At 50.1% G+C, this 57,671-nt stretch carries 47 protein-coding genes and 3 pseudogenes (1 of these 50 running past the window's edge); 17 read left to right on the top strand and 33 right to left on the bottom strand.

Annotated elements, in window-relative coordinates:
• Positions 1-92: the start of a DUF2526 family protein YdcY gene (gene ydcY / locus BEG40_RS15940; RefSeq protein ID WP_000018633.1), read on the bottom strand. 142 nt of this gene lie to the left of the window's left edge; only the first 92 of its 234 coding nucleotides appear in the window; the start codon lies at positions 90-92; the stop codon falls past the left edge of the window.
• A gap of 85 nt (positions 93-177) precedes the next feature.
• Positions 178-351: a GhoT/OrtT family toxin gene (locus tag BEG40_RS15935; protein WP_000051844.1), complete on the bottom strand. Its 174-nt coding sequence runs from the start codon at positions 349-351 to the stop codon at positions 178-180.
• A gap of 192 nt (positions 352-543) precedes the next feature.
• Between BEG40_RS15935 and yncL the strand changes: the two genes are divergently transcribed.
• Entirely contained in the window at positions 544-639 is a 96-nt protein-coding gene (gene yncL / locus BEG40_RS15930; RefSeq protein ID WP_071598995.1) for a stress response membrane protein YncL, read from the top strand.
• Positions 640-737: 98 nt separating this feature from the next.
• On the opposite strand, the gene patD is transcribed toward yncL, so the two are convergent.
• From patD to BEG40_RS15890, 8 genes are all read right to left on the bottom strand, one after another.
• Positions 738-2,162 (bottom strand): aminobutyraldehyde dehydrogenase, encoded by a 1,425-nt coding sequence (patD, locus tag BEG40_RS15925; protein WP_001163916.1) that lies wholly within the window; start codon positions 2,160-2,162, stop codon positions 738-740.
• Positions 2,163-2,183: 21 nt separating this feature from the next.
• On the bottom strand, positions 2,184-2,978 hold the full coding sequence (locus BEG40_RS15920; protein ID WP_105285727.1) for an ABC transporter permease: 795 nt from the start codon (positions 2,976-2,978) through the stop codon (positions 2,184-2,186).
• Positions 2,968-3,909: an ABC transporter permease gene (locus tag BEG40_RS15915; protein WP_001251309.1), complete on the bottom strand. Its 942-nt coding sequence runs from the start codon at positions 3,907-3,909 to the stop codon at positions 2,968-2,970. Before BEG40_RS15915 ends, BEG40_RS15920 begins: the two co-directional genes overlap by 11 nt.
• Complete coding sequence (locus BEG40_RS15910) at positions 3,910-4,923, bottom strand: ABC transporter ATP-binding protein (RefSeq protein ID WP_105285726.1); 1,014 nt, start codon at positions 4,921-4,923, stop codon at positions 3,910-3,912.
• 17 nt (positions 4,924-4,940) lie between these two features.
• Positions 4,941-6,086 carry a putative ABC transporter substrate-binding protein YdcS gene (ydcS, locus tag BEG40_RS15905; RefSeq protein ID WP_105285725.1) on the bottom strand — a complete coding sequence of 382 codons (1,146 nt, stop codon included), beginning with the start codon at positions 6,084-6,086 and terminating at the stop codon, positions 4,941-4,943.
• A gap of 241 nt (positions 6,087-6,327) precedes the next feature.
• Positions 6,328-7,737, bottom strand: a complete 1,410-nt coding sequence (locus tag BEG40_RS15900; RefSeq protein WP_105285724.1) for an aminotransferase-like domain-containing protein — start codon at positions 7,735-7,737, stop codon at positions 6,328-6,330.
• 78 nt (positions 7,738-7,815) lie between these two features.
• Positions 7,816-8,232: a type II toxin-antitoxin system antitoxin HicB gene (gene hicB, locus BEG40_RS15895; RefSeq protein WP_077630331.1), complete on the bottom strand. Its 417-nt coding sequence runs from the start codon at positions 8,230-8,232 to the stop codon at positions 7,816-7,818.
• 44 nt (positions 8,233-8,276) lie between these two features.
• Positions 8,277-8,441 (bottom strand): mRNA interferase, encoded by a 165-nt coding sequence (locus BEG40_RS15890; RefSeq protein WP_105285723.1) that lies wholly within the window; start codon positions 8,439-8,441, stop codon positions 8,277-8,279.
• A gap of 221 nt (positions 8,442-8,662) precedes the next feature.
• Here BEG40_RS15890 and BEG40_RS15885 point away from each other — a divergent pair, with 221 nt between their 5' ends.
• Positions 8,663-8,893: a YncJ family protein gene (locus BEG40_RS15885; RefSeq protein ID WP_016158301.1), complete on the top strand. Its 231-nt coding sequence runs from the start codon at positions 8,663-8,665 to the stop codon at positions 8,891-8,893.
• 93 nt (positions 8,894-8,986) lie between these two features.
• Here the strand turns inward: BEG40_RS15885 and rlhA are convergent, their stop codons facing one another.
• Entirely contained in the window at positions 8,987-10,948 is a 1,962-nt protein-coding gene (rlhA, locus tag BEG40_RS15880; RefSeq protein ID WP_105285722.1) for a 23S rRNA 5-hydroxycytidine C2501 synthase, read from the bottom strand.
• Positions 10,949-11,020: 72 nt separating this feature from the next.
• Positions 11,021-11,557: a helix-turn-helix domain-containing protein gene (locus BEG40_RS15875; RefSeq protein ID WP_105285721.1), complete on the bottom strand. Its 537-nt coding sequence runs from the start codon at positions 11,555-11,557 to the stop codon at positions 11,021-11,023.
• A 52-nt stretch (positions 11,558-11,609) separates the two neighbouring features.
• Here BEG40_RS15875 and ydcO point away from each other — a divergent pair, with 52 nt between their 5' ends.
• Positions 11,610-12,821 (top strand): BenE family transporter YdcO, encoded by a 1,212-nt coding sequence (gene ydcO, locus BEG40_RS15870; protein WP_105285744.1) that lies wholly within the window; start codon positions 11,610-11,612, stop codon positions 12,819-12,821.
• 34 nt (positions 12,822-12,855) lie between these two features.
• On the opposite strand, the gene BEG40_RS15865 is transcribed toward ydcO, so the two are convergent.
• The 3 genes from BEG40_RS15865 to tehA all read right to left on the bottom strand — a co-directional run bounded on the left by BEG40_RS15865 (position 12,856) and on the right by tehA (position 15,389).
• The gene (locus BEG40_RS15865; protein ID WP_001261028.1) at positions 12,856-13,524 is read right to left on the bottom strand and encodes a DUF3313 domain-containing protein; all 669 of its coding nucleotides are present in this window, start codon (positions 13,522-13,524) and stop codon (positions 12,856-12,858) included.
• 282 nt (positions 13,525-13,806) lie between these two features.
• Positions 13,807-14,400 carry a tellurite resistance methyltransferase TehB gene (gene tehB / locus BEG40_RS15860; protein WP_000586747.1) on the bottom strand — a complete coding sequence of 198 codons (594 nt, stop codon included), beginning with the start codon at positions 14,398-14,400 and terminating at the stop codon, positions 13,807-13,809.
• Positions 14,397-15,389 (bottom strand): dicarboxylate transporter/tellurite-resistance protein TehA, encoded by a 993-nt coding sequence (tehA, locus tag BEG40_RS15855; protein WP_001190281.1) that lies wholly within the window; start codon positions 15,387-15,389, stop codon positions 14,397-14,399. The genes tehB and tehA overlap by 4 nt, the downstream gene beginning before the upstream one ends.
• A 123-nt stretch (positions 15,390-15,512) precedes the next feature.
• Here tehA and ydcK point away from each other — a divergent pair, with 123 nt between their 5' ends.
• Positions 15,513-16,493, top strand: a complete 981-nt coding sequence (gene ydcK / locus BEG40_RS15850) for a YdcK family protein (RefSeq protein WP_105285720.1) — start codon at positions 15,513-15,515, stop codon at positions 16,491-16,493.
• Here ydcK and rimL read toward each other — a convergent pair.
• From rimL to hglS, 4 genes are all read right to left on the bottom strand, one after another.
• On the bottom strand, positions 16,488-17,024 hold the full coding sequence (gene rimL, locus BEG40_RS15845) for a 50S ribosomal protein L7/L12-serine acetyltransferase (protein ID WP_105285719.1): 537 nt from the start codon (positions 17,022-17,024) through the stop codon (positions 16,488-16,490). The genes ydcK and rimL overlap by 6 nt on opposite strands.
• A gap of 62 nt (positions 17,025-17,086) precedes the next feature.
• The gene (locus BEG40_RS15840; RefSeq protein ID WP_105285718.1) at positions 17,087-17,311 is read right to left on the bottom strand and encodes an HP1242/YdcH family protein; all 225 of its coding nucleotides are present in this window, start codon (positions 17,309-17,311) and stop codon (positions 17,087-17,089) included.
• A 141-nt stretch (positions 17,312-17,452) separates the two neighbouring features.
• Positions 17,453-19,108, bottom strand: a complete 1,656-nt coding sequence (opgD, locus tag BEG40_RS15835) for a glucan biosynthesis protein OpgD (RefSeq protein ID WP_000375983.1) — start codon at positions 19,106-19,108, stop codon at positions 17,453-17,455.
• Positions 19,109-19,332: 224 nt separating this feature from the next.
• The gene (gene hglS / locus BEG40_RS15825; protein WP_000013825.1) at positions 19,333-20,676 is read right to left on the bottom strand and encodes a 2-oxoadipate dioxygenase/decarboxylase HglS; all 1,344 of its coding nucleotides are present in this window, start codon (positions 20,674-20,676) and stop codon (positions 19,333-19,335) included.
• 216 nt (positions 20,677-20,892) lie between these two features.
• Between hglS and BEG40_RS15820 the strand changes: the two genes are divergently transcribed.
• Entirely contained in the window at positions 20,893-21,816 is a 924-nt protein-coding gene (locus BEG40_RS15820; protein ID WP_000414571.1) for a LysR substrate-binding domain-containing protein, read from the top strand.
• A gap of 37 nt (positions 21,817-21,853) precedes the next feature.
• Here BEG40_RS15820 and BEG40_RS15815 read toward each other — a convergent pair whose 3' ends face one another.
• On the bottom strand, positions 21,854-23,494 hold the full coding sequence (locus BEG40_RS15815) for a methyl-accepting chemotaxis protein (protein WP_000557616.1): 1,641 nt from the start codon (positions 23,492-23,494) through the stop codon (positions 21,854-21,856).
• Positions 23,495-23,894: 400 nt separating this feature from the next.
• On the opposite strand from BEG40_RS15815, the gene BEG40_RS15810 reads away from it, so the two are divergent.
• The gene (locus BEG40_RS15810; RefSeq protein ID WP_024165206.1) at positions 23,895-24,044 is read left to right on the top strand and encodes a type I toxin-antitoxin system Hok/Gef family toxin; all 150 of its coding nucleotides are present in this window, start codon (positions 23,895-23,897) and stop codon (positions 24,042-24,044) included.
• A gap of 72 nt (positions 24,045-24,116) precedes the next feature.
• Here BEG40_RS15810 and BEG40_RS15805 read toward each other — a convergent pair whose 3' ends face one another.
• Together BEG40_RS15805 and cybB are read right to left on the bottom strand one after the other, a co-directional pair.
• Positions 24,117-24,290, bottom strand: coding sequence for a YdcA family protein (locus tag BEG40_RS15805; RefSeq protein ID WP_000712683.1), 174 nt, complete (start codon positions 24,288-24,290; stop codon positions 24,117-24,119).
• A 273-nt stretch (positions 24,291-24,563) separates the two neighbouring features.
• Positions 24,564-25,094 carry a cytochrome b561 gene (gene cybB, locus BEG40_RS15800; protein ID WP_105285717.1) on the bottom strand — a complete coding sequence of 177 codons (531 nt, stop codon included), beginning with the start codon at positions 25,092-25,094 and terminating at the stop codon, positions 24,564-24,566.
• 188 nt (positions 25,095-25,282) lie between these two features.
• Between cybB and gap the strand changes: the two genes are divergently transcribed.
• On the top strand, positions 25,283-26,284 hold the full coding sequence (gene gap / locus BEG40_RS15795) for a type I glyceraldehyde-3-phosphate dehydrogenase (protein ID WP_000048677.1): 1,002 nt from the start codon (positions 25,283-25,285) through the stop codon (positions 26,282-26,284).
• Positions 26,285-26,379: 95 nt separating this feature from the next.
• Here gap and BEG40_RS15790 read toward each other — a convergent pair.
• From BEG40_RS15790 to hrpA, 5 genes and pseudogenes are all read right to left on the bottom strand, one after another.
• A pseudogene (locus BEG40_RS15790) lies at positions 26,380-26,602 on the bottom strand (aldehyde dehydrogenase family protein); the annotation flags it as partial.
• 90 nt (positions 26,603-26,692) lie between these two features.
• Positions 26,693-27,379, bottom strand: a complete 687-nt coding sequence (locus BEG40_RS15785; RefSeq protein WP_105285716.1) for a DUF2931 family protein — start codon at positions 27,377-27,379, stop codon at positions 26,693-26,695.
• A gap of 10 nt (positions 27,380-27,389) precedes the next feature.
• On the bottom strand, positions 27,390-29,078 hold the full coding sequence (locus BEG40_RS15780) for a T6SS phospholipase effector Tle1-like catalytic domain-containing protein (RefSeq protein WP_105285715.1): 1,689 nt from the start codon (positions 29,076-29,078) through the stop codon (positions 27,390-27,392).
• Positions 29,079-29,604: 526 nt separating this feature from the next.
• A complete protein-coding gene (ydcF, locus tag BEG40_RS15775; protein WP_105285714.1) occupies positions 29,605-30,405 on the bottom strand; it encodes a DUF218 domain-containing protein YdcF in 801 nt (266 codons plus the stop codon).
• A gap of 272 nt (positions 30,406-30,677) precedes the next feature.
• Positions 30,678-34,580, bottom strand: coding sequence for an ATP-dependent RNA helicase HrpA (gene hrpA, locus BEG40_RS15770; protein ID WP_105285713.1), 3,903 nt, complete (start codon positions 34,578-34,580; stop codon positions 30,678-30,680).
• A gap of 200 nt (positions 34,581-34,780) precedes the next feature.
• On the opposite strand from hrpA, the gene azoR reads away from it, so the two are divergent.
• A complete protein-coding gene (gene azoR / locus BEG40_RS15765) occupies positions 34,781-35,386 on the top strand; it encodes an FMN-dependent NADH-azoreductase (protein ID WP_000048935.1) in 606 nt (201 codons plus the stop codon).
• 39 nt (positions 35,387-35,425) lie between these two features.
• Here the strand turns inward: azoR and BEG40_RS15760 are convergent, their stop codons facing one another.
• The 5 genes and pseudogenes from BEG40_RS15760 to BEG40_RS15735 all read right to left on the bottom strand — a co-directional run bounded on the left by BEG40_RS15760 (position 35,426) and on the right by BEG40_RS15735 (position 46,171).
• Positions 35,426-36,292 (bottom strand): aldo/keto reductase family oxidoreductase, encoded by an 867-nt coding sequence (locus tag BEG40_RS15760; protein ID WP_105285712.1) that lies wholly within the window; start codon positions 36,290-36,292, stop codon positions 35,426-35,428.
• Between the two features lie 210 nt (positions 36,293-36,502).
• Positions 36,503-42,612, bottom strand: a pseudogene (locus BEG40_RS21930) (pectate lyase-fold domain-containing protein).
• A gap of 406 nt (positions 42,613-43,018) precedes the next feature.
• The gene (locus tag BEG40_RS15745; RefSeq protein WP_000831644.1) at positions 43,019-43,342 is read right to left on the bottom strand and encodes a YdbL family probable chaperone protein; all 324 of its coding nucleotides are present in this window, start codon (positions 43,340-43,342) and stop codon (positions 43,019-43,021) included.
• A 7-nt stretch (positions 43,343-43,349) separates the two neighbouring features.
• Positions 43,350-43,535, bottom strand: coding sequence for a YnbE family lipoprotein (locus tag BEG40_RS15740; RefSeq protein WP_000706311.1), 186 nt, complete (start codon positions 43,533-43,535; stop codon positions 43,350-43,352).
• On the bottom strand, positions 43,532-46,171 hold the full coding sequence (locus BEG40_RS15735; protein ID WP_105285711.1) for a YdbH family protein: 2,640 nt from the start codon (positions 46,169-46,171) through the stop codon (positions 43,532-43,534). Before BEG40_RS15735 ends, BEG40_RS15740 begins: the two co-directional genes overlap by 4 nt.
• A 207-nt stretch (positions 46,172-46,378) precedes the next feature.
• Between BEG40_RS15735 and ldhA the strand changes: the two genes are divergently transcribed.
• Together ldhA and hslJ are read left to right on the top strand one after the other, a co-directional pair.
• Positions 46,379-47,368 carry a D-lactate dehydrogenase gene (gene ldhA, locus BEG40_RS15730; protein ID WP_105285710.1) on the top strand — a complete coding sequence of 330 codons (990 nt, stop codon included), beginning with the start codon at positions 46,379-46,381 and terminating at the stop codon, positions 47,366-47,368.
• Positions 47,369-47,524: 156 nt separating this feature from the next.
• Positions 47,525-47,947, top strand: coding sequence for a heat shock protein HslJ (hslJ, locus tag BEG40_RS15725; protein ID WP_021550836.1), 423 nt, complete (start codon positions 47,525-47,527; stop codon positions 47,945-47,947).
• Here hslJ and BEG40_RS15720 read toward each other — a convergent pair.
• The gene (locus BEG40_RS15720; protein WP_001203005.1) at positions 47,944-48,210 is read right to left on the bottom strand and encodes a putative hemolysin; all 267 of its coding nucleotides are present in this window, start codon (positions 48,208-48,210) and stop codon (positions 47,944-47,946) included. The genes hslJ and BEG40_RS15720 overlap by 4 nt on opposite strands.
• Positions 48,211-48,483: 273 nt before the next feature.
• On the opposite strand from BEG40_RS15720, the pseudogene nifJ reads away from it, so the two are divergent.
• The 7 genes and pseudogenes from nifJ to BEG40_RS15685 form a co-directional block, all read left to right on the top strand.
• Positions 48,484-52,008 (top strand): annotated as a pseudogene (nifJ, locus tag BEG40_RS15715) (pyruvate:ferredoxin (flavodoxin) oxidoreductase).
• 367 nt (positions 52,009-52,375) lie between these two features.
• Positions 52,376-53,509: a porin OmpN gene (gene ompN / locus BEG40_RS15710; RefSeq protein WP_105285709.1), complete on the top strand. Its 1,134-nt coding sequence runs from the start codon at positions 52,376-52,378 to the stop codon at positions 53,507-53,509.
• Between the two features lie 140 nt (positions 53,510-53,649).
• Positions 53,650-54,084 carry a universal stress protein UspF gene (gene uspF / locus BEG40_RS15705; protein ID WP_001082294.1) on the top strand — a complete coding sequence of 145 codons (435 nt, stop codon included), beginning with the start codon at positions 53,650-53,652 and terminating at the stop codon, positions 54,082-54,084.
• A gap of 586 nt (positions 54,085-54,670) precedes the next feature.
• Positions 54,671-55,585 carry an iron/manganese ABC transporter substrate-binding protein SitA gene (gene sitA / locus BEG40_RS15700; RefSeq protein WP_000555618.1) on the top strand — a complete coding sequence of 305 codons (915 nt, stop codon included), beginning with the start codon at positions 54,671-54,673 and terminating at the stop codon, positions 55,583-55,585.
• Positions 55,585-56,412 (top strand): iron/manganese ABC transporter ATP-binding protein SitB, encoded by an 828-nt coding sequence (sitB, locus tag BEG40_RS15695; RefSeq protein ID WP_000983720.1) that lies wholly within the window; start codon positions 55,585-55,587, stop codon positions 56,410-56,412. The genes sitA and sitB overlap by 1 nt, the downstream gene beginning before the upstream one ends.
• On the top strand, positions 56,409-57,266 hold the full coding sequence (gene sitC, locus BEG40_RS15690; RefSeq protein WP_001101728.1) for an iron/manganese ABC transporter permease subunit SitC: 858 nt from the start codon (positions 56,409-56,411) through the stop codon (positions 57,264-57,266). Before sitB ends, sitC begins: the two co-directional genes overlap by 4 nt.
• Positions 57,263-57,671, top strand: a 409-nt coding sequence (locus BEG40_RS15685) for a metal ABC transporter permease (RefSeq protein WP_198600211.1), incomplete at its 3' end; no start/stop codon positions are given. The genes sitC and BEG40_RS15685, both read left to right, overlap by 4 nt.

Raw genomic sequence — 57,671 nt, 5'->3', positions numbered from 1 at the left:
CTCAGGGCGATTAACAACTCGTTCATATGGGCAATGACGCTCTCCTCAATCGCGGCATCCACGCGCGCGATGACTTCATCCAGATGCGACATACTTTCTCCTCAGCCACTTGTGAAATTTATCGATTCACCCAAATGATATAAGTCTGCGTTGTGCCGTCAAGCCAGCGAGTGAGATTTAAAATAGAGAAAACAGTAGCGCCACCGGAAAACTCATCGGCCATGTAATCCCCACCAGAAAGGCGCTCAGAAAGCGAATGCTCTTCTTATCGTGGGAAAGAAACCAGGTAATGAGAAAGGCGATTGCTGCCATGACAGCATAAAAAACAAGCAAACATTGAAAAAGAGACATGTACGGGCATCCAGCCAGATGAATAAAACGCGCGCAATATGCGTCATTTTTTGATGTATATCAAGTTTTCAGTCCATTTGAGATAAATTCAATAACCTACGGCATGTTCTTGTCCATCTTCAGAATAAGTATGATTGCGGATTTTCTTAACCCGTACTATACACATAAGGGCTATGACAAAAGGTGGCAAAAATGAACGTTTCCAGTAGAACTGTAGTGCTGATAAATCTCTTTGCTGCTGTTGGGTTGTTTACTCTTATCTCTATGAGATTTGGATGGTTTATCTGATGTAGCAAAATTGCACGCAGTACGCACTGTCAGAGAAAAATCAACTCTCTGACAGTGCGTTAGATCTTCTCACACTCTCCAGATTTACAACATTATCCTTAATGTTTAACCATTACGTGGCGTACTACGGTGTAATCTTCCAGCCCATAAAGTGACATATCTTTGCCATAGCCTGAGAGTTTCTGCCCGCCGTGCGGCATTTCACTTACCAGCATGAAATGGGTATTAACCCAGGTGCAGCCATATTGCAGACGCGCGCTGACGCGATGCGCCCGACCAACATCTTTCGTCCATACCGAAGAGGCCAACCCGTACTGGCTGTCATTCGCCCAGTTAACCACTTGTTCTTCGTTATCGAAAGCCGTCACGCTCACTACCGGCCCAAATACCTCTCTTTGGACGATGGCATCTTCTTGTAACGCACCCGCCAGCAGTGTCGGCGCATAATAATAACCATTACCCTGCCGTTTTTCACCGCCGGTGATCACCTTAATGTGTCCCGTCGCCTTCGCCTCTTCCACCGCCCGGCTGACGCGTTCGAGATGTGCCTGCGAACTTAAAGGACCAAGCTCTGTGGATTCATCATCCGGCGCGCCTGATTTTAACGTTGCCACTGCGGCACCAAGTTTTTCTACCAGCACGTCGTAAATGCCTTTTTGCGCGTAGATACGACAGGCAGCAGTACAATCTTGCCCGGCATTGTAATAGCCAAATGTACGCACACCTTCGACAACCGCTTCAATGTCAGCATCATTAAAGACAATCACTGGCGCTTTACCGCCAAGTTCCATATGAGTGCGCTTAATGGACGGTGCGGTATGACTGATGATGTGCTCCCCAGTGGCGATAGACCCCGTCAGCGACACCATCCGCACTTTGGGATGACCGGTCAGCGGATCGCCCACCGTTTTGCCTCTGCCAAACAGTACGTTGATCACGCCTGCCGGGAAGATATCTTTCGCCAGTTCTGCCAGCTTCAACGCTGTCAGCGGGGTAATTTCTGATGGTTTAAGCACTACGCAGTTCCCTGCCGCCAGCGCCGGAGCCAGTTTCCACGCAGCCATCATCAGCGGATAATTCCACGGTGCAATAGAGGCTACAACCCCCAACGGATCGCGGCGGATCATCGAGGTATGACCTTCAAGATATTCGCCTGCCGCCAGACCGTTCAGGCAGCGCGCCGCTCCGGCGAAAAAGCGAAAGACATCGACAATCGCCGGAATTTCATCATTGAACGCACTATGCAGCGGTTTGCCACAGTTACGGGACTCCAGTTCGGCAAAAACCTGACCATTTTCTTCGATAACATCCGCCAGTTTCAGCAGGCATTCCGCACGCGCTTTCGGCGTGGTTTGCCCCCATTCAGCAAATGCTGCATCTGCCGCGCGAACAGCAGCATCCACCTGTTCTGCGGATGCCTCGGCAATCTCCAGTAATACTTCCCCCGTTGCCGGATTATAGACAGGCTGTTTTTCCCCTTCGCCGCTAACCAGTTCTCCGTTAATCAGTAACTTATGTTGCATAGCATATTCCTGTATCAGTGGTTATTGACCATTGTCGCCTTCGCGGGTTAGCCACCAGGCTCCCAGGATCGGCAAGGTTGTTACCAACATAACCAGCAGTGCCACCACGTTGGTTACCGGTACATCACGCGGTCGCCCAAGCTGATTGAGTAACCACAGTGGTAACGTTCGTTCATGACCTGCCGTAAAAGTCGTAACGATGATTTCATCGAACGACAAGGCAAACGCCAGCATTCCTCCTGCCAGTAGCGCCGAACTGAGATTCGGCAACACCACGTAGCGGAAGGTTTGCCAGCCATTGGCTCCAAGATCCATTGACGCCTCTACCAGACTCCACGAGGTACGGCGAAAACGGGCGATGACATTGTTAAACACCACCACTACGCAAAAAGTCGCATGACCGACTACGATGGTGAAAAATCCCGGCTCCAGATTGATAGTTTTAAACGCGGTTAATAACGCCAGGCCTGTGACAATGCCCGGCAACGCAATAGGCAGCAGCAGTAACAGAGAAATGGCGTTTTTGCCGAAAAAGTCTCGTCGCCAGAGCGCGGCGGCTACCAGCGTTCCTAACACCAGCGCGATCAATGTCGCCAGCGTCGCCACTTTAAGTGACAGTGTCACGGCATCAAGAATATCACTGCGCTGTGCCGCCACGCTAAACCAGTGCAGCGTCAAACCTTGCGGTGGAAAACTAAACGCCGCATCTTCAGTGTTAAAAGCATAGGCCGCGATAATCAGGATGGGAAAATGGAGGAAAACCACGCCGCCCCAGGCCGCCAGTTTGAGGAAAAACGGTGCGCGTTCAGAGTGCATCGAACGCTCCCAGACGTTTCACGAACGCCAGGTACAGTGCGATCAAAACAATCGGCACCAGGGTGAACGCTGCTGCCATCGGCATATTGCCAATCGCGCCTTGCTGCGAGTAAACCATGTTGCCAATAAAATACCCTGGCGGACCAACCAGTTGCGGGACAATAAAATCACCCAGCGTTAGCGAGAAGGTAAAAATAGACCCGGCTGCAATGCCTGGGATCGCCAGCGGCAACACCACATAGCGAAAGGTTTGCCGTGGACGTGCGCCTAAATCCGCTGAGGCTTGCAAAAGTGACGAGGGCAAACGCTCCAGCGCCGCCTGTACTGGCAGGATCATGAACGGTAGCCAGATGTAGAGAAACACCAGAAAGCGCCCAAGCCCGGAAGTTGACAGCGTATTACCACCCACCGCCGGTAGCGTGAGGAACGCAGTTAATAACGGTTCCAACCCCAAATGCTGTAAAAACCACTGCGCCACACCATCTTTCGCCAGCAATAGCGTCCAGGCATAGGCTTTGACAATGTAGCTCGCCCACATCGGCAACATTACTGCGATGTAAAAAAACGCTTTCATCTTACCGCTGGTGTAGCGCGCCATATACCACGCCATTGGAAACGCCAGAAAAGCACTGGCGATGGTCACAGCAACTGCCATGGTTAACGTGCGCAGAATGATGTCATAATTGGCCGGATTAAACAGCGCGCGGATATTCGCCAGTGTCAGTTCCGGTGTTACCGACATGGTGAAATCATCAAAGGTATAAAAGCCCTGCCATAACAGCGTCAGCAGCGAACCGAAATAGACGATGCCAAACCACATCAACGGGCCAAGCAGCAGCAAAAACAGCCCCAGCCCCGGATTCCGCCAGAAGAAACCGGACACCTTGCCCAGACCTGGACGTGAAGGTGATTGCAATACGTTCATCGCCATTCACCTCTCCTCAACCAGCGGCACCATCACATCGCGCGCCCAGGAAACCATCACCTGTTGTCCTGGAGTAAGCGTAGCGGGGAGCTCTTCCCCCGTCATATTGGCCTGACTAACCAGCAGTTTTTCACCGCCGCTCAGTGTCAGTTCAAAACGGGTCGCCGCGCCCTGATACTGCACCGCCTGGATCGTGCCATTAGCCTGCAGTTCACCAGGGGTGTTGAGGCGAATATGTTCCGGGCGCAATGCGAAACTACCCATCATTCCGCAAAGTTTCTCTGCCATCAACGCATCAAAAACATTTGATGTCCCAACGAATCCGGCAACAAACGGCGTGCGCGGGCGCATATAGAGATCACGTGGTGAATCGACCTGCTCAATGCGACCGTTGTTGAATACCGCCACACGATCGGACATCGATAACGCTTCGCCCTGATCGTGGGTAACGAAGATAAAAGTGATACCGAGAGACTGTTGCAGCTTTTTCAGTTCCAGCTGCATCTGCTCACGCAATTTGAGATCCAGTGCGCCGAGCGGTTCATCCAACAGCAATACGCGCGGTTCATTCACCAATGCTCTGGCGATAGCAACCCGCTGGCGCTGACCACCAGAAAGTTGTGATGGCTTACGTTGCTGAACAAAACCCAGCGCCACTTTTTCCAGCGCCTCTTGCGCCATGATGTAACGCTGTTTTTTCTCCACACCTTTGACCATCAGCCCGTAGGCCACATTATCGAGAATCGACATATGGGGAAACAGCGCATAGTCCTGGAAAACGGTATTAACATCCCGCTCCCACGGTGGCAGATTGCTGGTGGGTTTACCAAAGATAGCGATCGCCCCGCCGGAAAGTTGTTCAAATCCGGCAATCAGGCGCAGGCAGGTCGTTTTGCCGGAGCCGGACGGCCCCAGCATTGAAAAGAACTCACCATCTTTTATCGCAATACTGACGCCATCTACCGCGCGCACGTCACCGTACAACCGCGAGACGTTGTCAAACTCCACTGCGTACGTCATAAAACACCTCAGCGAAGTTAGCGACCACCCATAATGGCAATGTAATCCTGCGTCCAGCGACTGTAGGGAACAAACTTGCCCCCTTCTGCTATAGGCGTTTTCCAGAAGGCGATTTTATCGAAATAGTTAAAACCGTTGGTCTCACAGCCTTTTTCGCCTAATAACGGACTGGCTTTACATCCTTCCGGCACGACCGGCAACGAGCCAAACCAGGCAGCCACATCGCCCTGCACTTTTGGCGTCAATGACCAGTTCATCCATTTGTAGGCGCAAACCGGATGTTTCGCTTCGCTATGCAACATGGTGGTGTCGGCCCAGCCGGTAACACCCTCTTTCGGGAATACGGTAGCGATCGGTTGGCCTTCGGCTTTCAACGCGTTGGCCTGATAGGGCCAGGCACTGGAAGCCACGACACCCTCGTTTTTGAAATCGCTCATTTGTACGGTGGTGTCATGCCAGTAGCGATGGATTAACCCATGCTGATCGCGCAGCACTTTCAGCACCGCCTGATATTGTTCTTCGGTAAGTTGGTATGGATCGCTGATGCCCAACTGCGGCTGCGTAGCTTTGACAAACAACGCGGCATCGGCAATATAGATGGGGCCATCATAGGCTTGTACCCGGCCTTTGTTGCTCTTGCCGTCCGGCAGATTCTGCTCAACAAAAACCACTTGCCAGCTATCCGGCGGTGTCGGGAATGTTTTTGTGTTGTACATCAACAGGTTAGGCCCCCACTGATACGGCGTACCATAAACTTTACCGCCGACGTTAAACCAGTCGCCTTTTACTACACGAGGATCGAGTGTTTTCCAGTTAGGGATGAGCGCAGTATTAATCGGCTGCACGCGTTTACCCATAATCAAACGCAGCGAGGCATCGCCGGACGCTGTAACCAGATCGTAACCCCCTTTGGTCATCAGACTGACCATTTCATCGGAAGTCGCGGCGGTTTTAACATTCACCGCGCAGCCTGTCTCTTTTTCGAATTGCGTTACCCAGTCGTATTGTTTATCAGTTTGTCCGCGTTCGATATATCCCGGCCAGGCGATTATATCCAGGCGCCCTTCCGGTTTATCTAAATTGGCGGGAGGCTCGGCGGCGTGGGCAGTCATTATTGTCATGGTGAGCGCACACAGGCTGCTGCGGGCAAATGTCTTGCTCATAAGGTCTTACTCCTGTCGTAATTAATTGTTCAGCCGCCGTGCCGTAAAAATATCTCCTTGTTTAACCATAGACGGCGGCTTGCAGGCACACCTTCGCCCCTGAGAAAATTTAATCAGGTTGTGAGCTAACGCGCATTATGCCGTCCGTGAAGCTATCTTCTGGAGTATAGACAAGGGGTTACGAAATATGGCTTCTATTCGAAATTCATATTACCCAACCTGAGAGGAATTAAATTGAAAGCTACTTCAGATGTTCTTGAATAAGTTTGCCTAATTCTTTTACTGCCTGTTCTTCACGCTCTCCCCATTGCCACGCGGTATTAAAACGGAAAAAACGCGACCAGCGTTCGCCAGTAGAAAACATTTTACCCGGCGCAATACTGATGTGATGCGCCAGTGCCGCCAGGCTTAATTCACCCGCATCTAACGGTTCGGGAAGTTCCAGCCAGAGAAAATAACCACTGTCGTTATGGTGTATTTTCACTTCCGCAGGCAGGTAACGCAGCAGCGCCTGCCAGGCGCGTTGTTTGCGTTCCGCAAGCTGACGACGTAGACGACGCAGATGCGCATCATAGCGGCGTGTAGAAAGGTAATCCACCAGGGCAAGCTGCATCGGTGAACTGGTGGAAAGTGTACTCATCAACTGCAAACGTTGGATTTTACGCGCATGTTTTCCTGCGGCGACCCAACCGATGCGAAAACCTGGCACCAGGCATTTGGAGAATGATGAACAATGCAGCACGCCATCGTGGCGATCCCACGCTTTTGCGGGCAGCGGTTTTTCCCGTCCGAAGTAAAGTTCACTGTAGACGTCATCTTCAATCAGCATCACGTTGTACTGACTAAGGAGTTCTACCAGCCGCGTTTTTTTCTGTGGCGTTAAGGTAAATCCGAGTGGGTTCTGGCTATTAGTCATCAGCCAGCACGCTTTCACCGGATACTCCTGCAACGCCAGTTCCAGCGCCTGAAGATCGATCCCTTCTTTAACATCCGTCGCCACCGATAACGCCTTCAGCCGTAGCCGCTCCAGCGCCTGCAACGCACCGTAGAAACAAGGATTCTCGACAATCACCCAGTCACCCGGTTCAGTTACCGCTTGTAAACTGAGATTTAGTGCTTCCAGCGCCCCGGCGGTGATGACGATCTCATCAGGCGAAATTGTGATGCCCTGTAGAGCATAGCGACGAGCAATAGCCTGCCGCAGTTCTGCGTTTCCTGGCGGTAAGTTTTCAATCACGCTCATCGCCGTTGCGGTTTTGCTTACCTGGGCCAGGGAGCGATTAAGTTGTTGAAGCGGAAACAAGCGCGGATCGGGAAAAGCGGATGCAAACGGCACCACTGAAGGATCGCGACTGGCCTGCAACATGTCAAAAATATAGGTATTGATATCGACCGTTTCATCACGTGTGACCGGAATGACTGGCGCTTTCGGCAATTTTAATGCCTGTGGCGCAACGTAATAACCCGACTGCGGTCGCGCGATAATATGTCCCTGACTTTCGAGCAACTGATAGGCATGGCTGACGGTCATAAAGCTCATGCCAGAAAGCGCCACCTGTTCACGCAACGAAGGCAAACGATCGCCGGGTTGCCAGATGCCCGACACAATTTGCTCGCGTAATTGTTCTGCCAGTTGCTGGTATTTTTTCATTATCGGATCGTTTTTATGTGCAGATGATCCGGCAGTCTATATCAGTTGTTAAAAATGACAACTTTTCGTTAACTGTAATTAAACCATCACCAGCGATAACTCTTTGCCCAGAGCTTTAGCCGCAAGCTGGACGGCGTCGATTTTTGTCGCATGGTGCAAATCAAACAAGCGGGTGATCTCCTGCTTAGGTTTACCAATTCGCTTCGCCAGCTCTTGCTGGGTGATTTCTGACTGCAAAAAAGCATTTAGCAGCAATACCTTAGAGGCGACGCTTAAAGGTACTTCAATAAAGTGATCGTTATTATTTAATGGCGAAGGTAACGGGATAAGCTCGTTGTCTTCAAAATAAAAATCAAATGCGGTGATTAAGGCATCTTTTGCTGCCTCCATCGCTTCAGCGACTGTTTCTCCCTGAGTCAACGCTTCAGGAATATCCACAAAAGAAACCACATAACCGCCTTCCGGCGCGGGTGTAAGAGTGACGGGATAACGCATAATTTCGACTGTCTCTCGCATGTCATTAACCTTTTAACTGGCGATTAACTCAAACCGAGTTGTTTCAGAATAGCTTTACGCAATGGTTCTTTGATCTCATCGCTTGTGACACTGCGCCTCCCGCGAAACCGGAGTTTCAAATGGTTGCTGCCATTCGCCACATCGACGCCCTGAGATTCGAGCCAACATCTGAACTCGTTTTGTTTCACATCGCCTCCCTGCCGCTGAGTATATCAACAAAGTAAACATTATTGTTTACCTCCGTGTGTAATTTGCTCGAAAATAGCACTTAATCGCCGCAACGGCAGAATGCGATGCAAAATCAGGAAGGCTGATTCCAGAATTTCTTTGCGCTAATTTGCAAAACTGAATAATAACCTCAAGAAACTATCGGCATCATAGCGGCAAAAGGTAAGAAAAAGGTGTCGGGATGTTTACGAAGGCGTTATCGGTTGTCTTATTAACGTGTGCGCTGTTCTCTGGACAGTTGATGGCAGGACACAAAGGACATGAATTTTTGTGGGTAAAAAATGTGGATCATCAACTGCGTCATGAAGCGGACAGTGATGAATTGCGCGCCATTGCGGAAGAATCAGCAGAAGGTTTGCGCGAGCATTTTTACTGGCAAAAGTCACGCAAACCAGAAGCGGGACAGCGTTGAGTCGTTTGTTGCCGGATACGGTATGAACGCCTTACCCGGCCTGTAATATCTTCAAATTCAATAAGTTGCGAAAAGGCCTGAAAACTTGCATTTTTACCCTTTTCGCTTCGGCAATGTTTTCATCAGTTCATCCGGGCTTACGGAGGCGACAACACTCCCCGGTAACGGCATTTTCAGAATGTGATTTTTGATTTTGCCGATAACGTGCATCTCACACGGGCGGCAATCAAACTTCAGCGTTAACACTTCATCACCGTTAACCAGCTGCATTGGCGTTGCTTTCCAGCTTTTAATATTGCCTTTCGCCTGCTTCGGACACAGATTGAAGGCAAAGCGCAGACAGTGCTTGGTGATCATTACCGGCACTTCGCCCTTCTCTTCATGCGCTTCATAGGCAGCATCAATCAGCTGCACACCATAGCGATGATAAAATTCACGCGCTTTCTGGTTGTATACGTTCGCGAGGAAACTCAGATGAGTTTGCGGATAAACCGGCGCAGGATCAGCAACCGGTTTACGGCTGCCGCGCTGGTAACTGGCAAGACGCGCAGCATCCAGCATTTCAGCAGCCTCACGGCGGAACTGATTTAACAGACTGTTTGGCACAAACAGCGCACCCGGCAAGTTAATTTGTACATTACGAGCGTAATAGATAGTCTGCCCCAGCTTCGACAATCCTTCGGTCAGATTGTTGAGTGCTTTTTCGGCATTATTCGCCTCGTCGAACTGCCCGTCCAGGGTATGCGTGATACTGACGCCCTCTTCGCTGGTCAGAGTCAGAATCAATTGTTCCTGCCAGCCGCCCAGTTCAATGTCTACCGCCACCCGACGTTCGCTGGAGGTTTTGGTCAGCGCCTGCTGCCAGTTATGGTCCAGGTTGCGATTAAGCGGATGGTGTGGGCGAATTTTGTGCAGCTCCGCTGGCATCTCATTTGGCCAGACGCGGTACTGATTTTCCCCGGTTTTTTCTACCGTATTGGCGCGAAAACCGACGACTTCACGTTTAATCATCACGTTCAGGCCATCGCCGTTAGCCAGCGGTTCGGTAACCTCAACATCAAGATGATCTTTCGCTACTTTCACGACTTCACCCACCGGCAGGCCGATAAATTTCGGTGAATCGAACGCGCCAATATCGCCTTTACGCGCGTTAACAAAGTAGTCTGTGCTGCCACGATGGAAGGTTTTTTCCGTCGACGGTACGAAGAAATGCTCGGTACGACCGGATGAAGCTCGCGCCAGATCGCCACGTTCTTCAATAATGGCATCCAGCATCTGGCGATAATGGGCGGTGATATTCTTCACGTAGCTCATATCTTTGTAACGCCCTTCAATCTTGAAGGAGCGTACGCCAGCATCAATCAGCGCGCCGAGGTTGGCAGTCTGATCGTTATCTTTCATCGACAGCAGATGTTTTTCATAGGAAACCACCCGCCCCTGATCGTCTTTCAATGTGTATGGCAAACGGCACGCCTGCGAGCAATCGCCACGGTTGGCGCTACGCCCTGTTTGCGCATGAGAAATGTAGCACTGACCCGAATAGGCCACGCACAGTGCGCCATGAATAAAGAATTCAATGGTCGCGTCCGTGGCCCGATGAATCGCGCGGATCTGCTCCAGATTAAGCTCACGCGCCAGCACAATCTGCGTAAAACCGACGTCCGAAAGAAACTTCGCTTTCTCTACAGTGCGAATATCACACTGCGTACTGGCGTGTAGTTCAATCGGCGGAATATCAAGTTCCAGAATCCCCATATCCTGAACGATCAGTGCATCAACGCCTGTCTGGTAAAGGTCGGTAATCAGTCGCTGCGCCGGTTCCAGTTCATCGTCATGCAAAATGGTGTTAAGCGTGACGAAAATTTTTGCACCATAACGATGGGCAAATGGCACCAGCCCGGCAATATCTTTCAGGCTATTACTGGCATTATGACGGGCACCAAAACCAGGGCCGCCGATATAAACAGCATCGGCACCGTGCAAAATAGCTTCGCGGGCAATGGCGGCATCGCGTGCCGGACTTAACAGTTCAAGGCGATGAGAAGATACGGTCACATTCTTATCCAGTAGCTGCAAAATGGCGGCTATTTTAGCCACAAGCGCGACGTTGCGAAATAGTTTTCCCGCTTAACTGCGTGGGTAATGAATGAGGGAATGAAAATGTACGGCTTGCTTGCCGCCATTACGATAGATATGCATGACGTCGGCAGCAAAACGAGCACCTTCTCCGCAATTAAGGCTACGCCATTCACCATCAACGCACAGATCTAGCTGCCCATCAATGACGACAACATGCTCAATTACCCCCTTTTCGTGCGGCGTCGATTCTCTTATTGCACCGGGTGCCATCTGAATCGAGAAGTGTTCAAAGCAAAGTTGCGGATCATAAGGAAACAGCGAAGTGATCACCATTGCCTGCTGTTGTGGATCATAAACTGATGGCGTGACGGTCTGTGGCGGCGAAATAAATGTCGAAAATGGCACGTTCATCCCGGTGGCAATTTTCCATAATGTCGCGACCGTCGGGCTGGATTCATTGCGCTCGATCTGCCCTAACATCGCTTTAGAAACGCCCGTCGCTTCTGCCAGTCGCGAAAGACTCCAGCCTCGCTGCTGACGAAGATGCTTTAGCGTGGCGGATAAATAGTGAGCGAGATTTTCCATGCGAGTCCTCCTGCAAAACAGGAGTTTATCACTTGTGCGTTATAACGGACAAATGATACGGTGCCTGTACGCTATAACGCACGAGGTGACTATGCGTCTGTTTTCTATTCCCCCACCCACGCTACTGGCGGGGTTTCTGGCGGTATTGATTGGCTACGCCAGTTCAGCAGCAATAATCTGGCAAGCGGCGATCGTCGCCGGAGCAACCACTACACAAATCTCCGGCTGGATGACGGCGCTGGGACTGGCAATGGGCGTCAGTACGCTGGCTCTGACATTATGGTATCGCGTGCCTGTTCTCACCGCCTGGTCAACGCCTGGCGCGGCGTTGTTAGTCACCGGTTTACAGGGATTAACGCTCGGCGAAGCCATCGGCGTTTTTATAGTCACTAATGCATTAATTGTCCTCTGCGGCATAACGGGACTCTTTGCTCGTCTGATGCGCATTATTCCGCACTCGCTTGCAGCAGCAATGCTTGCCGGGATTTTATTACGCTTTGGTTTACAAGCGTTTGCCAGTCTGGATGGTCAGTTTACGTTGTGTGGCAGTATGTTGCTGGTGTGGCTGGCGACGAAAGCCTTTGCGCCACGCTATGCGGTGATCGCCGCGATGATTGTTGGGATCGTGATAGTTATCGCAAAAGGTGACATTGTCACAACTGACGTTATCTTTAAACCCGTTCTCCCTGCTTATATCGCCCCTGATTTTTCGTTTGCTCATAGCCTTAGCGTTGCCTTGCCTCTGTTTCTGGTGACGATGGCGTCGCAAAACGCACCGGGTATTGCGGCAATGAAAGCGGCCGGGTATTCGGCTCCGGTTTCGCCACTGATTGTATTCACTGGGTTGCTGGCGCTGGTTCTTTCCCCTTTTGGGGTTTATTCCGTCGGTATTGCGGCAATTACTGCCGCTATTTGCCAAAGCCCGGAAGCGCATCCGGACAAAGATCAGCGTTGGTTGGCTGCCGCCGTTGCGGGCGTCTTTTATTTGCTTGCGGGTCTGTTTGGTAGCGCCATTACCGGAATGATGGCAGCCCTACCGGTTAGCTGGATCCAGATGCTGGCTGGTCTGGCGCTGTTAAGCACCATTGGCGGTAGTTTGTATCAGGCGCTACATAATGAGCGTGAGCGCGACGCTGCTGTGGTGGCATTTCTGGTAACAGCGAGCGGGCTGACATTGGTTGGGATTGGTTCGGCGTTTTGGGGATTAATTGCCGGCGGCGTCTGTTACGTGGTGTTGAATTTAATTGCTGACAGAAACCGATAATAAGAAGCGCCATCTTACGATGGCGCGACTGGCATTACTTTTTGTTAACGTCAAACATGGTGGCATCGGTCGCCATGTCATCAATAACTTGCTTAATGTTTTCAAAAGCCATTGGCGTACTTTCGTTATTCAGATCTTTACCTTCGCCCTGACGAACGACTTTGATAACAGGTTTATTGGTAGCCGCATCAATCAGTTCACCTTCAAAGTACAGGCGGGTATCCATGGTACGGTGACCGGTTGCCATTTGTGTTCCCGCTACCACTAATGCAACAGGAACCACTTCATAGAATTGCAGCCCTTCTTTGCTTGTATCAACACCGGTAATGGCACCACGGAAAATCAGACTACGCGGGCCAGCGGTAGTCACCAGTGGTTTACGCTGCGCAATCGCTTCTTTCATTTCGGTATTGGTATAACTCAAAATTCTATCCAGCACTTTCTGCCCTACCTGAGTAGAAGGTTTTGGCACCGGATAATAAGTGATTGGATTCCAGACAATACTGTCATATTTACTTTGGTCGAAATCAGGGGAAACCCAGCGTAAAACGGGTTTACCTGTTGCCGATGTTGTTTCTTGAAGATCAGAGTAATTCTTTAAAAAGCCAGAGTATTTATCCGGCTGGGTGATTTTAGAGGCACAGCCGGACAGAGCCAACAAGCCGCATAAAGCTGCAACTTTCGCAATTGATGTGGTACGCATGAATAGTTTCCTGAGATGATTATATTACTTTTTAAGTTATAGCAAAAAGCACCGCTTCGTGTTGTGGCAAAAAAGTGTTGGCAGAAATAAATTTATCGGCCCCTTTTTCGACAATATAGTCAATGCTGAAAAAGGAGCTGAGTCAATCATCATTGATTTATTTTCAGAGACTTGAGGCGATAAAAAAGCACATCCGCTGTGACTTATTTCACATCATCCTGCTAAAAAATATGCTTACCGAATAGATCAACAGGCAAACTTCTTACGTTGATCCTTCTCAGGTCATTTTTTACGTGCCAGCATAGTCGCGAAACGCAGTTTAATACGATTACCGTTGGCATCGGTGCGGTGTAATTCACCGACATCTTCATTGTATTTCAAGAAATCCCAGCCTTCATAATAACGATGTAGCTCTCCTTCTTTGAAGGCAAACGGAAAGCCGACGGTACATGGAAAATCAGCGGTATCCATCGCCGCCACAATCAGATTGTAACCGCCAGGTTTAGTGCAACGTTGCATATTGCCAATCAGCCCTGGGATGGTTTTCGCCTCCAGGAACATCAGCACCACAGTAGAAAGAATAAAATCGTACTGTCCATCAAACGTGAGGCTATTCAGATCGACAACCTGAGTACGTAAATTTTCCAGATTTTCAATGGCTTTAATGCGCTCAACGTTGGCAATACTCATGGCATTTTTATCCCATGCGTCCACATCATAACCATTGGCTGCAAGGTAAAGACTGTTACGTCCATTGCCACAGCCCAAGTCCAGCGTTTTCCCCGGTTTAACGATTTTCACAGCTTCCAGAACTTCGGAGTGTGTGCGGGTGAGTTCGTATTTGTTAGTAAAGTAGTTTTCGTCACGAATGATCATTCTCTGTCCTCGGATTTCATTAAAACGGCGCGCTCAGTTCTGATTAACAATTTTCCCTGCATCAGAAGCGCGAAAGTACGGATGAGCAGTAATGCAATAATAAAATTGGTAAAGATAAACAGCGGCACCGCCAGTGTATGGAAAAAGCCATTATCGCTGCCGCTTCCCAGATGCAAACCGGTGGTTGCCAGCGCAGAAACACCGAACGAAAAACTCCAGAATGAGGCATTAAACGGCTGTGAGAGATACCACGGCATCAGGCGCAGCATAAACAGCAATTGCAGCAGCCCATAGCCAAAGAGCATTTTCGCCAGCGTGTCACCCTCGCCGCCATTGACGCTCAACCAGGCGCTACAAGCCACCAGCGCAGGGGCAAGCTGAATGCCGAGCGATGTCCGCAGCGCCGTGGGTAATTCTCCCGAACTGCGCAGTCGTTGAAGGATCACCGGTTCAAGGCTTAACCAGGAGAAGACGCCAGCCCCTAAAAATACCAGTCCGGCATCGGTATAACCCAGCGCACCGCAGGCCATCGCGCTGATAAAGTTATTGGCAACCGTCGGCAAATAAAGCCCCGGTGTCGTCGCTTCTTCAGGGTGAGAACCGCGCCATAATCCGGCAGTTTGCCAGGCGGCGTAAACCAGTTGAATCACTACCCCAACGCTGAACAGACACACCGCCAGCGGGCGATACCACGGCACAAAACCAATTGCCACCAGCATCGTCGTCGCCGGAAACAAACTAACAAAACTGCTCATCACCGGATGGCGCACTTCCGCCAGCACGCTGTGCGGAAAGCGCATCAGTCGGGTAATAAATGCGGTGGTCAATAATCCCCAGATAACCATCGCCAGAATCACCAGCCCATCCCCCAACCAGTGACTGACCTGCCAAACCTGGCTGGCATAGCGCCAGGCAAATCCCATCCCTATCGTCCCCAACACAATGCCAAAATAACCTGCCGGCAAATTGAGCACTTTATCGCTCTGCATCTTCTTACTCATTTTGTTTAATTTATAAAGTATATTTGAAATGCATTTTATGGAAATTTCTCAAGCATAGCCAGAGTCGCAGAATTTGCTACGGTTATAGTAAGTCACCTGCGGGAAAACGCTATGCACAAATATCGTCTAAGTGAAGAGCAACGAGCCTTTAGTTATCAAGAAGATGGCCTCAAAAAAAGTGTGCTATTACGGCAGATTATTGCCATAGCCGATTTTAACGATGTGATAGCAGGAACGGCTGGTGGTTGGATCGATAGCGAAACTGTGCTGGCGCAGGAAGGAAATTGCTGGATTTACGACCAGAATGCCCTCGCGTTCGACGGAACGGTTGTTTCCGGTAATACGCGCATCACCGGGACCAGCGTGCTATGGGGAGAGGTTTTCACGACGGATAACACCTGGATCGATAATAGTGAAATCAGCCAGGGCGTCCATATAAGTGACAGTGTCACCATTCGTGATTCATTAGTTTGCGGTCAGTGTAAAATTTTTGGTCAGGCCTGTATCGATCAACATTCAATGATCGTCGCCGCACAAGGGTTAACGCCCGACCACCATCTTCTGCTGCAAATTTATGACCGAGCCAGCGTCAGCGCCTCGCGCGTTGTCCATCAGGCGCAAATTTATGGCGATGCCGTCGTCCGCCATGCTTTTATTGAGCATCGTGCCGAAGTTTTTGATTTTGCGCGTATTGAAGGTAATGAAGAAAATAACGTCTGGCTGTGTGACTGTGCGAAAGTCTACGGTCACGCACGTGTGATTGCCGGAACTGAAGAAGATGCGATTCCAACAATTCATTACAGCTCTCAGGTGGCGGAATATGCCATTGTAGAAGGCAATTGCGTGTTAAAACATCATGTTCTGATTGGCGGAAATGCCGTTGTGCGTGGCGGCCCGGTTCTGCTCGACGAGCACGTTATAATACAAGGTGAGAGCCGTATTGCAGGTGCGGTAATGATTGAAAACCATGTCGAGTTAACCGACCACGCCGTCGTTGAAGCCTTTGATGGCGACACGATTCATGTCCGTGGTCCAAAAGTCATTAATGGCGAGGAACGTATTACGCGAACGCCTCTGGCAGGGTTATTATGATTCGATAATGCGCGCGTATAAGTTCACATCATCATAAGCATCATTAAGGAACTCAGCCTGTTTCAGGCAACCTTCGAGGATAAAACCATTGCGCAAGGCAACCTGGTTGCTTTGCGGATTGTCCACCCGACATTTGATCACGAAGCGTCTAAGTTCACCAGACTGGGCGTAATGGTGAATCAATGCCTGTAGCGCCTGAGAAATGATCCCCTGCCCCTGATGGGATTCGTCCAGCCAGTAGCCGATTTCAGCGGTTTTATTCAGCGGTTCAATTCGATTAAACGATATAACGCCGACGAGTTCATTTTCTTTAAAAATCATAAACATTTTGGCATAGCCGCGTTGATGCAGCATCACATTCCCCTGCACCGTTTTTCGCGTGTCCTCTTCGCTGAGAACAAACTGCGGCCAGTTTAGCGACTGCTGTAACCAGTTTTTATTTTTACAGGTTAACTGATAAAGAGGTGTGATATGACTTTCTGCAACGGCATGTAATTCAAGTGAGTCGCTTACTTTTATCGTTTCAGTCATCTTATCTCCAGTCACTCTTTGCAGTCGTTAAAAAAGCCGCCTGGCAGGCGGCTCAGCAAAGTTTACACCTCTTTGACGCTCTCCTGTTGCAGGATTTTAAGCATCTCATCCTTCATTTGTAATTTCTGTTTTTTCATGCGGGCGACTTCCGCATTGTATCCTCGACCGTCAGAGCCTTCCTTTCTGGCAATTTCATGATCAAGTTTATTGTGTTTATCGAACAAGGACAGAAAGCGAGGATTTTCGTTTTTCAGACGGGATATTAAATCTCGATATTCTGGAAACATACGCACTCCCTGTTAGTGGCTGACAACATGTATATGAAATATACAACATCAGATTACCCATTTAACTTGAGGAAAAATGCGAGCGGGATCGTGTTTAACCAGACGGCACCCTCCCGAAAGAAGGTGCCGAAAAAATGACGCTTAGTTCATCACGCGATCGTCAACATACTGGCGCTTATCCGGTGCTGGAGGAAAATACTGATACAACCATGTTTCACTGATGGCATCGCCCTGGCAGCGCAAATACATACGCATATCGACCGGATCAGTTGAATCCGAAGTCGGATACCAGTCAAACTGAATACGGTAACCATCAATCGGCTCAATGTAGAGAATTTCTATTTGTTTCGCTTCACCACTGGAAAGTGTGATAACAGGCTCAATCCCTTTCGGCGCAGCAGCTTTCAGATCACCACCGACAAAATCGACGGCAAAACGACGAGCCCATTTTTCCGGATAATGTTCACCTGGCGCCCAGCCTTCAGGGAATCCCCCCATGCCAGTACGCGTCGCCAGGACTCGTGCTAATGGACAATGAACGGGAGGTTGCGCACTCCAGTAAAGACGATACTGAAACGCCAGTTCGTCGCCCGCTTTGACTGCTTTTTCTGGTTGCCAGAAACAAACAATATTATCCAGCGTTTCGCCGGTCGTCGGGATCTCCATCAAACCGATAGTGCCCTTACCCCACTTGTTACGCGGTTCCACCCACAGACTTGGGCGTTTGTTATACCAGCCCATAATGTCCTGATAATGGGAGAAATCACGATCCAGCTGCAACAAGCCAAACCCTTTTGGATTGTTATCGGTATAGGCATTGAACTGCAATTTCTGCGGATTATTCAGCGGACGGCAGATCCACTCGCCATTGCCCCGCCACATGGAAAGACGGTCGGAATCATGGATTTGCGGATGAATGGTGTCGCACATACGACGTTCGTTAGTCCCGCAACTGAACATACTGGTCATCGGCGCGATGCCCAGCTGTTTAATGTCTTTACGCGCATACAGGTGATTCTCGACATCCATAATCACCTGATTCTTCTCACAGTGGATGGTGAACTTGTAAGCACCAGTAATGCTGGCACTATCGAGCAACGCATAAACGGTAAAAGTGGTCGCGCCAGGTTTTACCGTATCGAACCAGAAGGCGGTAAAGTCGGGAAACTCTTCTTTGCTGTCGGTGTAAGTGTCGATCGCCAGACCACGCGCCGATAAACCGTATTGATAAGTGTCATCAACGGCACGGAAATAGCTGGCACCGAGGAAAGAAACCACGTCACGGCGCGCCAGTTCCGGGGCTTTAAACACACGGAACCCCGCAAAACCGAGATCGCTTTGCCCTTCTAATTGTTTGGTATCAACACCCGCATCGTTGTATTTGAACAACTCCGGACGGAAGTGTATTTCGCGCGCCAGATGTGTTGTTGGATCAACAGAGAACATGCGAACACGGCGGCGAAACCCCATCCCCATATGGAAGAACTGAGCGTCCAGCTGGCGATTCTCAACGTTATGCCAGAGTGATTTTTCGGCATCATACTGAATGCTGTTATAAGCCTGCGGCGTCATCGTCGCCAGCGTATCGGGTAACGGACGCGGCGCACCACGCCACGCTGTTTGCGCTAAGTCGTGCGCCATCGACTGTAAAACAGAGAAGTCAAAACGCTGGGTTTGCCCGTCGGCAATGTCAGATTCTGCTGCGAACGCAGCCTGAGAAAAAAGAGAAGCAATGCCGCTAGTCCCGCACACGGCGGCCATAGCCATTGAACCTTTAATAAATCGTCTACGATCCATACCTGAAAGTGAGTCCTTCTGGTGTAGTGAATGGTCCCGCGCTGGTCGTATTCAGCGGCAAGAAAATGCTTATTAATGACCGCTCACTCTAGACAATATTTATTAATAATCCAATTGTTGAACTCAGAGAATATGCATAAATCGGCAATTTTTTTCTGTCGATGGGATGAGCCTGATTCGTTTGTAAAATCAGGCAAATTTTTGCAAAGTCGGATGGCCAGAATTTAAAGCAAACCACAGCGGCGTTTACTGCGTTCTTCCGCTTCCTGGTACAACTGAAATTCATCAAATACCGGACACCCCAGCGCCAGTTCAAAAGCCTCCCGGCTGGCATTACCGTGGCTGCGCATTTGCGTTTCATTACCCAGATTCGACTGGAAGATCCCCGCAGCACTAACCGGCAGGAAATCCTCATAGGTAATAGGTTGCGCCACTACCCAACCACGTTCGATCAAAGGTTGTGGATCGTCTCCGGGATGGATCGCCTGACGATGCGCCTCACCCGATGGCGTCAGGCGATAACGAAACCATGCCAATCCCTGCTGGCGCATCAGAAATTCACTGTCCGGGAAGGCGCTGAAAGTTTCCTGTAAATGCAGTTGGTGAGTGAGATTATCCTGTCCGATTCCGGCGTTACGCAGAAGATCATCATACAGTTGCCGTCCTTTCGGCGTTAACGCCACACCACGTTGCTCTATCTCACCAAAGCGTGCGGTATGCGTTCCCTGCTTTTGCCCAGCAAACAACACGGTCTCTTCCAGCGCCTTAAAACTGGTCTGGCGCAGTAAAATCGGCACCTCGCGGCGCGGCGGCCCTTCGATCAGAATTTTGGGTTCAATACCGCATTCGGGCATCATCGACTGCACCCGGTCAATGTCGAGCGTGCGTGGCGTCAGGTGGTTAATATGACAGCCAGGAAAACAGACCACATCAGCAATCAGTCGATGTTCGTTGTGCAACGCGCGATAGGTTTCTTCATCTACTGTTGCTGACTGATGCCAGCGAAACGTCTCCAGGGCTTCCTGCACAAACTCCCGCGCCTGAGCTTTGCTAAAGCCGCCCTCCTGATCATATACATCTAACAGTTGTCGACAACGCGGGGTAAAGATATCGCGCTGGTGTAAAATCTCCGCCGCCTTCTGGCGCAAGGTTTCGTTTTCGATGAGTTCAAGGCGAAGTAATGAGGTAAAAACCCGGAAAGGATTACGCGCCAGCGAGGCATCATCGATAGGACGAAATGCTGTGGAATGTACCGGCACGCCCGCCTGCGAGAGATCGTAATAACTGACCGGATACATCCCCATAATGGCAAATATCCGCCGTAGAGTGGCAAGCTCTTGCGCGGTGCCGACGCGAATCGCCCCATGACGTTCAACGTTAAGTCGCGCCAGTTCGTCCGCATTTACCATTTTTTCATGCAATTGGGGATTGTTTTCCAGCACAGACAGATTGACGTCAGCCACCAGTTCCAGCAGCGTACCGTACTGTGGAACTTCTTGCTGATACATGGCTGACATAGCCTGCGAAAACTGTTCCCGAATCTCATCCGCCGTGATGCTGTTCGCCATAATCTCTGCCTCCAGTGGTCAGTAATCTGGAGTGTAGGTAACCACATTTACTCTGGTGGGAAGAATTTACAAACTGTGATCTCCCCACGAAATCAGTAAAACCATGCCTGTAAACGTAACAAAACTGCTTTATATGTTAATAATATTTTGCAATCAAGTTATCATAATCAAACAACTTCACTTGTCAGCGGCACCGCTTCGTTTTTAACATCGCTTATGGAAAAAAATAGTCTGTTTAGTCAGCGCATCCGTTTGCGCCACCTTCATACTTTCGTAGCTGTCGCACAACAAGGAACTTTGGGGCGCGCGGCTGAAACCCTTAATTTGAGTCAACCTGCGCTCTCTAAAACATTGAATGAACTTGAACAATTGACAGGCACCCGCTTATTTGACCGTGGACGTCAGGGCGCACAGCTTACCTTACCTGGCGAGCAATTTTTAACCCATGCAGTCAGAGTGCTTGACGCCATCAACACCGCAGGTCAGGCGCTTAATCGTAAAGAAGGGCTTAACAATGATGTTGTAAGGGTTGGTGCATTACCCACTGCTGCACTGGGGATCTTGCCTTCCGTTATTGGTCAGTTTCATCAGCAACAAAAAGAGACCACTCTGCAAGTTGCCACTATGAGTAACACCATGATTCTGGCAGGCTTAAAAACGGGGGAAATTGATATCGGTGTTGGTCGGATGTCAGATCCTGAACTGATGACCGGGCTTAATTACGAATTGCTGTTTCTCGAATCACTGAAACTGGTTGTCCGGCCTAACCACCCGCTTCTTCAGGAAAACGTGACGTTAAGTCGGGTGCTGGAATGGCCGGTTGTCGTATCGCCAGAAGGCACTGCGCCCCGCCAACATTCAGATGCGTTAGTACAAAGCCAGGGCTGCAAAATTCCTTCGGGTTGTATTGAAACGCTTTCAGCATCGCTTTCGCGTCAGCTTACGGTTGAATATGACTATGTGTGGTTTGTCCCTTCTGGCGCTGTAAAAGACGACCTGCGTCATGCCACGCTGGTGGCGCTACCTGTTCCGGGACATGGCGCAGGCGAACCTATTGGAATACTGACCCGCGTAGATGCAACGCTCTCTTCCGGCTGTCAGCTAATGATTAACGCAATTCGGAAATCAATGCCGTTCTGAAAAGTGAAGGGATCTTGCGATCCCTTCTTTGACATTATCACGCCGTTGCCAAACTAACCGAGCGCCCTGCCCCTCGTTGATTCGCAGGTAACGATTGTTTCTTCAGGCGGAATACATCCACAGCCTCAGTTAATCGTGCCGCCTGCTCTTCAAGAGACACTGCCGCTGCAGAGGCCTCTTCCACCAGAGAAGCATTCTGTTGCGTTACTTTATCCATTTCAGAAATCGCCTGGCTGACCTGCGTTATCCCCCTGCTTTGCTCATCCGAGGCAGCGGCAATTTCCTGCATGATATGTGTGACGCTCGCCACGGCATCCACAATGGCACTCATCGTTTTCCCGGCGGTTGTAACCTCATCTGACCCTTGCCCAATTAATCTGACTGATTCGCTAATCAAGCTTTCAATTTCTTTCGCCGCCTGGGCGCTGCGACTGGCAAGTGTACGCACTTCGCTGGCGACAACCGCAAATCCGCGACCTTGCTCACCAGCTCGCGCAGCTTCAACGGCGGCATTGAGCGCCAGAATATTTGTCTGGAAAGCAATACTGTTGATCACGGCGGTAATTTCGGAAATTTTTTTCGAGCTACTGGAGATATCGCCCATCGTTTTCACCACGCCGGAGACTGTCTTCCCGCCATCGCTGGCTTTAACGGAAGCCTCTTGTGCCAGACGGCTCGCGTGGTGTGCATTGTCCGCATTCTGTTTCACCGTCGCGGTGAGTTGCTCCATGCTGGCAGCGGTTTGTTCAATCGCCGCCGCCTGTTCTTCCGTGCGCGAAGAAAGGTCAGCATTGCCAGCGGAGATTTCGCTGGTGCCGCGATAAATCTCCTCCGCCCCCTGGCGTACCGTCCCGACGGTCATCACCAGAGAATGCTGCATTTTCTGTAGATGACGACTTAATCGTCCTATTTCGCTGCGCCCCGTCGGTTCGTCGTTCATTGTCAGATCGCCACCGGCGATTTGTTCAATACGTTGCGCGGCATGTTGCAGAGGTCGAATCACAATCCGACGCAAAACGATGAAGGTCATCAGCGTCATGACCAGGGCAAGGATAAACGCACCAATCATAAACATCACACCCAGTCGAGTGCGCTGATGCGCCTGCTCCGCCAGGTGGTTCGCTCTGGCGCTACGTATTTCAACGGCTTTGTTTAATATATGGGTATAACTATTATCCAGCGTTCGGATCTGCTCACTTTCATGATTAATAATCGCTTCAAACATGCCGTTTTTGGCATATTTCAGCATAGGCAGGAGGCCAGTTATATAAGCCTGAAAACGTTGATTTAATTCAGCATCCAGAGCTTCATCTGCAGCCGTTTTCACCTGGCGATTCTGGTAAGTACGATAACCTTGCTGCGATTGTTTAATCTGCAATTCCGCTTGTGCAATATTTCGCTTCATCTCTTCCATTTCTGCGATACGGCTCGCCGCCCCGGCCTGAATCATATTGATGCGGGCTGAACGCAGATAATCAGAGCTATTTGCCAAACCGGTGCGAGTCTGGATCTCCGCAGTAGCGTCACGCTGATCGCGGTCAGCCTGCCAGAGAAAATACCCAGCCAGAGCTGAACTCAGGGCAAATAGAAGTAATATGCCGCCCAGAATACAGGCAAATAGCGGAACCAGCCTGATGTGATATAAAAAACCTAAGCGGTGTGAGGGTGTTGTATGCATGGCCGTTGTCTCTCTTCCAGATTTACTCCCGAGAGAGAATCATCGGCAATCGGTGGTAATTGCTTACTGCCAAAAACGTTTTCACTTCACATTTTTACAACATTTTATGCGTTAACAGATCATCGGGCGCCGCAATGAATAGGCTGGCGAATAAGGATGCTTTGTGAGGTGTATTGCGTGAAATTCTGGAAAGCGTTACGCACTTTCGCAAAGTGATTATTTTCCTGCTAAGAGAAGCTGCATAGGATGATCGCGGGTGCCTGAGACTTTCTGTTTTCAGGCTAACCGGGAATCAGAAAGACGAAGGCCCCGACCGATATTTCTATCAATCGAGGCCAACGAATGAACCACACAATTCAGATGTTAGTCTCTTACCTGCCATCCGGCAAGGAGAAAGGCTATGAAGCGCAACCCCCTGGTGGTGTGTCTGCTCATTATTTGTTTCACAATACTGGCATTCACACTTCTGACCCGACAAACGCTCTACGAACTGCGGTTCCGGGACGGTAATAAGGAGGTGGCGGCTCTCATGGCCTGTAAGTCCAGGTAAGGGTCTGCGCGGGGAGTTTTCCCCGCGCATCTGGCGGCAGGTTCATTTTCTCATGGCACCCCTTTTTTCCTTTCAGTTAGTACATGTCTTTTTCGATGCGCTGATAGATCCATCGTTACAAACAAATTTGCCACCAGCAGTACAGTGGGATATTCCACCTTTTGCACCAGAACACGGCTTGCGCCCGGCATCGGCATAAAACGAAACAAGCATTCCCATAAACAAGATAAGTGCAAATTTTTTCATATAACCTCCATTGTTTACCAAATCTTATGTTCGGTATAAAAGTTATACGCTGGGTGGACTTGATTTCACTTAGCGAGATCAAAGATTGAGGAAAATGGATTTCAATCTTAACTGAAAGATAAATTGGTTAAATATGAACCAGATAAACACATAAAGGCTAATTATGGTTTTATTTGTCATACAAATAAATATAATAGATGCTTCCGATGTAGACCCGTATTCTTCGCCTGTACCACGGGTCTGGTTTAGTACAGGCGCTTTCTTTTATTGTCGTCAGGAACGCTTACGCGGCATCATGCGCAGAAGCGTGTTGTCCTTCCAGAAATAGTGGTGTGCCAATGCAGCAGCAGCATGTAGCCCGATAACGAAATATCCCAAATTTGCCAGCGTTTCATGCCATGACTTTAAAATATCCACCAGTTCGAAATTTGGCTCTGACGTGTAAGGCATCGTCACACCGAACGCAAACCAGGGATTGCCACGGTTATACATCATCACGATACCAATCAGCGGCAGCGCGATAAACAGCAGGTAAATGACCAGATGCCCGAGATGCGCGAGCCCCGTTATCATCGGTTTCGGTTTAGGCACAATTGGCGGGGTTGGGTATTTCAGCCTTAGCACAAGACGAAGTACCATTAGTACGAGAATTGAAATGCCGCAGGAAACATGGATCATGTTGATGAGCGGCCGATCGCTACGTGGGAAAAAGCCACGAAACTCCATTGCACAATAGGCTGCAATAACCAGCAAAAAGACCAGCCAGTGAATGCCAATTTGTAACCTTGTGTATTTATTTTCCATAACATTTCCTGCTTTAAAACAATTTTCCGTTAACATAACCAGCTTTTCTTAAAATTTCATTAAATATTGTTCGCCCTTTTTCAGTACGTTACGTTTCGCTGCACGAATGTAGATTGCTCATCCCGCCATCCTGGTCTAAGCCTGGAAAGGATCAATTTTCACCCAAGAGTTCCTTACAGGAGAAAACCATGAGTAAAGTTGGCATTAACGGTTTTGGTCGTATCGGTCGACTGGTGTTGCGTCGATTACTTGAGGTCAAAAGCAACATAGACGTTGTCGCTATTAATGATCTCACATCCCCGAAAATTCTCGCCTATCTGCTGAAACATGATTCAAACTACGGCCCGTTCCCCTGGAGCGTTGATTTCACTGAAGATTCACTTATCGTCGATGGGAAAAGCATTGCGGTTTACGCCGAAAAAGAGGCGAAAAATATTCCGTGGAAAGCGAAAGGTGCAGAAATCATTGTCGAATGTACAGGCTTTTATACCTCTGCTGAAAAATCGCAGGCGCATCTGGATGCTGGCGCCAGGAAAGTACTGATTTCCGCCCCTGCCGGTGAGATGAAAACTATCGTTTATAACGTCAATGACGACACTCTGGATGGTAACGACACCATTGTTTCTGTAGCGTCATGTACCACAAACTGTCTTGCGCCGATGGCCAAAGCCTTGCACGACAGTTTTGGAATAGAAGTCGGCACGATGACGACCATTCATGCCTATACCGGCACCCAGTCACTGGTGGATGGTCCGCGTGGTAAAGATCTACGCGCTTCACGTGCGGCGGCAGAAAATATCATTCCCCACACCACTGGCGCGGCAAAAGCCATTGGCCTGGTGATCCCGGAACTGAGCGGCAAACTGAAAGGCCATGCGCAACGCGTACCCGTGAAAACAGGTTCGGTCACCGAACTGGTGTCTATTCTCGGGAAAAAAGTCACTGCCGAAGAGGTGAACAACGCGCTTAAAAAAGCGACAAACAATAACGAGTCATTTGGTTATACCGATGAAGAAATAGTCTCTTCCGATATCATTGGCAGCCATTTCGGTTCGGTGTTTGATGCCACGCAAACGGAAATTACCGCCGTGGGCGATTTACAACTGGTGAAAACAGTCGCCTGGTACGATAACGAATATGGGTTTGTTACCCAGCTTATTCGCACTCTCGAAAAATTCGCCAAACTCTGACAGATACAGGCGGAGAAAAATGCCTCCGCCTGTTTTACACATTATGACTGTAAATAGACTACCTGGGTTTGAAGGTACTCATGCAAGCCATGTTTACCGGTCACTAGAGCAGGCGACATTTTGTGGGCAATTAATAAGGAAGAACGGGAAGTTCCACGGCAGAATACCAGTGGTCACGCCAAGAGCACGTTTAAACAGAAGAATATGATCGCTTTGAATAATTTTTCCCTCATAACGCCACGCCCACTTCGATTTCAGCCAATTGCTGGATTTTGCCCCTTACTCGACAATCAGCGCACTGATTTCACTGGCGCGTTCGCAGTATTGAAGTTTAACCCGTCAAAACAATCAGATTGATGCTCAAAAGGATCTCAAGAAGATCCTTTTGAGTTTTCTCATCGTTATGCCCTACCAGTTACCATACGGATAGGTTTTCCCTCTGATGAAATCTGGTGTCTTTCCGTAATAAACATACCCGTTAGGATGTTTCGTTACCCCTTTGCATATCAGCATATCATCCCCCGTCAGGGTAAACTGTCTGGCTGGTTGCTGGAGTACGGATGGGTTCCCGTTATCCTCAAGCCAGATCCGTACAGTACCGCCTGGAGCAAGACCAACAGCCATTCGCTTCCGGTAGTAAGGTTTACCTGGATGATACGGATCAGGATATGCCGTAGCCATCTGCTGCCACGTCTCCCGGCTGAACCAGATCTCCGTTTCATACGCTTTCTTGTCAATAACCGAGTCCCAGCACACCGTCATTCGTACCGGCAGTGCTTTTCCCCGGTTAAAATACCCGCCATACCCCCCTATCAAATCATGCCAGTGCCCGACACTCAGATCACTGATGTCCATAGGATCTAACCGACGGAAGATACTTTCCCGAATATCCCCGTCCTCCAGGTACACCATCGTCACTAGTGCAGGCAGATTTTTCGGGTATATAAAGCTAAAATTCCAGTTATCGTAAGGCAGCTTCTTTCCCCACTGCTCCACGCCGTCTCCCAGCAGCGTCTTTACGCCTGCCCGGCGGTCATGGCAGCCTGAAAGCAGAATGCCCCCCAGCACGGCCACCATCAGCGGTAATCGTCTCATCCCTTCCTCCTCAGAACAGTTCGTCCAGCACGTCCACGTTCGCCCGCGCCCGGTCTTCCCACTGCTGCTGGTCATCCATCCTCCACACCGTCCGCACCCACCCTTTGCCCGGAGCCATCGGCCACACGAACGAGCGGTCGTCAGTCGGCGCATAGTGGTTTCGCAGAAAAACCTCTCCCGAGGACGGACTCACCCACAGGCTCAGGTCCGAGTCGATGTTCCAGTTCGCCGAACAGTGCAGATAACGCCCGATGGTTCGCATCTCCTCCGCCGTGAAGCCCTCCGGCTCTGCGCCACGCCGGATCGCACGCCCCTGGGCTGTTGCTTTGTCACACAGGGAAACCAGCTCAGCAGGAAGAGCTGTGTCAGGGTTTTGCGGGTCAATATCTCCAAATATTACCCCGGCGTCCTGTGCCGCATCGAGCATCACCCGCATACACACCTTTTCCCAGTCGTTCGGCACCGCCCTGCGCGTCATAAACACCGCCGCGCCGGCTTTCTTCTCAAAAATAAAAGCCCGAGCCTTGTCAAGGTTAACCAGCGGCCACGAAATCATTTTTGTCTCCACCTTACCGTGTGGCATCAGGTACTTCAGCGCCGGCAGTGAAAACAGCGCCTGACGCATCTTCTCCGCCTGACGGTACACCGCAGTCTGCGTCTCGTCCGCGCTCTCCGGTATCACATCAAAGTCCGGCATCGTCAGCAGGGAAATCTCATCCTCACCCGCGTTGTAGCCCCCGCCAATGTCCGAATGCGCCCCCGGCAGTGCCAGCTCCGGCCACATCCCCGCGATGCTGTTCAGACTGAAGTTATAACGGCACTCGTGCATTGCGCTTATCTGAAACACCTTCTGCGCCACGGAAGGACGCAGCTCAAGGTTGACACCAGGATTACTGCGTCCGTTAATATCGTAGAAATTCAGCAGGCTCCCGATGGCTGCCACTGTGTCAAAAAGCCCCAGAAAGCGCACCTCTCCCGCAGGTTTTCCATGGTATCTGGACATATCCAGCCCGTTCTCTATTGCAGCCACTATCGCCGTATCCTGGTTCATCACCCGGTTGGCAAAGTGCCGTGCCGCTGCCGCGCCGCGACTGAACCCGAACACATCAAACTGCACCTTCGCGATCGCCGCTTTATCGCGGTTACGACTGATAAATATATTCAGTGCGGAAGCAATTTTCTCAAGAGCTTCATCGGTCTTGGTCACCACTCCCTCAAACCGCCGGATAAGGCTGCTGCCCAGCCCCATCCCCAGCAACGAGTCGCTTTTCCCATCTGCCGTCCCGATGCCGCTGACGTAGGCTTTCACCTGCGCCTCCATCTCATCTTCACCAAGGGCAGTATCAGATTTGTAAAGGTCATTGAGCCGGGAAATATTGGTGATGCCGCCCTGCCAGCTGGCGTTGCCTGCCCCCTCTCTGGCGTGTTCTTCATACTTCGCGCACGCCCTGGCTCGTTCCTCACCGACCAAACCGGCGCAGTGGGCATACGCCAACCGCAGATCGTCTGCGTTTGCCCGGTTATTCCCGGTACCATCAAAGAACACCCCCACCGTCAGCGTGATCCCTCTGACCGGCACCCGCCGGCACCGGATGACTTTTCCACTGCATAAAACATCGGTGTAGTGCGTGTTCTCCCCGGTAGTTTCATACCGGTGATAGCCGGTATTACCCGGCTCAGTATTCTCGCCTGCTGCCATAAAAAATCCATTTTGTCTGAAAGGTTAAATCAGGCACATCATACTCCCCCCTTCAGTTCTTAAATAAAATCAACGCTCTATCTTCTGCACAAGATGCAGTTGCCATATTCAAATGTATGGATTCCTGGTGTTCACCGACAGCAACGGAGCCACTGATATGCTCTGTCACCCGGATTTAACGGGAGGATACAAGGTGCGGTGCCTGCCGTCCCTGAAGCGGAAGAGATACCGGAGTGCATCCGATCTGCTGAGCAATAGCATTCACAACAACTGAAGGTGTATTCAGGATAATGGCCCTGTATTGGTCATTCCAGCTAGCAGGGAAAGCTCGTCAGTAAGCAAACGCGACTCGTCCCGGTCAAAAAAGTCTGTTCCTGTGTAAACATCAATCATCGTAGATGACAGCATCGTGGAAAAACGATTCTGTGAAGGGCTTCATAAAAACAAGTGTGAAAGGAATAAAAGGCAGAAGTAAAAGTAAAGAGTCATGCCCGTTTGCCAACGGTATTTCACAAACGGGCAATTTTTAACGTAGTGAACGACTTTCCATCGCTTCAATAAGCACAGCGTCGTGTTTCAGCGTCTGCCAGGCCTGGGTGACTTCAGCGGGAAAGTCAACATGAACGATAAAATCGCGCCCGCGTGGCCCATAGCCATTGCTATCATCACGCAAACGAGGTAGCTCGCCAGTAAGAAGCGATAAATAACGCTCAACTGGCCATAATCCTTCCAGTAGATTAGCAAATGCGACACTGTCTGCGTTATTCACTAATTGTGGTATAAATCCCGGATAACTTAACCAGCGTGGTGCATCGGGGTTGTCCCCGGTCATACGGCGGAACGTCGCCATCGTGCGCCGCTGCATGGTGGGGTCCTGCACGACAATAGCCGTGTGAACCCGTTCTTTGGCCTGATTCAGTAACGCGATACTGAAGCGGGCATTTTCTCCGCAGTTTGTTGACTGGTCTTCAATCAAGATTTTTTCATGTGGAATATGCCAGAACTGATGGGCAATATCCGCCAGGATGGTAGCTTCTGACCTGCCTGTTGTGCGAATGGTGTTGTAATGCGGATGCCGGGCGATGGCACTGTATAAAAATGTTGTCGAGTGACCGATACCACCGCTAATCAGTAACGGAATTTGCTGATCTCGGGCAATCTTGCAAGCGGCGTCGATAGTAGGGATAACCGCATTACCTGCAAGGATCACGCAATCAGCCTGATACGGAGCTGCACCGGAGAAATCATCCTGCGCCAGCCATCGACCGATAACGTTTATGGCATCGATGGTTGCCGCCGAAAGCGTCGGAAACGGGGTAATATTCATGGTTCCGCCTTCTCGTTCCCTTAAGAATACTGCGTGAGATAATAATGAGAAGCGGAGCACTCTGAAAGGAGGAGGTCGTATTTCGTTAATCGCCTCTCCGCAAACCTGGCATATGTTTTACAGAAAAGCTGTAGATAAACATTATTCATCTTGCAGCAGAGAATTGTATTCTCCTGAATCCCTGAACTTTTGCCCTTATCGTTTTCAGATTTAATAAAAAACCCGGCAGCATATGCTTACCGGGTTTTAGATTTATCAGGCAAATAGCAGCGTTATCCGCTAATTTGCTCCATCGCTTGCAGAATACGCTTATCTGAAATCGGATACGGCGTACCGAGTTGTTGGGCGAAGTAACTGACGCGCAGCTCTTCAATCATCCAGCGAATCTCTTTTACGTCTTCATCTTCACGACGTGCTGGCGGCAATTTGTTGATCCACTGCTGCCACGCCTGCTGGACGTTTTCGACTTTCAGCATCTGGGCGCGGTCGCGGTGTGGATCAACCGCCAGTTTCTCCAGGCGTTTTTCAATCGCCTGCAAATAACGCAGCGTATCACCCAGACGTTTGAAGCCGTTACCGGTGACAAAACCGCGATATACCAGCCCGCCCATCTGCGCTTTGATATCTGAAAGTCCCAGCGCCATCGTCATATCAACGCGCCCTTTCAGGCGTTTATTGATATTGAACACCGCTGTGAGGATTTGCTCGACCTGCTTCGCAATATCCACCACCGTGTCGTTCAGTTCGGCGCGCACTTTTTCATGCAGCGCAACAAAGCCTTCTTCCGTCCAGACTGGGCCACCGTTGGCATCGATCAATTTATCCACACCGCAGGAGATACAGTCGTCGATCAGCTCCAGTACTTTGCCATATGGGTTAAAGTACAGCCCTAACTTGGCTTTGTTTGGCAACTTCTCATGTAAATATTTGATCGGCGATGGAATATTCAGCAGCAGCAAACGGCGAAGACCGTTCCACATCGCTTGCTTTTGTTCCAGCGGATTATCAAACAGTTTGATCGCTACGCTGTCGCGTTCATCCACCAGCGCCGGCCACGCTTTCACTTTGTAGTTACCACGTTTCTGTTCATAGCTTTCCGGCAGTTGACCAAAACTCCAGATATGTAAGCCGCTCTGCTCAATACCGTCATCCGCCACCGCAGACAGCGTTTCCTGCACTTTGCCTTTCAGCGCGTCTTTCAAATCTTGTAATGAGCGCCCTTCTTTTAGCTTCTTGTTTTTGTCATCCACCACGCGGAAGGTGATTTTCAGGTGATCGGGCACCTGATCCCAGTGCCAGTCCTCGCGGTCAACGGTAACGCCGGTCATCCGCCGCAGCTCGCGCTCAAGGCTGTCGAGCAACGGCAGCTCCAGTGGCGTGACGCGGCCTAAGAACGCTTCGGCGTAGTTTGGCGCGGGTACAAAATTACGCCGTACCGGTTTCGGCAACGATTTAATCAGAGCAATCACCAGTTCGCGGCGCAGACCGGGGATCTGCCACTCAAACCCGCTCTCTTCCACCTGGTTAAGTAACGGCAGCGGGATATGTACCGTCACGCCGTCCGCATCCGCCCCTGGCTCAAACTGATAACTTAAACGCAGCTTGAGATTGCCCTGATGCCAGAAGTTCGGGTAATCCAGCTTGCTGATTTTTTCCGCACCTTCTTTGATCAACATGCTCTTTTCAAAGTTGAGCAAATCAGGCGTTTCGCGGCTGACCTTTTTCCACCAGCTGTCGAAGTGGCGCGAGGAGATGACATCGTGACTGATGCGCTGGTCGTAAAACTCAAACAGCGTTTCGTCATCCACCAGAATATCGCGGCGACGTGATTTGTGTTCCAGCTCTTCCACTTCCGCCCGCAGTTTCAGGTTCTCGCGAAAGAATGCGTGGCGCGTCTGCCAGTCACCTTCCACCAGCGCATGACGGATAAAGAGTTCTCGACATAACGCTGGATCGATCTGGCTGTAGTTGACCTTACGCGCGGCAACAATAGGCAGGCCATATACGGTAACTTTTTCCGTCGCCATCACCGCGCCCTGCGCTCGTTCCCAGTGCGGTTCGCTGTAGGTGCGTTTAATCAAATGCTGAGCAACGGGTTCAACCCATTCCGGATCGATGCGCGCCGCAATACGCCCCCACAGGCGGCTGGTTTCTACCAGTTCCGCCACCATTACCCATTTCGGTGGCTTTTTGAATAAACCAGAACCGGGGAAGATGGAAAAACGCGCGTTACGTGCGCCGGTATATTCCTGTTTATCGGCATCTTTCATGCCGATATGCGAAAGCAAACCGGTCAGTAAGGCGATGTGAATTTCGCGATACTCCGCCGGTTCGCTGTTGACCGGAATGCCAAGTTCTTTCACCACCTGACGCAACTGGGTGTAGATATCCTGCCATTCGCGCACACGCAGATAGTTGAGATAATCGGTACGACACAGGCGACGGAAGGCGTTTGAAGAAAGCGCCTTTTGCTGCTCGCCAAGATAATTCCACAGATTCACAAACGCCAGGAAGTCAGACTCTTTGTCGTGGAAGCGACGATGTTTTTCGTCCGATGCCTGCTGTTTGTCAATCGGACGTTCGCGCGGATCCTGAATGGAAAGCGCGGACGTGATAATCATCGCCTCACGCACGCAACCATGTTTTTGCGCTTCCAGCACCATACGCGCCAGACGTGGGTCGACAGGCAACTGCGAGAGCTGGCGACCGAGTGGCGTCAGTTTATAGGCGCTGGCCTGTTCATCAGTGGTGATCGCGCCCAGCTCTTCGAGCAGACGCACGCCATCCTGGATATTGCGTTTATCCGGCGCTTCGACAAACGGGAACGCGGCAATATCGCCCAGCCCCAGCGCAGTCATCTGCAAAATAACCGAGGCCAGGTTGGTACGCAGAATTTCCGGGTCGGTAAACTCCGGGCGCGAGAGGAAATCGTCTTCGGAATAGAGACGAATACAGATCCCTTCGGACACACGACCACAACGGCCTTTACGCTGATTAGCAGAAGCCTGCGAAATTGGCTCAATCGGCAAACGCTGTACTTTAGTGCGATAGCTGTAGCGGCTGATACGCGCCGTACCGGGGTCGATAACGTATTTAATCCCCGGTACAGTCAGCGAAGTTTCCGCGACGTTGGTCGCCAGCACAATGCGCCGCCCGCTGTGCGACTGGAACACCCTATTTTGTTCGCTGTTCGACAGTCGTGCGTAAAGCGGCAAGATTTCGGTATGACGTAAGTTCAGCTTGTTCAGCGCATCGGCGGTATCGCGAATTTCCCGCTCGCCGCTCATAAAGATCAGGATATCACCAGGAGTTTCCTGGCTTAGCTCTTCTACGGCATCGAAAATGGCCTGCAACTGGTCGCGTTCGGTGTCATCCGCTTCTTCAACAATCGGGCGATAGCGCACTTCCACCGGATAAGTGCGACCGGAGACTTCGATAATCGGCGCATTATTAAAGTGACGTGAGAAACGTTCAGGATCGATGGTCGCCGAGGTGATGATCACTTTCAGATCTGGACGACGCGGCAGCAACTCTTTCAGATAACCGAGCAGAAAATCAATGTTCAGGCTACGCTCGTGCGCTTCATCGATGATGATGGTGTCGTACTGCATCAGCAGGCGGTCTTGCTGGATCTCCGCCAGCAAGATACCGTCAGTCATCAGTTTGACCATCGTGTTATCACTAACGTGATCGCTAAAACGAACCTTATAACCGATGCAACCCCCCGGCTCGGTCTGCAACTCTTCGGCAATACGATTCGCGACGGTTCTTGCTGCCAGACGGCGCGGTTGGGTATGACCGATCAGCCCTTTAATTCCGCGCCCCAGTTCCATACAGATTTTCGGTAACTGAGTGGTTTTACCTGACCCCGTTTCCCCGGCAACGATGACGACCTGGTGGTCACGAATCGCTTCGAGAATGTCCTGTTTTTTCTGACTAACCGGCAAATTGTCCGGATAAGTAATCTCCGGACGCGCCGCTTCACGCAGCAGGACTTTCCCTGCCGCCTGGTCAATCTCTTTTGCCATTTCCTGGAAAATGGCCTGTTGTGCATCAGGATTTTTAACCTTTTTCACACCATGCAGACGGCGGGAAAAGCGCAGCCTGTCACGCAGCATTAGCGAATCCAGCCGCTGTTGCAAGACATTAAAGGTCAATTTTTGTTGTTCTGTCATAACGTTAGAGGGCAGTAGTCTGCCTGATTAATTTTCTTTTAAATGATAGATATAGAGTACCACATCGCGGCTTTCTATGCGTTGTTCAATAAATTCGAACATAGGCTTCGATTTATTGCGCTATCTCTGTGGCAGGATTGTGAATAAAGTGTCAACAAGCAACGGGGCATCGCCCATTCAAACATCTATAAGGAAACACCATGAGCAAGGTATTAGTTCTTAAATCCAGCATCCTGGCAGGGTACTCTCAGTCTAATTTGTTGTCCGATTATTTTGTTGAACAATGGCGCGAAAAGCACACTGCTGATGAAATCACCGTTCGTGACCTGGCAGCAAATCCGATTCCGGTGCTGGATGGCGAACTGGTTGGCGCTCTGCGTCCGAGCGATGCACCGCTGACCCCACGTCAACAGGAAGCTCTGGCGCTTTCCGATGAGCTGATTGCCGAGCTGAAAGCCCATGACGTTATCGTGATTGCGGCACCAATGTATAACTTCAACATCTCGACTCAGCTGAAAAACTATTTTGACCTGGTTGCGCGTGCAGGCGTTACTTTCCGCTACACCGAAAACGGTCCGGAAGGTCTGGTAACAGGTAAAAAAGCCATCGTGATTACCAGCCGTGGCGGTATCCATAAAGATGGGCCGACGGATCTGGTGACGCCGTATCTGTCCACGTTCCTGGGCTTTATCGGCATTACCAATGTGAAATTCGTCTTTGCGGAAGGTATTGCCTACGGTCCGGAAATGGCTGCGAAAGCGCAGGCAGACGCCAAAGCAGCAATTGACGCAGTTGTTGCAGCATAAGTTTTAAGAGGCCTCCTGCAAGTGCGGGAGGCTTTTTACTTAACCCGCCTTTTTCGCAATGCTGTCCAGTGTTGCCAACACATCATCAGATAACACTAATTTCCCTGCAGCCATATTCTCCCGCAAGTGCGCAATGGAAGATGTCCCGGGGATCAGCAAAATATTCGCTGAACGTTGCAACAGCCACGCCAGCGCCACCTGCATTGGTGTCACGCCCAGGCTTGCAGCAACATCCGAAAGTGTGGAGGATTGCAGCGGCGTAAAACCGCCGAGCGGGAAGAACGGCACGTACGCAATACCATCGCGAGCCAAAGTATCAATTAATGCGTCATCGGCACGGTGTGCAATGTTGTATTCGTTTTGCACACAAACGATTTCAGCGATTTTGCACGCTTCAGCGACTTGTGTCGGCGTGACATTGCTCAAACCGATATGTTTTACCAGTCCCTGCTGCTGCATCTCTGCCAGCACGGTCAAGCTGGCTTCAATCGATCCTTCCGTCGGACCGTGACCATCCCCCAGCATTACGCGCAGGTTAACCACATCCAGCACATCAAGCCCCAGATTTCGCAGGTTGTCATGCACCGCCTTTTTCAGTTCAGCGGGAGAGAATGCGGGCAGCCAGGAGGCATCCTCACCACGGCGAGCGCCAATTTTGGTGACAATCGTCAGGTCGTCAGAATAGGGATGCAGTGCTTCACGGATGATCTGGTTGGTGATGTGCGGGCCATAAAAGTCGCTGGTATCAATGTGATTAACGCCCAAAGCAAGTGCCTCACGCAGCACGGTAATAGCAACATGGCGATCTTTCGGCGGACCGAAAACACCAGGCCCTGCCAGCTGCATCGCACCATAACCAAGACGGTTAACGGATTTTGTCCCGAGAGTAAATGTGTCGCTGCTCATAACATCCTGCCCTTTAATAAAACGGATAAAGAAAAATCAGTATAGAAATGAAAAGAGATAAATGATGTGAAGGCATAAATAAGATTACTGGATGCGTAGCACTTATTTGACCTGAAAGACTGCCAAAACTCAGGCTGTATAAGATCGTATTCGGCAATAAAAAACCGCAACCAGTATCAGCGTTGCGGTTTTTGTGTCACATGCGAAAAATTAGAACGTTTTCTTAAAGTTCAGCATCAAGCCTTTGTCGCTGATGCCGTCCTCTTTCCAGTGGTAAGCATCCAGATGCAGCGAACTTTCTTTGCTACTGTACTTCACGCCGACGCTTGCCAGGCTGTTAATACCGCCGCCCTTCTGCCCGTCGTCAACGTTAAACTGCTGACCACCTGTCCCGGCAAGGCTCGCCGTGCGCTGGCTCTTCGCATAACTCAGGTTCGGCCCGCCCTCCAGCGTGGCGTTCGCGCTCCAGCCGTCTTTCCCTGCGTAGTTCAGTTTCAGCCCGACGATGCTGTCCACCGCCGTTTCGCTGCCACTGTTCATATTCAGGTTAAAGTCACCGGCATTACGTTCCTGATAACCGCCTTCCAGCGTGTGGCGCAGTTTCACTCCGGCATACGGCGTGATTTTCAGCCCTTCGCGCGGTTCAAAGGTTTTCGCCCCTTCGCTGCGGAATTCCAGGTACTGCTGCTTCACGTCGGTATTGGCTGTTTTACTTACGTCGCCGTAAGCTACGGCACGGCTGCTGTCGAGGTTATGAACGTCATAACGCAGGGCGTTATTCCAGTTCACGCCATTCTCAAAGGTCATCTGATGTTGCAGGCCAAAGAACTGGCTGTAACCACCGGTCACGCCGTTGTCCCCGGCCTTGTCAGAACCGTTGCCATCCAGACGGGCGATGCCGTACTCCAGGCTCAGGCTCTGGCTGTCACTCAGGTCAAGCGTTTTACACAGCGCCAGCATGTCGTATTGCGTGTCGTTGCCCAGTTCCGCGCGCGGATCGCCTTTTGCCACCACGTTGAACGCCAGACCATTGCCCACCTTCGGTGCGGCATCCGCCAGCATACTGAAGCGGTTGCTTAACACGCGGGCTTCGCGGAACACGGTGGTCGCCTGGCTGCCGCTGATTTGCTTCAGCGCGCTGTTCAGTTCCGCCGTGGTACCTACGTTCAGACTGGTGTACAGCTCGTTGTTGGTGTAGCCCGCGTCCAGCGCCTTCGCCACATCATTCACACTGCCATCTGTCGCGACATCGGTGTAGGTGTTTTTGGTCATTGTCACGTCTACGTTACCGCTCGCATCCGTACTTCCTTGCGCATTCCACATCACAGTAGTGGACGTGATGGCGTTCGCGTCAGTGAGGTTGCTGCCCTGTACTACGTTATCAAAGTTAACGGTGGTCTCTGCTGTACCCGCAGCGAAGCCAGTGTTGATCTCCACGCCGTTCATGCTGGCGTTATTGACCATCAATCGCCCCGAGCTGCCGTCGGCGTTAGTGCCCACAACATAGCCGTTGAGGTTGTTGGTAGCGCCAGCGTCGCCACTTGAGTTATCAGCAAACGATGTCACTGTAGTATTTGGTACATCCGGTAATGTGTAATCGCCGTAATGAACTTCGGTGGTGTTATCGTTGTTGCCGTTCTTCCCTTCCACATTCACGCTGTCGCCCTGTTTGATCAGGCCAGACCCGGTCACATCATCAGCGATCACCACCGAACCGTTGTTGACGACGTGGCCATTCGTCCCCAGCACACTGAAAGCAAAAGAATCATTGGCATAAATATTAATGGTGCCGTTGTTCTCAATGACTGCGTCTGCCGTTGCATTGGCATCCAGTTGCATTGCAATCAGGCCAGTATCGGTCGTGCCTTCCGTACCCAGGTTAATGATGCCCTCGTTGACCAGTTGCGCATTATTGTTCCCTTCCATCGCCACGGCATTGTTGCCGCTGATGTTCATGGTGCCGTCATTCTGCGCGACATAGTTGTTATGGGTGAATTTCACCGCGCTGGCGTTATCATGGTCGAAATTAATCTCGCCTTCACTCATATTCCAGAAGAACGCGTCGGTCGCCGCCGCGTTACTGGCGCTGACAACGACAGATTTGGCGGTTGAATCCACTTTACCGTTGTTGATAAAGCGCCCGTTATTCCCCCAAATATTCACGGCTCCGTTATTTGAGGAATCGATCAACGACATATGCCCGGTGTTGTACAGCGTACCAGACTGATTCAGGTGAATAGCATTTTTAGCATTATTAAGAATAAACTCACCGCTGTTATTAAATACGGCGTTATTGTTTATTTCTAACATGCCGGCATTGGTGCCACCACTGCTCTCGCCAAGAATCCATTCACCTTCGTTATTCACCACGGCTTTATTGGTTAACATAGCACCGTTTTTAACCGTGCCGCCCTGCTGGTTGTTGAAGGTGCCGTTTTGTTGAGTGATACGGCCGGTAATTACACCGCTGTTATTAACAGTACCGTCTTTCTGTACCAGTTTATTGATGGTCCCTGTATTGCTCACCAATGCATTACTGGCGCCAGCATATATCGTTACCTGGCCTGACACCGTACCGTCGTTATTCAGCGTGCCGCCGTTCACATCAATGTTGTTAATTTTACCTGCGTTATCAACTACGCCGCCGTCATTCAGTTTAATCATGTTACTGATATTTCCGGTTGCGGTATTATCCAGTTCACCGCTCAGAACTGTCAGCATCTGGCTGGTAACAGTTCCTGCGTTGGTAACGCTACCCGGCGTGGTATTGGTTATTACAACGGATTGAGTAAAGTTGGTTGACTGCCCTTCGGCGGTGATCGTATCTCCCCCGGTGTAGACAAGGCTAACTGCCGGATCGGTCGGGTTATACACACCGGCGGTTTGGCAATTGCCAAACGTACAGATAGTGCCGTAATTGATAATGGTGCCCAAACCGTCAGTATAAAAAGCCTGTCCGACATCGGTATCAATATTGATCACACCGGTTTTGTCATTAATCGCCACGCCGGTGCCAACAGCGCCCATTGCGAACAGTTGGTTATTCTGTTGCTTCGTGACGTTTTCATCCGTCGTCAGATTGATAGTGCCCTGGTTTACCGCTGTACCGCCGTTCAGCGCCAGCATACCAAAACCTTCATTGTTGACGTTGATTGTGCCTGTATTCAACCCGGTGGCATCTGCCCAGCCAGTCTCGGTCGACCCCACCAGCATACCGCCGCCCATTAGATACGGAGTATTCGTCTGCCAATAGGCTTCGCTGGTGATATTGCCATTATCATCCAGAGTCGGGATAAAACTATCGACGTTAATTTCTCCGGCATTAATGGCAGTACCTTTTGCTGAAGAAACGCCATAGGTTCCTGCGCCATGCAGATTAATCAGCGCATTAGCTTCGTTAGTGGCTTGCCCATAATTATCCGCCATTAAGGCGAAGAACACTCTGTTATACCAGGGAAGGGGGTAAGCCGCTTCGCCATCACCTCCTTGTGGCGTGGTGGCGGAAACTACGTTAATTGTACCGCCAGTCGCATTTGTCGCATTTGATCCCTCTCCGCTGGCGTGAACCATCGCAACCTTTGAGTCACTGGCCTGATTTTCTCCCGGCAACGCCGTTATGGTGCCGAAATTAGTGACGGTTCCGCCTGCGCGAGCCACCATCAACTCCTGTGAGGTGGCTGCATTAATGGTTCCATAGTTATCAATATGCGTTCCGGAGTCATTTGCCATAAGAACGGCGTAAGGATAAATATATTGGGTATTGATTAAATTGCCGGTAACGTCAATAACGGAGTCTCTGTTGAGAGTGACCGTTGCACCATCCGAAGCTGCAACAAGCGTCACCTGGCCCCGCAGCGTGCTGGCATCCACGCTGGAGTGACCACTGACGTTAACCGTATTCACGCCAGAAACGTTAACACCGGTTACAACCTCCTCAGCGCCTGTTCCTGAAACGTTAATACCGCCCTGCAGATTAACGGTATTACCTTTACCAGTAACGTTGATCCCCCGCATATTGGCTTCCACCGTAGCCATCCCCTCATTGAATGAGAAGTTTATGCTGCCGTTTAAATCAATGGTGTTATTATCACCGCTAATATTTATCCCATCCAGCGGTGACGGTACGCGGGTACTTTCGGCCCCCATACTCGATATCAGGTTGATATTTCCGTCCAGGGTGATATCGCTACTATTACCCGTCATATTGATACCCGTTGCGCCCTGGAACAATCCGCTATCGTCTTTTTCCTGGATAACGTTGATATCTCCCCGCAACTCGACCTGCTCGCGATCGCCCGTAATAGCGACACCCGTACCATTTTTTGAGATGTCGATTTCGCCAACATTGGTAAACTGTACGTCATCGCCGTCGATCATGACGCCGTTCGAATTCTTATCCACAACGGTAATTTTGCCCGTGTTGCCGATGGTCGCGCGATCGCCACTGACATCAATGCCGTGCGCTGCACCGCTAACAAACAGGTCGCCATTCTGGAGGACACGGGTATCATCGCCAGTTAACCGTGTACCCACCGCGTTCACCCCATCAACGGTCATATCCCCTGAAATTTCGAGGTTGTTTCCGTTGCCAGATAAACTTACGCCCGTTGCATTTTCACCTTCAATACTCAGCTCATAAGTTGTCAGCGTGATGCTGTTGCTGCTGCCGCTTACCTCCAGCCCGGTCGTGGCGTCGTTGACGGACATCTTGCCTGAAAGTGAAATACTGCCCTCATCACCGGCAACGTTAACGCCCGTACCACTATTTTTGGTGGTGATATCCCCCACGTTGACGAAGGTGGCGTTGTCGCCGTCGATCAGCACACCGAATCATCGTGCCCTGTCTCGCCAACCGTAATATCACCGATATTCATAAACGTGACATCACTGCCATCCAGCAATACGCCAATGGATTTATCATCCACTACGGTAATATTGCCTTTGTTACTGACAATGGTGCCGTTACCCTCGACGTCAATACCGTGTGCAGCGCCGCTGACGTAAAGATCGCCTTCCTGCTTGATAAGCGCGTCATCACCGATAATTTTGGTCGCCGCCGAGTTTTCACCATCGACGGTCATATTCCCTTTATTATCAATAACAGCATCGTCACCGTTAATCAGGCTACCTGTACCGCCGTTAGTAAATGTGGCGTCACCCTGGGTATTAATCGTCGCGTTGTCACCGTTGACAATAACGGCCGTACCGCCATCCACTTCGGTTTCACCATTGTTATTGATGGTGATGTTATCGCCCGTCAGGATACCGACAATGGAACCTTCGCCAATCGCAGTGGTTTTACCGTCATTGTTCAGAACAATATTATCGCCTTCCACGGTCATTACCGTACCGCCATTCAGCGCAGTGTTGCCGCCCTGGTCGGTAATAATGGCGTCACTGACTTTGATATCGTTGCCCGTGGTTCCATCAACTACCACACCAGCTTCTTTGGTGATGTGGATTTTGCCCTCGTCGTCGTAGCTCCAGGTGATTCCACCCGCTTTGTTAACACCTTCGAAGACTGCCGTGTTGCTGTCTTCATTTACCTTCCACTGTTTGACAATTGTCTGGCGACCGTCTTTTGCCGTCAGGGTATAGCTGCCATCCGCATTCTCGGTGTAGGTAAACGTTGCGTTACGGATTTGCAGCGTTTTTTCAGCTTGATCCCAGGTCACGTTGTTGTTGTATTTGATCGGGTCCGGTTTATCATCCGGTGGTACTGGCGTGTCTCCGCCATCGTCCGGCGGTACTGGCGTATTACCGCCATCGTCCGGCGGTACTGGCGTGTCACCACCATCATCTGGCGGCACTGGCGTGTCACCACCATCATCTGGCGGTACTGGTGTATCACCGCCATCATCCGGTGGTACTGGTGTATCACCGCCATCATCTGGCGGTACTGGCGTGTCTCCGCCATCGTCCGGCGGTACTGGCGAGTCTCCACCACCATCTGGCGGTACTGGTGTATCACCGCCATCGTCCGGCGGTACTGGCGTATTACCGCCATCATCCGGCACCGGAGACCGATCGTCGTGATGGTGATTATTATCATCGTGTAGGGCATAGACCGCGACACCTGTTACTACCGCCGCCAGACCAGCGGCAGCCCAGGGTAAAACGGCACTGTCTTTAAGATCTCTACATTCTGCCGGTAAATTCTCAAGCTGTTCTTTATTTAATATGTGAATATTTGCCGGACAGGATATTTTGCTGGATTTCCGTGTTTCGTCGGCTGACTCGGTTGTAGTGGTATCCGCAGCCCATGTCTGGCTACTTAACGCCATCGCAACACAGACAGACAACAATTTTTTCCTTTGCATATATAACTCCTTAAAAATAGTTCTTGCATAACAAACTACACAAGACTTAAAGACAGAAAGCACTAAATGCTTGCAACGAAGCATTTAATAAACAAAATTTATTTTATTCATGCGGCGAATACTAAGATAGAACAGTTCAGAAATAACAATAAAACAATTATTAAATTATATTCTGCGAGAAAATCATTTTAAACAAATAATTAAAGACCGGAGAGAAAAAGACATTAATAATTCATTCATACAGAAAATAAAATATTAAATTTTATCTATTTTGATGATGAGTTGAAATTATTTACCGCTATAACAAGAGGATATATAATAAATATTAATAACAATGACTTACACTCTAATAATGCTCAGTATTATAAAATAATGCCAATATAGATATTTTGTTTCTAATAGTAATTTATTTTCGCAACCATTTACCATTAATCCCCTGCACATATTCACCCGGCTTCGCGCGAGCGACAAGTTTTTGCCCTGCCAGTTTCGCTATCTCATCTGTGGATACATTATTCTGCTTTGCCAGTTGCTGGTAACTACGATTACGAGCTTCATTAATATCTCTTACCAATGCCTGTGTTTCGGCATCCGTTTCCAGCGCCACCAGGTAACCGTTAAGCGTTTCACCGACCCGCCCCTGACTTCTGGCTTCATTCAGGGTCAATGCCATCGCACTGCTGCTCATCAGGCCAATAATCCACACCATTATGAGTAATGTTCTTTTCATCATTACCTCAAAAAAGATCGCTACGGGTTTTAAGCAGGTCTTCAACATCTTTGTCCGCTTTGATGATGATCTCATGCTCAATTTTAACGTTCATATTAATGGTGATTGGCTCCTTCGGCGCAGCCACCTCTATGCGCGGAGTGCAACCAACCAACATAAAAGAAGACGCGAGCGCGGCTATCACTATTTTCATTGTTTTTCCTCACATTCTTTTCCTGACGGGCAGTCATTTTCCGGGATACGGGCATTCTGTTCCAGCCACGCCTGGAGATTATCGCCAAAGCGTAAACTGCGCCATAACGTAAAAATATTCTCTTCGTGACTGTAATTAAGATTCACAGTGCCTGTTTTGCCATCAACCCGACTATTACCGCTGATCGTTGCCTGCATGGTTAATACACCGAGATTATCTAAATTAATTTTTGTCGATGAACGGCTAATTTCCATATAGCGCAACCAGTTGATAGCGGTTCCGGCGGTCATATTGTCTTTTGCTACTGCATCCGCCGTGTCTTTATCCAGACGTAAAGTCATGGGGCCTGAGTTTGCCAGCCAACCATCTTTTACAATCCATTTTTCATTATTCAGCCATAATGGCAAAGCACCACTAAATGCCCCTGACATAGCGAATTGTTTCGGGTTGACGGCGCTAATCAGTTCACTGGATGAGAGATTATTCAGGCGCAATAGCGCCGGATCGTGCTGCGGCATACGTAATTGTTTCATCAGCACGTTACCGCCTAAAACATCAACACTCACATTGGTCAGTAGCAAGGGTTCGTCTTCGGTCCACGGATAACGCCCCTGAAGATCGGCAGTGATATTTTTTGCCGTCACAAGGTTAACCACTTCAGCAATACGTAATGATACAGGTCGCCGCGTCCCCAGGTGCCACGCACCGTCGCCAAAACGGAACGGTAGTACAAAGTCGACGCCGTTGACCTGGTTATCAGGCATCCAGGCGCTGCCACCTTTTAATACGCCATGCCCCCCCGCACGGAAGCCTTGATCAGGCGCAGCGGAAAAGGCTACCTGAGCATACAGCTCGCCATCGCGTAGGTTCATCTTCCAGTCAGGTGGCACCAGCGGCTGAAATACAGTGAGTGATTGTTTAGGCCACCAGGCGTTACCGCGCAGACGAATACCGTCCCAGCGACCATTTACCCGTACCGGACCAATCTCGCCAGCATGTAAATCGCCTTTGAAGAGGAAATAAGTTGGTTCGCGCCCTTTAACACTAAATTTTAAGGTTGATGGCGGTAACACGCGGCCCCCCGTGAAAAGCGTTTGCCCTGCATCCAGCGAAAGCGCACCACTAAAAGACGGATTCTGAGCGTCGCGTACCCAGACAACGGGTTTATCAAGAATTAAGCGCGGCGTTTCCACCGTCATTGTGCCATATTGCAACTGGTCGAAACCGGTCGAAAGATCGGTAAGCGTAATCGTGCTGTCATGCCACTCACCTTTTCCTGCGACATCCCAGTTGGCATTCATCGGGGTAAAACTGCCTTTTCCCCAGTAACGCCACTGCCAGCGTCCTGCATCAGGGAGAAAATCGTTCGCCTGACCATCCATATGCAGCACAAAGTCGCCCAGTTCATTTTCATGTGCCTGCAAAATAGCCTGCAAGCGCCCGTCAACACCACGTTGAGTGACTTTTACCCCCGCTAAAGGCCAGCGGATTTCATCGATGTCCAGTGAATCGATGACTCTCCCCTTTGAACGTAATAACGCGCCAGGCTCAAAGGCCAGCGTTGGGTCAGTCAGACTTCCGCTTAGCTGTGCCGGTAAACGGGCATATAAAATAAGATCCGCCTGTTTCGCTTCACCGGTCAGCTGCAGTGGCATCTGACTGTTATCCATGCTTAATTTTCCTGGGCCAAAATTAAGCACCGCATTGCCCTTACCCGCTTTTCCCTGGGTCAGCACACTCAGCCGACCACTGACTAATGCGTTCTCAAGCCCGGCCTGCCAGTTATCGACTTTGACACCCAACCGTCCACTAAGGGGAAAACCTGCATACGGCCAGCTCCAGCGACCATCACTTACCGTCAATTGCTGACGTGTAATTTCCCATGGTAAATCGAGCAATGGATCGCCGTTATCTCGTGCCATCACAATCAATTGCCCGCTATTTTCCTGCCACTCAAGTTCGGCATCCACCAGCGACGGTTCCTGCGGCAAATTCAACGTCGCAGTAGCATGGCCACTTACAGGAAGCCCATCCGGCACTAGCGGCAGGGTAAATTCTCCCACCAGTTTTACCGGCGGCTGATTTTCGAACGCGGCGACATCCAGCTCGCTGACTGTAAGTTGTTGCCCTTTAAGCTGGCCTTGAAATTTAACTTTTTCGCCCTGATAACGCAGTTGCTGGATATCAGAGGTTAACGCGAGAGAGAGTTTTCCCTGCCATTCCTGCCAGGGAGAAAAGATCAGTTTATCAATATTGATCCAGGTGTTAGGCAACATGGCTTGCCACTGCGCGAGGGTCTTCGGCGCGGCTGGAGAGGGTTCTTCCTGTGGTAATTTAGCCAGGCAATTAGAGTCAAGTTCTACGGCACCGACATTCAATAACCAGCGGCTGGGATGTGAAAGACTGGCGTTGGTGATATGTGCAAGCTGACAATCTCCCACCAGATAACGGAGATCGGGAATGATTAAACCTTTACGCGTAATGCGTGGGCTTTCATCTAATGCAATACGTGTACCGAGCGGTAGCCAGATGCCCGCCAGCGTGGGCACCCACAATCCGAGCGTCATCAGCAACGTCAACGGCACAAGAATAATCAGTAATAGCAGCGCGAGAACAGCTTTATATTTACCCAACATGGGTAGTTAATATCCTGATTTAGCGAAAAATTAAGCATTCAATACGGGTATTGTGGCATGTTTAACCGTTCAGTTGAAGGTTGCGCCTACACTAAGCATAGTTGTTAATGAATTTTTCAATATGGCTATAGCTTTCAATTATATTTTATATTTTGTAAAATATTTTTAGTAGCTTAAGCGTGATTCAACATCACTGGAGAAAGTCTTATGAAACTCGCCGTATATAGCACAAAACAGTACGACAAGAAGTACCTGCAACAGGTGAACGAGTCCTTTAGCTTTGAGCTGGAATTTTTTGACTTTCTGCTGACGGAAAAAACCGCTAAAACTGCCAATGGCTGCGAAGCGGTATGTATTTTCGTAAACGATGACGGCAGCCGCCCGGTGCTGGAAGAGCTGAAAAAGCACGGCGTTAAATATATCGCCCTGCGCTGTGCCGGTTTCAACAACGTCGACCTTGACGCGGCAAAAGAACTGGGGCTGAAAGTAGTCCGTGTTCCAGCCTATGATCCAGAGGCCGTTGCTGAACACGCCATCGGTATGATGATGACGCTGAACCGCCGTATTCACCGCGCGTATCAGCGTACCCGTGACGCTAACTTCTCTCTGGAAGGTCTGACCGGCTTTACTATGTATGGCAAAACAGCGGGCGTTATCGGCACCGGTAAGATCGGTGTGGCGATGCTGCGCATTCTGAAAGGTTTTGGTATGCGTCTGCTTGCGTTCGATCCGTACCCAAGTGCGGCGGCGCTGGAGCTCGGTGTGGAGTATGTCGATCTGCCGACCCTGTTCTCTGAATCAGACGTTATCTCCCTGCACTGCCCACTAACGCCGGAGAACTACCACCTGCTGAATGAGGCGGCGTTTGATCAGATGAAAAACGGCGTAATGATCGTCAACACCAGTCGTGGCGCATTGATTGATTCCCAGGCGGCAATTGAAGCTCTGAAAAACCAGAAAATTGGCTCGCTGGGGATGGACGTGTATGAAAACGAACGCGATCTGTTCTTTGAAGATAAATCCAACGACGTGATCCAGGATGACGTGTTCCGTCGTCTGTCTGCCTGCCATAACGTGCTGTTTACCGGACACCAGGCATTCCTGACGGCAGAAGCTCTGACCAGTATTTCCCAGACCACGCTGCAAAACTTAAGCAATCTGGAAAAAGGCGAATCCTGCCCGAACGAACTGGTTTAATCCTGCAGCTCCCCTGCAAACCAGGGGAGCTTATTCAGATAATCCCCAAAGATCTTTCATCCACTATTCTTAAAATATGTTTTGTAGGACGGGTAAGGCGCGTCGCGTTGCATTCGGCAGTCAGCACCTGATTTATACCTTAAGTTGAGAACCAAAATGAAGAAAGTAGCCGCGCTTGTTGCGTTAAGCCTGCTGATGGCGGGATGTGTAAGTAATGACAAAATTGCTGTGACGCCAGAACAATTACAGCATCACCGCTTTGTGCTGGAAAGTGTCAACGGTCAACCTGTTACCAGCGATAAAAACCCGCCAGAAATCAGCTTTGGTGAAAAGATGATGATTTCTGGCAACATGTGCAACCGCTTTAGCGGCGAGGGTAAACTTTCTGGCGGTGAACTGAAAGTTAAAGGACTGGCAATGACCCGCATGATGTGTGCCAACCCACAGCTTAACGAACTCGATCACACCATCAGCGAAATGCTGAAAGAAGGTGCGCAGGTAGATCTAACCGCCAACCAGTTGACGCTGGCAACCGCGAAACAGACATTAACTTATAAACTGGCAGATTTAATGAATTAATAGCTGCCACAGCTTCCGGCGGCAAGTGACTGTTCGCTACAGCGTTTGCCGTTGGGTAATGCACACATTCCAATAGCCGTTCCGTCAAGTTGACGGGCAACGGATAGCGAACCACCAATCATCGCGCAATTTGCTTCACCGCTACTGGACATGGACGCTTTTAAACCAGGCGCCACATGCGCCGCAGTTGCCTGCTGAACTGGTTCACTACTACACGCCGATAACAATAAAGCGGCACACCCGACCCACAACACTGCTCGCATCTTTACTTCCTCTAATCTTTAAACCAAACGACACCGCCGTAAATAATAGGCAGCACAGACGACTACGTCGAGAACAACTATGTGTGTTGCAACGCATTGTTACTTTTTTATGGCTATTTTTTTGTCCACTGTTTGATCAAAACATTCATTACGCTGATATGGGGGACACAAAAGCGAAAATGCAACAGAAAGCCATTTGCTAAAATTGAGAGATAACTACTGGGCGCGCAGTTTTTTCGTGTGCCCCTCATTTGCGCAATGTAAGGGTGTTGTATGATCACAATTGATGGTAATGGCGCGGTAGCTTCGGTGGCATTTCGTACCAGTGAAGTTATCGCCATCTACCCTATTACCCCAAGTTCCACGATGGCGGAACAGGCCGATGCATGGGCCGGAAACGGCTTGAAAAACGTGTGGGGAGATACGCCCCGCGTGGTTGAAATGCAGTCAGAAGCTGGTGCTATCGCGACTGTGCACGGCGCTTTGCAAACGGGTGCTCTCTCGACATCATTTACATCATCGCAGGGTTTACTGCTGATGATTCCGACGTTGTACAAACTGGCGGGCGAACTGACGCCGTTTGTACTGCATGTAGCAGCGCGTACCGTCGCTACTCATGCGCTCTCTATTTTTGGCGATCATTCAGACGTGATGGCCGTGCGCCAAACCGGTTGCGCCATGTTGTGTGCAGCAAACGTTCAGGAAGCGCAGGACTTCGCTCTCATTTCACATATCGCAACACTAAAAAGCCGTGTGCCGTTTATTCATTTTTTTGATGGTTTCCGCACGTCCCACGAGATCAACAAAATCGTTCCACTGGCTGACGACACGATTCTTGAACTGATGCCGCAGGCAGAAATTGATGCCCACCGCGCCCGCGCGCTGAACCCGGAACATCCGGTAATTCGCGGCACCTCGGCTAACCCGGACACCTACTTCCAGTCACGTGAAGCCACCAACCCGTGGTACAACGCAGTTTACGACCATGTTGAACAGGCGATGAATGATTTCGCCGCCGCTACGGGTCGTCAGTATCAGCCTTTTGAATACTACGGGCATCCACAAGCAGAACGGGTGATTATCCTGATGGGATCTGCCATCGGTACTTGTGAAGAAGTGGTTGATGAGTTACTTACCCGTGGCGAAAAAGTCGGGGTGCTGAAAGTTCGACTATACCGCCCGTTCTCCGCCAAACACTTACTGCAAGCATTGCCAGACTCCGTGCGAACTGTCGCGGTGCTGGATCGTACCAAAGAGCCGGGCGCCCAGGCAGAGCCACTGTATCTGGACGTAATGACCGCGCTGGCGGAAGCCTTTAATAATGGTGAGCGTGAAACACTGCCACGCGTCATTGGCGGGCGCTATGGCTTATCATCCAAAGAGTTTGGCCCGGATTGTGTGCTGGCAGTATTTGCCGAACTTAACGCAGCCAAACCCAAACCCCGTTTTACCGTCGGTATTTACGATGATGTAACCAATCTGTCGCTACCATTGCCAGAAAATACCCTGCCAAACTCCGCGAAGCTGGAAGCCCTGTTTTATGGTCTGGGCAGTGATGGCAGCGTTTCCGCGACTAAAAACAATATCAAGATTATCGGTAACTCCACGCCGTGGTATGCGCAGGGTTATTTTGTTTACGACTCCAAAAAAGCCGGTGGTCTGACAGTTTCTCACCTGCGCGTAAGCGAACATCCCATTCGTTCTGCATATCTGATTCCCCAGGCTGATTTTGTTGGTTGCCACCAGTTGCAGTTTATCGATAAATATCAGATGGCTGAGCGTTTAAAACCTGGCGGTATTTTCCTGCTTAACACGCCGTACAGTGCCGATGAAGTCTGGTCGCGGTTGCCGCAAGAAGTGCAGGCGGTGCTGAATCAGAAAAAAGCACGCTTTTATGTCATTAACGCAGCGAAAATCGCGCGTGAATGTGGACTGGCGGCTCGTATTAATACCGTAATGCAGATGGCGTTTTTCCACCTGACACAAATTCTGCCTGGCGACAGCGCCCTAGCTGAATTGCAGGGCGCGATTGCCAAAAGCTACAGCAGCAAAGGCCAGGATCTGGTGGAGCGCAACTGGCAGGCACTGGCGCTGGCGCGAGAATCCGTGGAAGAAGTCCCGTTACAGCCGGTCAATCCGCATAGTGCGAATCGTCCACCGGTGGTTTCCGATGCTGCACCTGATTTCGTTAAAACCGTTACCGCTGCGATGCTCGCCGGACTTGGCGATGCCCTCCCCGTTTCGGCGCTGCCGCCAGACGGCACATAGCCGATGGGAACCACGCGCTGGGAAAAACGCAATATCGCCGAAGAGATCCCCATCTGGAAAGAGGAACTCTGTACCCAATGTAACCACTGCGTCGCTGCTTGCCCACACTCCGCTATTCGCGCAAAAGTGGTGCCACCCGAAGCAATGGAAAACGCCCCTGCCAGCCTGCATTCGCTGGATGTCAAATCGCGCGATATGCGCGGGCAGAAATATGTGTTGCAGGTCGCACCGGAAGATTGCACCGGCTGTAATCTGTGTGTTGAAGTTTGCCCGGCGAAAGACCGACAGAATCCAGAGATCAAAGCCATCAATATGATGTCGCGTCTGGAACATGTGGAAGAAGAGAAAATCAATTACGATTTCTTCCTCAACCTGCCAGAAATCGACCGCAGCAAACTGGAACGTATTGATATTCGGACTTCGCAGTTAATCACACCGCTGTTTGAATATTCTGGTGCTTGTTCCGGTTGTGGCGAAACGCCATATATCAAATTGCTTACTCAGCTCTATGGCGACCGGATGTTAATCGCTAACGCCACTGGCTGTTCGTCAATTTACGGCGGTAACCTGCCATCCACACCGTATACCACTGATGCCAACGGTCGAGGTCCTGCCTGGGCGAATTCACTGTTTGAAGATAACGCCGAATTTGGCCTGGGCTTCCGCCTGACGGTCGATCAGCATCGTGTCCGCGTGCTGCGCCTGCTGGATCAGTTTGCCGATAAAATCCCGGCGGAGTTACTGGCAGCGTTGAAATCAGACGCCACGCCAAACGTTCGCCGCGAACAGGTTGCCACGCTGCGCCAGCATCTCAAAGATGTGAGTGAAGCTCATGAACTGCTACGCGACGCTGATGCGTTGGTGGAAAAATCAATCTGGCTGATTGGTGGCGACGGCTGGGCTTACGATATCGGCTTCGGTGGTCTGGATCATGTATTGAGCCTGACGGAAAACGTCAACATTCTGGTACTGGATACGCAATGCTACTCCAATACCGGCGGTCAGGCGTCTAAAGCAACGCCGCTTGGCGCGGTGACTAAGTTTGGCGAACACGGCAAACGCAAAGCGCGTAAAGATCTCGGCGTCAGTATGATGATGTACGGTCATGTTTATGTGGCGCAGATTTCTCTCGGCGCGCAGTTGAACCAGACGGTAAAAGCGATTCAGGAAGCGGAAGCCTATCCGGGGCCGTCGCTGATCATTGCTTACAGCCCGTGTGAAGAGCATGGTTATGACCTTGCATTGAGCCACGACCAGATGCGCCAACTCACCGCAACCGGCTTCTGGCCGCTGTATCGCTTTGATCCACGTCGTGCCGATGAAGGCAAACTGCCACTGGCGCTGGATTCTCGTCCGCCATCAGAGGCTCTGGAAGAGACATTGCTCCATGAGCAACGTTTCCGCCGTCTGAATTCGCAACAGCCAGAAGTGGCGGAACAGTTATGGAAAGATGCCGCAGCCGATCTGCAAAAACGCTATGACTTCCTCGCGCAAATGGCAGGAAAAACGGATAAAAGTGGCACCGAGTAGCGTCGTCGGATAAGGATTATCCGGAACGAAAAAAAAAGCCCGAATGAAAGTTCGGGCTTGTCTTTTTATTTGCTGGGAAAGAAATAACTATAGCAATGACCCAACGATAAATAATATCTGTGACAATAAAGGCATATAACCCACGCAGAATAACGCATCATTTTTTAAAAGTATAATTTTTATTTTGCATGTATAACCATCAAATCATTCACCAAACTAATCATCATTTCCCAGGAATTATTTGATTAAGGTTTTACTTAAGGCGTAACAAATGACATTTATCGGCTAATGGAACTTTTCCTTTAGGATGTTTTCACTTCCCACACGGGGAATGAAAGGCAAATAAAATAACTAAAGGATTTTTTCAATGAAAAGCAAAATACTGGCACTCTTAATCCCTGCCCTGCTCGCCGCAGGTGCTGGACATGCAGCAGAAATTTATAATAAAGACGGCAATAAATTAGATCTTTATGGCAAAGTTGATGGCCTACATTATTTTTCTGATAGTTCTGCAAAAGATGGCGATCAGAGCTATGCGCGTCTTGGATTTAAAGGCGAAACACAAATTAACGATCAACTCACTGGCTATGGTCAGTGGGAATACAATATTCAGGCAAACAATACTGAATCCTCAGAAAACCAATCCTGGACTCGTCTGGCATTCGCCGGATTGAAATTTGCAAATTACGGTTCTTTCGATTACGGACGTAATTACGGTGTAATGTACGACGTAGAGGGCTGGACCGATATGCTGCCAGAATTTGGCGGTGACTCCTACACCAATGCAGACAACTTTATGACCGGTCGTGCTAATGGCGTAGCGACATATCGTAATACTGATTTCTTCGACCTGGTTAATGGTCTGAACTTCGCAGTGCAGTATCAGGGTAATAACGAAGGAGCAAACAACGGTCAGGAAGGCACCAACAACGGACGTGATGTTCGTCATGAAAACGGCGACGGCTGGGGGCTTTCCACAACCTACGATTTAGGTATGGGCTTTAGCGCGGGCGCGGCATACACCTCCTCAGACCGCACCAATGACCAGGTTAACCATACTGCGGCGGGTGGCGATAAAGCCGATGCCTGGACTGCCGGGATTAAATATGATGCTAACAACATTTATCTGGCAACCATGTATTCCGAAACGCGTAATATGACACCATTTGGCAACAGCGATTACGCCGTTGCGAACAAGACCCAGAACTTTGAAGTCACTGCCCAATATCAGTTTGACTTTGGTCTGCGTCCGGCAGTGTCTTTCCTGATGTCTAAAGGGCGTGACCTGAACGCTGCTGGCGGTGCTGATAACCCGGCCGGTGTTGACGATAAAGATCTGGTCAAATACGCCGATGTTGGCGCAACATATTATTTCAACAAAAATATGTCTACCTATGTTGACTATAAAATTAACTTGTTGGATGAAGATGACAGCTTCTACGCCGCCAACGGTATCTCTACCGATGATATTGTCGCTTTAGGTCTGGTTTATCAGTTCTAATCCTGCCTGCCCGCCTCTCTGGCGGGCTTTTTCTACTTATTAAATCCTGCTTAATCTAAATTAAAAATGTGAACTCCGTCATTATACAAAAGACCTCATCTGGCGTTACACTTTATGCGGATACTAAAACAGGAGGTTTTATGAACAGAACGATTCTTGTCCCTATCGATATTTCCGATTCAGAATTAACTCAACGCGTGATTAGCCATGTTGAGGCCGAGGCAAAGATTGATGATGCAGAGGTTCATTTCCTGACGGTAATACCTTCGCTGCCCTACTATGCCTCTCTGGGTTTAGCGTATTCCGCAGAATTACCGGCAATGGATGACCTGAAAGCGGAAGCTAAATCGCAACTGGAAGAGATAATTAAAAAATTCAAGCTGCCGACTGACAGAGTGCATGTTCATGTTGAAGAAGGTTCGCCAAAAGACCGCATTCTGGAAATGGCGAAAAAGATCCCTGCTCATATGATCATCATTGCCTCCCATCGACCGGATATCACCACCTACCTGCTCGGCTCTAACGCCGCCGCCGTCGTGCGTCATGCAGAGTGCTCCGTGCTGGTCGTGCGCTAAAAACTAACGCCCGCACGTCGCTGCGGGCTTTTTGATTCATTTCGCAAATGTGCTGACATTTTCCCCTCTAATCCGTACCATACACGCCACAGTTTTTATATCAGATTTCTTATGCTGGACATTCCGGCATGACGCATACTCTTCTGATGCCATATAACGAATTGAGTCGCTTTTAAATGTCGCAAAATCAAGAAATTAGTAAGAAAGAACAATACAACCTGAACAAGTAAGGGCAAAAATCACAACTCTCTGACTCATAAGTATTTTACTTATTTTTCAATGTGTTAAACATCATCAGCGACAACAATAAGCTACGATAACCCACTCTTTTTTTGCCCCTTTTTTGCCCCTTTTGCAGCGCTTTGCCCCATTTTTGCCATCAACAATTCTCCTCATAAAGTCATTTCAAAGCCTAATAGCTGCCCTAATTTTTTCCTCAATACCACATCGCCAGCAGGAAACAACCTAATCCCTGTGTTGGGCCCACAACCGCTAATGATAATCATTTTCATTTTGCATGGCTTATGCTATAAAACATAGCTGTTGCTATGTTTGTTCTAATTTTGCTCACTATAGGTACTAAATTATGCACTCAATAAAAAAAGTAACCATGCTCTTGGGGTGCCTCGCCCTCACCTGCTCGATCGCATTTCAGGCAAGTGCAACTGAAAAATTCAAGGTCATTACAACATTTACCATCATCGCGGATATGGCCAAAAACGTGGCTGGAGATGCTGCAGAAGTCTCATCCATAACCAAGCCTGGTGCAGAAATTCATGAGTATCAGCCTACCCCTGGAGATATTAAACGTGCGCAGGGGGCACAACTGATTCTCGCCAATGGTATGAATCTGGAATTGTGGTTCCAACGCTTTTACCAACATCTCAATGGGGTTCCAGAAGTAATTGTCTCTTCGGGTGTGACGCCAGTAGGGATCACCGAAGGACCCTATGAGGGCAAACCTAACCCCCATGCCTGGATGTCGCCAGATAATGCTCTGATTTATGTCGATAATATTCGTGATGCGTTGATAAAATACGATCCGGCAAATGCACAAACCTACCAACGTAATGCCGATACTTATAAAGCCAAGATTACCCAAACCCTTGCCCCCCTGCGTAAGCAGATTGCTGAACTCCCTGAGAATCAGCGATGGATGGTCACCAGTGAAGGGGCTTTTTCTTATCTCGCACGCGATTTGGGGCTAAAAGAGCTTTATCTGTGGCCGATTAATGCCGATCAACAAGGCACGCCGCAGCAGGTACGTAAGGTTGTTGATATGGTGAAGAAAAATCATATCCCGGCAGTCTTTAGCGAGAGTACGATTTCCGATAAACCAGCGCGTCAGGTTGCGCGTGAAACCGGCGCGCACTACGGCGGTGTACTCTATGTCGATTCCCTGAGCACAGAAAACGGCCCGGTACCTACGTATATCGACCTTCTGAAGGTTACTACCAGTACGCTGGTACAGGGAATTAAAGCCGGGAAAAGGGAGAAATAATGATGCAATCTGCGGGCATTGTCGTTAATGATGTTACTGTCACCTGGCGTAACGGGCACACAGCACTGCGCGATGCATCCTTCACAGTACCAAGTGGATCTATTGCCGCTCTGGTTGGGGTAAACGGTTCCGGAAAATCGACGTTGTTTAAAGCGATTATGGGATTTGTGCGTCTGACCAGCGGAAAGATATCTGTTCTGGGTATTCCCACGCGACAGGCGCTACAGAAAAACCTGGTTGCCTACGTCCCTCAGTCAGAAGAGGTTGACTGGTCATTTCCTGTACTAGTGGAAGATGTGGTGATGATGGGCCGCTATGGGCACATGGGTATGTTGCGTATAGCCAAAAAGAGGGATCGTCAGATTGTCACCGATGCGCTGGAACGTGTCGATATGGTGGATTTTCGCCATCGACAAATCGGCGAGCTTTCCGGTGGACAAAAGAAACGCGTCTTTCTGGCGAGAGCGATTGCACAGCAGGGTGATGTGATCCTGCTGGATGAACCTTTTACCGGCGTTGATGTGAAAACCGAAGCGAAAATCATCAGCCTGTTGAGGGAGTTACGCGCGGAAGGCAAGACGATGCTTGTCTCAACGCACAATCTCGGCTCAGTCACGACATTTTGCGATTATACGGTCATGGTCAAAGGCACCGTCCTGGCAAGCGGGCCGACAGACACCACTTTTACAGCCGAGAACCTGGAGCTGGCTTTTAGCGGCGTACTGCGCCATGTCACACTTAACGGCTCGGAAGAAAGCATTATTACTGACGATGAACACCCTTTTGTGGCACATCGACCGTCAGCGGTGCAGGGGGAAGCAAGATGAACGTGCTACTGGAACCCTTCAGCTATGAATATATGCTCAATGCGATGTGGGTCTCGGCGATGGTCGGCGGTCTCTGCGCTTTCCTGTCATGCTATCTGATGCTAAAAGGCTGGTCGCTGATTGGCGATGCGCTGTCGCACTCTATTGTCCCGGGTGTTGCGGGGGCATATATGCTGGGGCTTCCGTTTTCTCTGGGAGCCTTCTTTTCCGGCGGACTGGCAGCGGGCAGCATGCTGTTTCTTAACCAACGCACTCGCTTAAAAGAAGATGCCATCATCGGCCTGATCTTCTCCTCCTTTTTTGGCCTGGGGCTGTTTATGGTGTCATTGAACCCGACATCCGTGAACATTCAGACCATCGTCCTGGGCAATATTCTGGCAATCGATCCGGCGGATATCCTGCAACTCACTATCATTGGCATTCTCTCGATCATCGTGCTTTTTTTCAAATGGAAAGATCTTATGGTGACCTTTTTCGACGAGAATCACGCTCGTGCTATTGGATTGCATCCGGGCAGATTAAAAATCCTCTTCTTCACCCTGCTGTCGGTTTCGACCGTTGCGGCGCTGCAAACGGTTGGTGCCTTTCTGGTGATCTGTCTGGTGGTGACTCCCGGTGCAACAGCATGGTTGTTAACCGATCGTTTTCCCCGCCTGCTCATAATTGCTGTAACTATTGGCAGTGTAACCAGTTTCCTCGGCGCGTGGGTCAGTTACTTTCTGGACGGCGCGACAGGTGGAATCATCGTGGTGGCGCAGACACTGCTGTTTCTTTTAGCATTTGTATTTGCGCCCACCCATGGGCTTTTGGCAAATCGTCGGCGTGCGCATAAAGCGCTGGAGGATCGCTCATGATGGCATTATTACTGGAGCCACTGCAGTTCACCTTTATGAGTCACGCACTGCTGATTTCACTGGTAGTTTCCATACCCTGTGCGCTGCTGTCGGTCTTTCTGGTCCTGAAAGGTTGGGCACTGATGGGTGACGCGATGAGTCATGCGGTTTTTCCTGGCATCGTGCTTGCCTGGATTCTGGGGTTACCTCTGGCTACAGGGGCATTCGTCGCCGGAGTATTCTGCGCGGTGGCGACGGGATACCTGAAAGACAACAGCCGAATCAAGCAAGATACAGTGATGGGGATTGTTTTTTCTGGCATGTTTGCCGCAGGTCTGATCTTGTATATTGCAGTCAAACCAGACGTACATTGGATTTGCCCCTATATTTCCAGACACCTGTTATCACTTAACCCATTACTGGCCT

Source organism: Escherichia sp. MOD1-EC5495, assembly GCF_002965965.1.
Classification (GTDB): Bacteria; Pseudomonadota; Gammaproteobacteria; order Enterobacterales; family Enterobacteriaceae; genus Escherichia; species Escherichia ruysiae.
The sequence above is the reverse complement of the archived record's forward strand: the minus strand, read 5'-3'. Positions and strand labels throughout refer to the sequence as shown.

What these genes read in the sequence shown, in the direction of transcription:
- BEG40_RS15745 (WP_000831644.1), bottom strand. Translation starts at nt 43,342, where the DNA reads ATGAAAAGAACATTACTCATAATGGTGTGGATTATTGGCCTGATGAGC.
- cybB (WP_105285717.1), bottom strand. Translation starts at nt 25,094, where the DNA reads ATGGAAAATAAATACACAAGGTTACAAATTGGCATTCACTGGCTGGTC.
- azoR (WP_000048935.1), top strand. Translation starts at nt 34,781, where the DNA reads ATGAGCAAGGTATTAGTTCTTAAATCCAGCATCCTGGCAGGGTACTCT.
- BEG40_RS15760 (WP_105285712.1), bottom strand. Translation starts at nt 36,292, where the DNA reads ATGAGCAGCGACACATTTACTCTCGGGACAAAATCCGTTAACCGTCTT.
- BEG40_RS15865 (WP_001261028.1), bottom strand. Translation starts at nt 13,524, where the DNA reads ATGCGTACCACATCAATTGCGAAAGTTGCAGCTTTATGCGGCTTGTTG.
- gap (WP_000048677.1), top strand. Translation starts at nt 25,283, where the DNA reads ATGAGTAAAGTTGGCATTAACGGTTTTGGTCGTATCGGTCGACTGGTG.
- BEG40_RS15935 (WP_000051844.1), bottom strand. Translation starts at nt 351, where the DNA reads ATGTCTCTTTTTCAATGTTTGCTTGTTTTTTATGCTGTCATGGCAGCA.
- BEG40_RS15815 (WP_000557616.1), bottom strand. Translation starts at nt 23,494, where the DNA reads ATGCATACAACACCCTCACACCGCTTAGGTTTTTTATATCACATCAGG.
- ydcO (WP_105285744.1), top strand. Translation starts at nt 11,610, where the DNA reads ATGATACGGTGCCTGTACGCTATAACGCACGAGGTGACTATGCGTCTG.
- ydcS (WP_105285725.1), bottom strand. Translation starts at nt 6,086, where the DNA reads ATGAGCAAGACATTTGCCCGCAGCAGCCTGTGTGCGCTCACCATGACA.
- hslJ (WP_021550836.1), top strand. Translation starts at nt 47,525, where the DNA reads ATGAAGAAAGTAGCCGCGCTTGTTGCGTTAAGCCTGCTGATGGCGGGA.
- BEG40_RS15780 (WP_105285715.1), bottom strand. Translation starts at nt 29,078, where the DNA reads ATGGCAGCAGGCGAGAATACTGAGCCGGGTAATACCGGCTATCACCGG.
- hrpA (WP_105285713.1), bottom strand. Translation starts at nt 34,580, where the DNA reads ATGACAGAACAACAAAAATTGACCTTTAATGTCTTGCAACAGCGGCTG.
- ydcK (WP_105285720.1), top strand. Translation starts at nt 15,513, where the DNA reads ATGCACAAATATCGTCTAAGTGAAGAGCAACGAGCCTTTAGTTATCAA.
- BEG40_RS15910 (WP_105285726.1), bottom strand. Translation starts at nt 4,923, where the DNA reads ATGACGTACGCAGTGGAGTTTGACAACGTCTCGCGGTTGTACGGTGAC.
- ydcF (WP_105285714.1), bottom strand. Translation starts at nt 30,405, where the DNA reads ATGAATATTACCCCGTTTCCGACGCTTTCGGCGGCAACCATCGATGCC.
- ompN (WP_105285709.1), top strand. Translation starts at nt 52,376, where the DNA reads ATGAAAAGCAAAATACTGGCACTCTTAATCCCTGCCCTGCTCGCCGCA.
- yncL (WP_071598995.1), top strand. Translation starts at nt 544, where the DNA reads ATGAACGTTTCCAGTAGAACTGTAGTGCTGATAAATCTCTTTGCTGCT.
- BEG40_RS15840 (WP_105285718.1), bottom strand. Translation starts at nt 17,311, where the DNA reads ATGTTTCCAGAATATCGAGATTTAATATCCCGTCTGAAAAACGAAAAT.
- BEG40_RS15810 (WP_024165206.1), top strand. Translation starts at nt 23,895, where the DNA reads ATGAAGCGCAACCCCCTGGTGGTGTGTCTGCTCATTATTTGTTTCACA.
- tehA (WP_001190281.1), bottom strand. Translation starts at nt 15,389, where the DNA reads ATGCAGAGCGATAAAGTGCTCAATTTGCCGGCAGGTTATTTTGGCATT.
- BEG40_RS15900 (WP_105285724.1), bottom strand. Translation starts at nt 7,737, where the DNA reads ATGAAAAAATACCAGCAACTGGCAGAACAATTACGCGAGCAAATTGTG.
- BEG40_RS15875 (WP_105285721.1), bottom strand. Translation starts at nt 11,557, where the DNA reads ATGGAAAATCTCGCTCACTATTTATCCGCCACGCTAAAGCATCTTCGT.
- patD (WP_001163916.1), bottom strand. Translation starts at nt 2,162, where the DNA reads ATGCAACATAAGTTACTGATTAACGGAGAACTGGTTAGCGGCGAAGGG.
- opgD (WP_000375983.1), bottom strand. Translation starts at nt 19,108, where the DNA reads ATGGATCGTAGACGATTTATTAAAGGTTCAATGGCTATGGCCGCCGTG.
- hglS (WP_000013825.1), bottom strand. Translation starts at nt 20,676, where the DNA reads ATGGCGAACAGCATCACGGCGGATGAGATTCGGGAACAGTTTTCGCAG.
- hicB (WP_077630331.1), bottom strand. Translation starts at nt 8,232, where the DNA reads ATGCGTTATCCCGTCACTCTTACACCCGCGCCGGAAGGCGGTTATGTG.
- sitB (WP_000983720.1), top strand. Translation starts at nt 55,585, where the DNA reads ATGATGCAATCTGCGGGCATTGTCGTTAATGATGTTACTGTCACCTGG.
- BEG40_RS15785 (WP_105285716.1), bottom strand. Translation starts at nt 27,379, where the DNA reads ATGAGACGATTACCGCTGATGGTGGCCGTGCTGGGGGGCATTCTGCTT.
- uspF (WP_001082294.1), top strand. Translation starts at nt 53,650, where the DNA reads ATGAACAGAACGATTCTTGTCCCTATCGATATTTCCGATTCAGAATTA.
- tehB (WP_000586747.1), bottom strand. Translation starts at nt 14,400, where the DNA reads ATGATCATTCGTGACGAAAACTACTTTACTAACAAATACGAACTCACC.
- sitC (WP_001101728.1), top strand. Translation starts at nt 56,409, where the DNA reads ATGAACGTGCTACTGGAACCCTTCAGCTATGAATATATGCTCAATGCG.
- BEG40_RS15820 (WP_000414571.1), top strand. Translation starts at nt 20,893, where the DNA reads ATGGAAAAAAATAGTCTGTTTAGTCAGCGCATCCGTTTGCGCCACCTT.
- BEG40_RS15740 (WP_000706311.1), bottom strand. Translation starts at nt 43,535, where the DNA reads ATGAAAATAGTGATAGCCGCGCTCGCGTCTTCTTTTATGTTGGTTGGT.
- BEG40_RS15805 (WP_000712683.1), bottom strand. Translation starts at nt 24,290, where the DNA reads ATGAAAAAATTTGCACTTATCTTGTTTATGGGAATGCTTGTTTCGTTT.
- sitA (WP_000555618.1), top strand. Translation starts at nt 54,671, where the DNA reads ATGCACTCAATAAAAAAAGTAACCATGCTCTTGGGGTGCCTCGCCCTC.
- ldhA (WP_105285710.1), top strand. Translation starts at nt 46,379, where the DNA reads ATGAAACTCGCCGTATATAGCACAAAACAGTACGACAAGAAGTACCTG.
- BEG40_RS15720 (WP_001203005.1), bottom strand. Translation starts at nt 48,210, where the DNA reads ATGCGAGCAGTGTTGTGGGTCGGGTGTGCCGCTTTATTGTTATCGGCG.
- BEG40_RS15735 (WP_105285711.1), bottom strand. Translation starts at nt 46,171, where the DNA reads ATGTTGGGTAAATATAAAGCTGTTCTCGCGCTGCTATTACTGATTATT.
- rimL (WP_105285719.1), bottom strand. Translation starts at nt 17,024, where the DNA reads ATGACTGAAACGATAAAAGTAAGCGACTCACTTGAATTACATGCCGTT.
- BEG40_RS15920 (WP_105285727.1), bottom strand. Translation starts at nt 2,978, where the DNA reads ATGCACTCTGAACGCGCACCGTTTTTCCTCAAACTGGCGGCCTGGGGC.
- BEG40_RS15885 (WP_016158301.1), top strand. Translation starts at nt 8,663, where the DNA reads ATGTTTACGAAGGCGTTATCGGTTGTCTTATTAACGTGTGCGCTGTTC.
- BEG40_RS15915 (WP_001251309.1), bottom strand. Translation starts at nt 3,909, where the DNA reads ATGGCGATGAACGTATTGCAATCACCTTCACGTCCAGGTCTGGGCAAG.